At 68.2% G+C, this 43,463-nt stretch carries 42 protein-coding genes, 1 tRNA gene and 1 pseudogene; 25 read left to right on the forward strand and 19 right to left on the reverse strand.

Going from position 1 to position 43,463, the window contains the following annotated elements; all coding sequences use genetic code 11:
- Positions 1-135: 135 nt before the first annotated feature.
- Positions 136-396, reverse strand: coding sequence for a hypothetical protein (locus YWM_RS0114645; protein ID WP_028851354.1), 261 nt, complete (start codon positions 394-396; stop codon positions 136-138).
- 97 nt (positions 397-493) lie between these two features.
- Entirely contained in the window at positions 494-1,261 is a 768-nt protein-coding gene (locus tag YWM_RS0114650) for an IclR family transcriptional regulator (RefSeq protein WP_028851355.1), read from the reverse strand.
- A gap of 128 nt (positions 1,262-1,389) precedes the next feature.
- On the opposite strand from YWM_RS0114650, the gene YWM_RS0114655 reads away from it, so the two are divergent.
- From YWM_RS0114655 to YWM_RS0114670, 4 genes are all read left to right on the forward strand, one after another.
- Complete coding sequence (locus YWM_RS0114655; protein WP_028851356.1) at positions 1,390-2,745, forward strand: RraA family protein; 1,356 nt, start codon at positions 1,390-1,392, stop codon at positions 2,743-2,745.
- Between the two features lie 45 nt (positions 2,746-2,790).
- Complete coding sequence (locus YWM_RS0114660; protein ID WP_028851357.1) at positions 2,791-4,134, forward strand: TRAP transporter large permease subunit; 1,344 nt, start codon at positions 2,791-2,793, stop codon at positions 4,132-4,134.
- 34 nt (positions 4,135-4,168) lie between these two features.
- Complete coding sequence (locus tag YWM_RS0114665) at positions 4,169-4,411, forward strand: hypothetical protein (protein ID WP_043661183.1); 243 nt, start codon at positions 4,169-4,171, stop codon at positions 4,409-4,411.
- A gap of 129 nt (positions 4,412-4,540) precedes the next feature.
- Positions 4,541-4,617 (forward strand) — tRNA-Ile (locus tag YWM_RS0114670).
- Positions 4,618-5,105: 488 nt separating this feature from the next.
- Here YWM_RS0114670 and YWM_RS0114680 read toward each other — a convergent pair.
- Together YWM_RS0114680 and YWM_RS0114685 are read right to left on the reverse strand one after the other, a co-directional pair.
- Positions 5,106-5,786, reverse strand: coding sequence for a YqeB family protein (locus YWM_RS0114680; protein ID WP_028851359.1), 681 nt, complete (start codon positions 5,784-5,786; stop codon positions 5,106-5,108).
- Positions 5,783-6,382, reverse strand: a complete 600-nt coding sequence (locus YWM_RS0114685) for a TetR/AcrR family transcriptional regulator (protein WP_028851360.1) — start codon at positions 6,380-6,382, stop codon at positions 5,783-5,785. Before YWM_RS0114685 ends, YWM_RS0114680 begins: the two co-directional genes overlap by 4 nt.
- Positions 6,383-6,671: 289 nt before the next feature.
- On the opposite strand from YWM_RS0114685, the gene YWM_RS0114690 reads away from it, so the two are divergent.
- The 5 genes from YWM_RS0114690 to YWM_RS0114715 all read left to right on the forward strand — a co-directional run bounded on the left by YWM_RS0114690 (position 6,672) and on the right by YWM_RS0114715 (position 12,852).
- Complete coding sequence (locus tag YWM_RS0114690; protein WP_028851361.1) at positions 6,672-8,003, forward strand: MFS transporter; 1,332 nt, start codon at positions 6,672-6,674, stop codon at positions 8,001-8,003.
- A complete protein-coding gene (locus tag YWM_RS23795) occupies positions 8,000-8,776 on the forward strand; it encodes an aspartate/glutamate racemase family protein (protein ID WP_052344922.1) in 777 nt (258 codons plus the stop codon). The genes YWM_RS0114690 and YWM_RS23795 overlap by 4 nt, the downstream gene beginning before the upstream one ends.
- A gap of 554 nt (positions 8,777-9,330) precedes the next feature.
- Positions 9,331-10,080, forward strand: coding sequence for a hydantoinase/oxoprolinase family protein (locus YWM_RS26655; RefSeq protein ID WP_211232508.1), 750 nt, complete (start codon positions 9,331-9,333; stop codon positions 10,078-10,080).
- Complete coding sequence (locus tag YWM_RS23800) at positions 10,077-11,252, forward strand: DUF917 domain-containing protein (protein ID WP_052344923.1); 1,176 nt, start codon at positions 10,077-10,079, stop codon at positions 11,250-11,252. The genes YWM_RS26655 and YWM_RS23800 overlap by 4 nt, the downstream gene beginning before the upstream one ends.
- Before the next feature lie 166 nt (positions 11,253-11,418).
- Positions 11,419-12,852 (forward strand): PucR family transcriptional regulator, encoded by a 1,434-nt coding sequence (locus tag YWM_RS0114715; protein ID WP_245566049.1) that lies wholly within the window; start codon positions 11,419-11,421, stop codon positions 12,850-12,852.
- Positions 12,853-12,865: 13 nt separating this feature from the next.
- On the opposite strand, the gene YWM_RS0114720 is transcribed toward YWM_RS0114715, so the two are convergent.
- The 6 genes from YWM_RS0114720 to YWM_RS0114745 all read right to left on the reverse strand — a co-directional run bounded on the left by YWM_RS0114720 (position 12,866) and on the right by YWM_RS0114745 (position 21,029).
- Positions 12,866-14,539: a hydantoinase B/oxoprolinase family protein gene (locus YWM_RS0114720; protein ID WP_028851364.1), complete on the reverse strand. Its 1,674-nt coding sequence runs from the start codon at positions 14,537-14,539 to the stop codon at positions 12,866-12,868.
- On the reverse strand, positions 14,539-16,581 hold the full coding sequence (locus YWM_RS0114725; RefSeq protein ID WP_028851365.1) for a hydantoinase/oxoprolinase family protein: 2,043 nt from the start codon (positions 16,579-16,581) through the stop codon (positions 14,539-14,541). The genes YWM_RS0114720 and YWM_RS0114725 overlap by 1 nt, the downstream gene beginning before the upstream one ends.
- A gap of 444 nt (positions 16,582-17,025) precedes the next feature.
- Complete coding sequence (locus YWM_RS0114730; protein WP_028851366.1) at positions 17,026-18,018, reverse strand: membrane dipeptidase; 993 nt, start codon at positions 18,016-18,018, stop codon at positions 17,026-17,028.
- Positions 18,015-18,401: an ester cyclase gene (locus YWM_RS0114735; RefSeq protein ID WP_028851367.1), complete on the reverse strand. Its 387-nt coding sequence runs from the start codon at positions 18,399-18,401 to the stop codon at positions 18,015-18,017. The genes YWM_RS0114730 and YWM_RS0114735 overlap by 4 nt, the downstream gene beginning before the upstream one ends.
- A gap of 1 nt (position 18,402) precedes the next feature.
- On the reverse strand, positions 18,403-19,956 hold the full coding sequence (locus tag YWM_RS0114740) for a hydantoinase/oxoprolinase N-terminal domain-containing protein (protein ID WP_028851368.1): 1,554 nt from the start codon (positions 19,954-19,956) through the stop codon (positions 18,403-18,405).
- Positions 19,953-21,029, reverse strand: coding sequence for an S-methyl thiohydantoin desulfurase family protein (locus YWM_RS0114745; RefSeq protein ID WP_028851369.1), 1,077 nt, complete (start codon positions 21,027-21,029; stop codon positions 19,953-19,955). The genes YWM_RS0114740 and YWM_RS0114745 overlap by 4 nt, the downstream gene beginning before the upstream one ends.
- 144 nt (positions 21,030-21,173) lie before the next feature.
- Between YWM_RS0114745 and YWM_RS0114750 the strand changes: the two genes are divergently transcribed.
- Together YWM_RS0114750 and YWM_RS0114755 are read left to right on the forward strand one after the other, a co-directional pair.
- Entirely contained in the window at positions 21,174-22,169 is a 996-nt protein-coding gene (locus tag YWM_RS0114750; RefSeq protein WP_028851370.1) for an ornithine cyclodeaminase family protein, read from the forward strand.
- A gap of 462 nt (positions 22,170-22,631) precedes the next feature.
- The gene (locus YWM_RS0114755; RefSeq protein ID WP_028851371.1) at positions 22,632-24,023 is read left to right on the forward strand and encodes an MFS transporter; all 1,392 of its coding nucleotides are present in this window, start codon (positions 22,632-22,634) and stop codon (positions 24,021-24,023) included.
- 75 nt (positions 24,024-24,098) lie between these two features.
- On the opposite strand, the gene YWM_RS27075 is transcribed toward YWM_RS0114755, so the two are convergent.
- Positions 24,099-24,221, reverse strand: a complete 123-nt coding sequence (locus YWM_RS27075) for a hypothetical protein (RefSeq protein WP_281168821.1) — start codon at positions 24,219-24,221, stop codon at positions 24,099-24,101.
- Between the two features lie 726 nt (positions 24,222-24,947).
- On the opposite strand from YWM_RS27075, the gene YWM_RS0114765 reads away from it, so the two are divergent.
- Both YWM_RS0114765 and YWM_RS0114770 read left to right on the forward strand, forming a co-directional pair.
- On the forward strand, positions 24,948-25,193 hold the full coding sequence (locus YWM_RS0114765) for a DUF4342 domain-containing protein (RefSeq protein WP_028851372.1): 246 nt from the start codon (positions 24,948-24,950) through the stop codon (positions 25,191-25,193).
- Entirely contained in the window at positions 25,193-25,462 is a 270-nt protein-coding gene (locus tag YWM_RS0114770; RefSeq protein ID WP_028851373.1) for a DUF1876 domain-containing protein, read from the forward strand. The genes YWM_RS0114765 and YWM_RS0114770 overlap by 1 nt, the downstream gene beginning before the upstream one ends.
- A 3-nt stretch (positions 25,463-25,465) precedes the next feature.
- On the opposite strand, the gene YWM_RS0114775 is transcribed toward YWM_RS0114770, so the two are convergent.
- Complete coding sequence (locus YWM_RS0114775) at positions 25,466-26,059, reverse strand: CBS domain-containing protein (protein WP_028851374.1); 594 nt, start codon at positions 26,057-26,059, stop codon at positions 25,466-25,468.
- A gap of 200 nt (positions 26,060-26,259) precedes the next feature.
- Here YWM_RS0114775 and YWM_RS0114780 point away from each other — a divergent pair, with 200 nt between their 5' ends.
- From YWM_RS0114780 to YWM_RS23815, 7 genes are all read left to right on the forward strand, one after another.
- Positions 26,260-26,709 (forward strand): Hsp20/alpha crystallin family protein, encoded by a 450-nt coding sequence (locus YWM_RS0114780; protein ID WP_028851375.1) that lies wholly within the window; start codon positions 26,260-26,262, stop codon positions 26,707-26,709.
- A gap of 2 nt (positions 26,710-26,711) precedes the next feature.
- Positions 26,712-27,683: an Acg family FMN-binding oxidoreductase gene (locus YWM_RS0114785; RefSeq protein ID WP_028851376.1), complete on the forward strand. Its 972-nt coding sequence runs from the start codon at positions 26,712-26,714 to the stop codon at positions 27,681-27,683.
- 79 nt (positions 27,684-27,762) lie between these two features.
- Positions 27,763-28,341, forward strand: coding sequence for a hypothetical protein (locus YWM_RS23805; protein WP_052344924.1), 579 nt, complete (start codon positions 27,763-27,765; stop codon positions 28,339-28,341).
- Positions 28,338-29,243, forward strand: coding sequence for a universal stress protein (locus tag YWM_RS0114795; RefSeq protein ID WP_028851377.1), 906 nt, complete (start codon positions 28,338-28,340; stop codon positions 29,241-29,243). Before YWM_RS23805 ends, YWM_RS0114795 begins: the two co-directional genes overlap by 4 nt.
- Positions 29,240-30,655 (forward strand): DUF4389 domain-containing protein, encoded by a 1,416-nt coding sequence (locus YWM_RS0114800; protein WP_052344925.1) that lies wholly within the window; start codon positions 29,240-29,242, stop codon positions 30,653-30,655. Before YWM_RS0114795 ends, YWM_RS0114800 begins: the two co-directional genes overlap by 4 nt.
- A gap of 88 nt (positions 30,656-30,743) precedes the next feature.
- A complete protein-coding gene (locus YWM_RS23810; RefSeq protein WP_084612427.1) occupies positions 30,744-31,466 on the forward strand; it encodes a CBS domain-containing protein in 723 nt (240 codons plus the stop codon).
- On the forward strand, positions 31,459-31,962 hold the full coding sequence (locus YWM_RS23815) for a GyrI-like domain-containing protein (RefSeq protein WP_052344926.1): 504 nt from the start codon (positions 31,459-31,461) through the stop codon (positions 31,960-31,962). The genes YWM_RS23810 and YWM_RS23815 overlap by 8 nt, the downstream gene beginning before the upstream one ends.
- Here YWM_RS23815 and YWM_RS0114815 read toward each other — a convergent pair.
- Positions 31,930-32,442 carry a flavodoxin family protein gene (locus YWM_RS0114815; RefSeq protein ID WP_028851379.1) on the reverse strand — a complete coding sequence of 171 codons (513 nt, stop codon included), beginning with the start codon at positions 32,440-32,442 and terminating at the stop codon, positions 31,930-31,932. The genes YWM_RS23815 and YWM_RS0114815 overlap by 33 nt on opposite strands.
- Positions 32,443-32,594: 152 nt before the next feature.
- Between YWM_RS0114815 and YWM_RS23820 the strand changes: the two genes are divergently transcribed.
- The 3 genes from YWM_RS23820 (at position 32,595) to YWM_RS0114830 (ending at position 35,453) form a co-directional block, all read left to right on the forward strand.
- A complete protein-coding gene (locus tag YWM_RS23820) occupies positions 32,595-33,485 on the forward strand; it encodes a nitroreductase family protein (RefSeq protein WP_043661205.1) in 891 nt (296 codons plus the stop codon).
- Between the two features lie 73 nt (positions 33,486-33,558).
- Positions 33,559-34,446 (forward strand): universal stress protein, encoded by an 888-nt coding sequence (locus YWM_RS0114825; protein WP_028851380.1) that lies wholly within the window; start codon positions 33,559-33,561, stop codon positions 34,444-34,446.
- A gap of 5 nt (positions 34,447-34,451) precedes the next feature.
- Entirely contained in the window at positions 34,452-35,453 is a 1,002-nt protein-coding gene (locus tag YWM_RS0114830; protein ID WP_028851381.1) for a magnesium transporter, read from the forward strand.
- Here YWM_RS0114830 and YWM_RS23825 read toward each other — a convergent pair.
- The 3 genes from YWM_RS23825 to YWM_RS0114845 form a co-directional block, all read right to left on the reverse strand.
- On the reverse strand, positions 35,420-36,835 hold the full coding sequence (locus YWM_RS23825; RefSeq protein WP_425426561.1) for an MFS transporter: 1,416 nt from the start codon (positions 36,833-36,835) through the stop codon (positions 35,420-35,422). The two genes, YWM_RS0114830 and YWM_RS23825, sit on opposite strands and share 34 nt — an antisense overlap.
- A 30-nt stretch (positions 36,836-36,865) precedes the next feature.
- Complete coding sequence (locus YWM_RS0114840; RefSeq protein ID WP_028851382.1) at positions 36,866-37,300, reverse strand: MarR family winged helix-turn-helix transcriptional regulator; 435 nt, start codon at positions 37,298-37,300, stop codon at positions 36,866-36,868.
- A 327-nt stretch (positions 37,301-37,627) separates the two neighbouring features.
- Positions 37,628-38,245: a CBS domain-containing protein gene (locus YWM_RS0114845; protein WP_043661178.1), complete on the reverse strand. Its 618-nt coding sequence runs from the start codon at positions 38,243-38,245 to the stop codon at positions 37,628-37,630.
- 198 nt (positions 38,246-38,443) lie between these two features.
- On the opposite strand from YWM_RS0114845, the gene YWM_RS23830 reads away from it, so the two are divergent.
- Complete coding sequence (locus tag YWM_RS23830) at positions 38,444-38,971, forward strand: nitroreductase/quinone reductase family protein (RefSeq protein WP_052344927.1); 528 nt, start codon at positions 38,444-38,446, stop codon at positions 38,969-38,971.
- Here the strand turns inward: YWM_RS23830 and YWM_RS0114855 are convergent.
- From YWM_RS0114855 to YWM_RS23835, 3 genes are read right to left on the reverse strand one after another with little or no spacing between them, the layout of a single operon-like run.
- Positions 38,913-39,791, reverse strand: a complete 879-nt coding sequence (locus tag YWM_RS0114855) for a crotonase/enoyl-CoA hydratase family protein (RefSeq protein ID WP_028851384.1) — start codon at positions 39,789-39,791, stop codon at positions 38,913-38,915. The genes YWM_RS23830 and YWM_RS0114855 overlap by 59 nt on opposite strands.
- Before the next feature lie 44 nt (positions 39,792-39,835).
- The gene (locus tag YWM_RS0114860) at positions 39,836-40,516 is read right to left on the reverse strand and encodes an SRPBCC family protein (RefSeq protein ID WP_052344928.1); all 681 of its coding nucleotides are present in this window, start codon (positions 40,514-40,516) and stop codon (positions 39,836-39,838) included.
- 1 nt (position 40,517) lies between these two features.
- The gene (locus tag YWM_RS23835) at positions 40,518-40,850 is read right to left on the reverse strand and encodes an NIPSNAP family protein (protein ID WP_043661179.1); all 333 of its coding nucleotides are present in this window, start codon (positions 40,848-40,850) and stop codon (positions 40,518-40,520) included.
- Positions 40,851-40,927: 77 nt separating this feature from the next.
- On the opposite strand from YWM_RS23835, the pseudogene YWM_RS27115 reads away from it, so the two are divergent.
- Positions 40,928-41,158, forward strand: a pseudogene (locus tag YWM_RS27115) (nSTAND1 domain-containing NTPase); the annotation flags it as partial.
- Positions 41,159-43,463: the final 2,305 nt, after the last annotated feature.

The following is a 43,463-nucleotide window of genomic DNA, read 5'->3' on the forward strand; positions in this document are numbered from 1 at the left end:
CGAGCTCCCGCCGGAGCCGGCGGCAACTGCTTCCTCTCACGACCCATCTGATACCTCCGAGTTCGAGGTGTTGCGACGACCAGTTGAATCCGCACTGGATACCACGGTCGGTGTGAGTGGGCGAGTCGACCAAGCTCAGGCCGCGGGCTGAACGGTGCCGAGTGCGGTGCGGCCGGCTTCGGTCAGCACCGCCGGAACCCGTTGACCTACCGCGGCGGGCCGGGCGGGTCGAATCAGTCCGGCTTGCGCCAGGACGTGCGCGGTGTACTGATCACCGCAGGCCAAGCCGTCGATGAACAGATCGGGAACCCGGCTCGCGGTGATCTCGGCGCGTCCGGCGCTCACGGCGCGAAGCAGAGCGAGTGTGCGGTGATTGAAGGGGAGCGCGGTGGTCAACGTTGAACTCCAGTGTGTTGCGCGTGTCACAAACACGACGCGACCCGGCTCAACGGTTCGATTCCGGCGGCTGAACGTTCGAACTGCGCCGTCCCCGTCAGTTCGCGGGCGGAACGCGCGACCCGATCGCTTGCGCGGCGCGGCGAACGTCCGAAGGCAACGCGCTCGACTCGACGTCACGAAGCTCAGCGGTCGCGCCGCTGAGCCCGAGTGAGCCCAGAATCCGTCCCGCGGAGTCGACGATGGGTGCGGCAGTAGCCGTGGTGTCGAACTGTCGCTCGTTCACCGAGATCGCGAAGCCGCGCGTACGGACGTCCTGCAGGTCGGCGAGAACCGCCGAGTGCTCGAGCACCGTGCCGTCGGCGAGCGTGACCGGCGCCAGGTCGGCGGCCGTGGCGTCCAGGTCGGTCTCGGGATCGCACGCCAGGAACACCTTGCCGGCGGCGCCCGGGTACAGCGGGAGCCGCTCGCCGATCGGTAGCGAGTACTGAGGGCGCCGCCCGCCTTCGACCCGATCGATCAGCACCCGGCTGTTCTGCACGCGAACGTAGAGTGATGCGGTCAGCCCGGTCGCGTTCGCCAGCTCTTCGAGGATCGGCCGGGCGATCAGGCGTACCGGGCTGGTCATCGCGAACGCGTGCGCAGTCGAGAGGGCGGCAGGGCCGGCCGTGTAACCGTTGGAGTGCCGACTGGCGTAGCCGTGTTCGGTGAGGACGTTCACGAGGCGCTGGGTGGTGGCGATGTGCAGTCCGGTGCGCTGCGCGAGATCGGTCAGCCGTAGTGGCCGCTGGGCGAGCTCGAGTTCCGACAGGACCTGGAATGCCCGGTGCACCGAGCGCATCGGGTTCTGTTGCGGCTTGGTCATCGCAACGCAGGCTATCACTCTATGAGAATTGTTGCCGTTTGCCGCCCTGGGTATTGACCCGCGTTCGCGCAGCGATTCATACTCTCACGAAATGAAGGTTAATATCATAGAATGAGAATGGCGGCAGGATGCGTGTTGCAGTGCTGGGTTTGGGAGAAGCCGGGGCGGTCTACGCGGCCGGCTTCGCTGCTTCCGGTGCCGACGTCGTGGGTTACGACCCCGCGGACGTGCCGACCCCAGCGAGGGTCGAGCGAGCTTCTGGTGTCGAGGAGGCTGTTCGCGAGGCAGACCTGGTCATCAGCCTGGTGACGGGCGCACTCGCGGTGGAGGTGGCGGACGAGGTCGCTGGGCGGCTCGCCGATTCCGCGCTGTACGCGGACCTCAACGCCGCGGCGCCGGAGCGCATGGAGGCGGTCGCGACGGCCCTCGGCGAGGCGGCGCAGCGATTTGCCGACGTCGCCATCATCGGCTCGGTGAAACAGTTCGGCGCCGAAGCCAGCCTGCTCGTGTCCGGGCCGGCTGCCGAGCCTGTCGCGGCGGCGTTTCGCGACTTGGGTTCTGATGTCGAGGTGGTTGGCGAGCGCCCGGGCACGGCGTCCCGGCGGAAGATACTGCGTTCGGTCTTCATGAAGGGGCTCGGTGCGCTGATCTCCGAAGCCATGGATGCGGGCGCCGCGGCGGACGAGACCGAATGGGTTCGCGCCCAGATCGTGGCCGAGCTTTCCGGCGGGGACACCACGCTGGATCGCCTATACGCGGGGACCCGGAAGCACGCATTGCGCCGCACCCAGGAGGTGGAGGCGGCGGCGCACCTGCTGCATTCGCTCGGCGTGCCGCCTCTGGTCACTACGGGGGTGGTCAACCGGCATCGCCTGCTGAGCCGGGAGGCGGCGGGAGACGTCGAGTCGTTGATCGCCGGCCTGGCCGAGGTTCCGACGCCGGCGATCGGGGACGCGCGGGACCGCCTCGGGTTGGTCGGGCCGCGCATTCGGCCCGTGTGGTCGGGAGCCCGGCTGGCCGGTCGGGCACTGACCGTGCTGACCCGGCCCGGTGACAACAAGGGGGTTCACGAGGCCCTCGCCGTTGCTCGCCCCGGTGACGTCCTGGTGGTGGACGGGGGTGGGTATCCGGGCCGGGCGTTGATCGGTGAGCTGATCGCGCACCGAGCTGTCAACCGCGGGATCCGCGGCATGGTCATTGACGGCGCCGTCCGGGACGCCGACGGCCTCCGGGAGGCCGGCTTCCCGGTGTGGGCGGTGGGCGTGTCACCGGCGGGACCCTACAAGTCGGGCCCCTACCGCATCGGGACGGACGTCTCCATCGCGGGCGCCGTCGTCCACACCGGCGACATCGTCGTTGCTGATGACGACGGCGTCGCCATCGTTCCGCAGGCGGACGCGGTGCGAGTGCTCTCCGACGCGCAAGCCGTCGTCGCCGACGAAGCTGCCCGGTACGAGCGCATCCTCGCCGACCGAGCGTCCTGACGTCCTTGTGTCCAACCCCGCTTCACCGTCGCAGAGGGGATAACCGTGCCAACTGCTCTTGTCGCGCTCGGTGCGTTCATCGTCGTCATCATCGTGCTGAACGTCGTGCTCAAGCGGAACATGGGCGAAGCCATGCTGGTCGGCATGCTCGTCACGGCGATGTTCGCCGGAGCCGACGCGTTTCAGGTCCTTCTCGGCGGCTTGCGGGCTGCGCTCGAGGAGGAAGTGCTGTACGCGGCCATGGCCTTCGTGTTCATGGCCTACGTCGTCGACCGCACCGGACTGATTCACCGGCTGCTGGAGATCCTGAATTCGGTGTTCGGTCGCGTCCGTGGCGGCCCGGCTCTGGTGGACACCGCGGGCTCGGCGATCATGGGTGCCTTCTCCGGGTCGAACTCCGGCAATACCGCCGCTACCGGGGCCTTCACCGGTCCGTGGATGGTTCGCAGCGGGTTCGGGCCGGAGCGCAGCGCCACCATCCTGGCGGGCAACGGAGGCTTCGGGGCAGCGCTCCCGCCGAGTGCCTCCATGGTGATCATGATCGGCTTCGCCGGGCCGCTGGTCACGACCGGCGAAATCTATCTGGCACTGCTCTGCGCCGGCGCGTACCAGCTGTTGTGGCGCATCCTGCTGGTCGGTTTCTTCGTGCGGCGGGACAACATCCAGCGCGCTCCCGACGAGGAGATCAAGTCGCTTCGTCGGGCTCTGCGGGACGGCGGGCCCGCGCTCGTCATCGTGCTCGGCGCGTTCATCCCGATCACCATCACCGTGGGGCCGCTGGCGGAGCTGTTGACCACCTCGAGTCCGCTCGGTGATGCCATCGAGGAGATCTCGATCCTCACGTGGATTCCCGTGCTGGTCACTGCTCTCGCGCTGATCGTCGGGCGCAAGGCGCTGCCCAGCGGAGCGCGCGCCTGGGGGACCTGGATCGCCGATGCGATGCCGCGCTTCACCAGCATCGGTGCACTGCTGTACTTCGCCGTCGCGGCCAGCGAGATCCTGCGCGAGCTCGGCCTGGGCGACGACATCGACGCCATCCTGCGTCATTCGGATCTGAACAAGTACGTGATGGTCGCGCTCGTCGGCGTGCTGGTCGCGGTCGTCGCCGGGCCGTTGTCGTCGACGGCGACACTGACGGCCGTCGGTCAGGTCTCCCTGCTGGCATTGGTGTCCGTCGGTGTCGATCCCGTCCTGGCGATCACGGCGATCCTGGTCTTCGCGTCAACCGAAGGCGCCTCGCCGCCGGCGTCCGGATCCATCTTCGTCGCAGCCGGCTTGACCGGAGCGAAGCCGGAGAAGATCTTCCTGCCGCTGCTCTTCTACTACATGCTGCCCATCCTGCTGATCGGCTGCTTGATCGGCTGGGGCGCCCTTCCCGTCCTGTCCTGACCCGCCGCGACCGAGAGGACTCGTCATGCCCGTGATGTCACGAACCGTTCACAATGTCTGCCGGGCGATGTTCGTCGCCACATTCCTGGTGTTCCTCGCGCTGGCCACAGCTCTGGTCGCCACGCAGCTCGTTGGTGTCGTAGCCATGCAACCCGAGTTGGTCACATGGGCGGCTGATCATCTGTTGGTTCCCAGCATCACCGCCGGAGTCGTCTTCGGGCTCGTGGGGTTCGTCGGCGGCTACCTCATGCCCTCGGGCGAGGGCGACGAGGGATAGGCACGACCGTTGGCGGCGGGAAGCTGAGTCGGCCCGCCGTCCACGGGCGGGACACCTCCTCGCGGCACCGAAACAAGGGGCTCCGGCGATCGACCGTTCGGGCAGGCATCGTAGGCTGCACACCACCACGGGCCGGTAGCTCAGTTGGTTAGAGCAGGGGACTCATAATCCCTTGGCCGCGGGTTCAAGTCCCGCCCGGCCCACCACCCGCGCGGAGTCACCCCGCTTGATCGCCGCGCCGGCCAGCGCGTCACTTGCTGATGCGCTGCCCGGACGAAGCGCAGCCAAGGATCTTGAACATGGTCAGTTGAACTCGCTGTCGTTGATTTCACCCTCGACGTCGCTCCAGCGCTCAGGACAGAACGCCAGCACCGCTGAGCCGCTGAGGTATCCGGCGTTTACTCTGCGGTGATCGCCTCGCACGTAGCGACACTCACGCTGATCGCGCTCCTGGGCGTTGGCGCCGGCGGGCCGACGCGGTTGACGATGACGTCCAGTTGGCTGTGCCCACGTGTTGTCAGACGGGTGCTTCGGCCGAATGCGGAAATGCCGACGTCAAGCAGTCGCGCCAGAACTCCGGCCACGAGAACTTCGTGACCTCGTTCGGCACTCGGTGCGGCTCAATCGGCCGCTGAGCATGGGCGCCGGTCGTGCGCCTTGGGGAGTAAGGCTCATGCACCGGGCTTGGGCCACTTCACGGGACGCGGCACCGTCGAATCTGCTGCCCGCCGTCGCGGTCGCGCACGACGATCCCGCGTGACGCGAGCTCGTCCCGGATCTCGTCCGCGGCCCCCAACCGCTTGTCGTCGAGTGCGCGCCGCCGAGTGCGCAGCAGGGCCTGCACTTCCTCGTCAAGCGCTTCGTCACCGTCGACCCAGGTGGTGAAGTCGTCCTCGAACGGGTCCGACATCCCCAGCCAGCGCAGTCCCGCCGCGGTGGTCGCATCACGGAGTCGCCCGGCAAGTGCGCGCTCCGAGTGAATCCGCAACACCTCGCGGTGAGCGTCGTCAAGGACGACGAACTCGCCGCCGTCCGCGAAGACGCCGGCAACGCGGTTCGCCGGCACGCGCCGGTGCAGATCCACCCGGTGCACGACGATTTCCTCGGGCGTGACGGTGATCGTGCCGTTCTCCCTGTCCCAGTGCCGTCCCACCCAGAGTCCGACCCCGAGCCCGGCAAGCGTCAGGGTCACCAGGGCCCACGCCGGCGGAAGGCTTGCCGCCGCTCGCAACGGCCCCGGCGCGTCACCGACCGCGTCGAGCAGTGCTGACACCAGCGGCCGGATCGCAGCCCCGAGACCGGCACCCAGCAGCGCGCCGACGAGTGCGACGGCGGTGAGCCAGGATCGCGGGATCGTCACTCGAAGATCGGTCACGGGCCACCTCTGTTCTCCGGTGCGAGATACCTGAGCACGGTGCGACGAAGCGCGGGCGCCGGGCAATGGCCGGGACGAGCGTTCAAGTACGCGGCATCCACCACCGACTGCAGCCATGAAGCCGTTTCCCGCGCATCGAGTGATGCGTCGATCTGGCCGGATTCGAGGCCCCGCTCGATGAGCGTCGTCAAACCCTCGTGGATGACCGAGGCCGAGCGTCGGACCACGTCCAACAACTCCGGATCCCGACCGGTGCGGCGCAGTAGCTCGATCAACAGCGCAGGGGCACGTGGGTCCGTCGCATCTTTCGCCAACGACTCGACCACGTCCACGATCGCGCGCACCGCATCGTCCGCATCGGCGTACCTGGCCACAAGGGCCTCGGCCTTTGGGATGTCCTGCTCGAAAAGAGAGCGGAAGAGCGTGGCCTTGTCCCCGAAGTAGTAGAAGACCGTCGCCGGGCTGACCTCCGCTGCGCGGGCCACATCTGCCACGCTCGCGCCCTCGAATCCCCTCATCGCGAACACCTCAGCCGCTTCGGCCAGGATCCGCTCACGCATGCGGGCCACGCGCCCGGGGTCCACCTTCCGCGCCACCGCAGCTCCCAATGATTAACTGATTGATCAGTTAATCATAGTCGGTTGTCCTGCGCGATCGAGAAGCGGGACACGACCTGGTTCGGGCGGTGACTCAGCGGCCCTGCACAGGGGGTGGTCGCCGTGGCTGCGTGGGATACGCGGCCTGCGGCGCACCGGCGGGCATTGCGAGGCAGCACCGAGCACAGTTGGGCGGTCTCAAGGTGTTCATTCAGCACATTGCAGCCGCTCGTGTGGCACATACAGTTCCGCACTCATTCGCCCCAGTCGCTCTCACTGGAGGTGTTCGATGAGCACCGATGATCAGGTTCAGTCCGCCCCCGCCGCCGCAATACCGGTAGGCGCGGTTTTCGCCCGGATGCCGCTCACTGCGGCACACGTCAAAGCAGGCGTTGCCCTCTTCGTGGCATTCGCCATCGAGTCATGGGAGATGTTGAGTCTCACGTACGTCGCCGCGGATCTGCGGCACAGCCTGGACGTCACCAACACCGAACTCGGTCTGGTGATCTCAGCTCTGTTTTTCGGGATGATTCCCGGCACTCTTGTGTGGGGACCCGTTGCCGACCGGATCGGCCGGCAGCGAACGTGCATGTGGAGCTTCGCCAGTTATGGTGTGCTGACGCTGCTCAGCACCGTCGCGCCCGACTATCAGGTCCTGATGGTCACACGGTTGCTGTCCGGCTTCGCTTTCGCGGGCGTCTTCGCGATCACTTTTCCGTACTTCGAGGAGCTGCTTCCGGTTCGGCATCGTGGCCGTGCGGCAGTGTTCCTCGCGGCGGGATGGCCGATCGGGGTGCTGGCGGCTGTTGCCGTTGCCGCGCTCTTCGGTGATCACGGCTGGCGCGCCGTGGTCGCGGTCAGCGCCGCGGCGAGTCTGTGGGCGTTGGTGATCCGCCGGTGGGTTCCGGAATCGCCGTACTGGCTTGCCCAGCAGGGCCGCTCGGACGAGGCACACGACGTGCTGGCTCGCCTCGGCGCCACGGACCTTGACCGCGACCGACAGCTCACCGTGCCCGGTCTCAAAGCCGGCTCCATTCGTGGGTTGCTCACTGGGGCGCTCGGCCGTATCACGATGGTCCAGATCACCGTGAACTTCCTGTTCTCGTGGGGATATTGGGGCCTGCAGACCTGGCTCCCGACGCTGTTGGAGGAGCGCGGTTTGTCCGCGTCGTCGAGCTTGGGCTTCGTGGCGATCAGCGCGGTGTTCATGATTCCTGGCTACATCAGTGCCGCGTGGCTCACCGGCCGGTTCGGACGCAAGAAGGTCTTCGTCGGTTACGTGCTGGCCGCGGCGGCGGGTGGGTTCTATTTCGCGAACGCGAGCACGCTGACCGAACTCTACGTCGGCATTTTCGGCCTGTCCTTTTTCAGCCTCGGGGCATGGGGCGTCTGGGACACCTGGATCGGCGAGCTGTACCCGTCACCGGTACGCGGCGTGGGTTACAGCCTCGGCATCTTCGGTCAGCGCGTTGCGAACACGGTGGCTCCCAGCCTGGTCGGTCTGCTGCTCGCTCATGCCAGCGGCTTCGCCACCACGGTCATCTTCATCGATCTCTTCCTCGTGGTCACGGCTCTGCTCGGGCTGGTCCTGCCGGAAACCGAAGGAAAGGAACTGCAATGACCAAGATTCTTTGGGTGAACCCGCTGTGCACCGACGTACACGATGCGGCTCTGGCTCAGTCGTTCCGACATGCGGTCCGGTCAGACACGTCAGTGGACGTGGTGTCGTTCAGCGGTGAGGGACCGAACCACTTGGAGTACAGCTGCTACGAGGCACTGGTTGCGCCTGACCTGCTGGGTACCGTGCGCTGGGCCGAGGAGTCCGGCTACGACGCCCTGGTCATCGGCTGCTTCTACGACCCGTTCCTGCGAGCCGCGCGTGAGGTGGCCGACCGCATGGTCGTCACTGCTCCGGCAGAGGCATGCCTGGCCATCGCCTCGACCGTCGGGGAGAAGTTCTCGGTGCTCGTCGGTCGGCGCAAGTGGGTCCCGGAGATGACGGAGAACGTGCACAAGTACGGCATGGCCGACAGACTCGGCTCATTCAGAGTGCTCGGCATGGGCGTCAACGACTTTCAGGTCGACCACGACCTGACCGAGCGGCGCATCCTCGAGGAGGCGAGCGCGGCGGTCATCGAAGACGGTGCGGACATAGTCGTGCTGGGATGCACTATCGAGTTCGGCTTCTACCGTCAGGTCCAGGAGAAGGTAGGTGTCCCGGTGATCGATGCGACGGTCGCGCCGCTGAAGTACGCGGAGTTCCTCGCCGACCTGAGCGCACGCTTCGGCTGGAGCCACAGCAAACGGGTCGGTTATGAAGGTCCAACGCGCGGGGACCTCCGGCGGCTCATCCCGGCCGTGGCACCCTCCCGAGTAGTAGCCACGCCGCGCTGACCGGTGCTCCCCGGATCACGTGGCCCGGTTGGACAGGAGGTGGCATGCGCATAGGTGCACGCCTGAGCGGCCGCGTGGTCCGGGGAGTTCTCACCGACGGCCACCGCGTTCTCAGGCAGTCGACGGCCGAGGGTGCCCGTGCGCTGCACACAGTCCTACGCGAACTCGGCGAGCCGGCACCTCGACGAGTGTGTTCGGTAACGCTGGAAGTCAGTGATCTGCTCGTCGAGGCAGTACGTCATCCACGCGCCGATCTGAGTGTTACCCCGGTGTCCGTCCTGCGCGTGCTGCCGCGGACCCCGCAGCACGTGGCACTGACCGACCACCCATCGGCCACGCTGCGCTCGTTCGTGTTGCACAGGGCGACGGTGTGTGGGGGACATGATCTGTTCGGCACACCGCTGGCGCCGCTGGATGTGGCGAGTGCGGTCGAAGCAGCGCGCGAGGCACGCAGACACGGTCTGGGAGCAATCTCGGTGGTCGCGACGGGCGCCGTCGGCGCGCCCGGCCACGAGAGGGCGCTGGCCAAGGCCATCCAGAGCGCCGTTCCGGACATGCGGGTGAGTCTCTCGCACGAGGTCGGTGGCATAGGTTTACTTGTCCGGGAGACAGCAGCGGTGCTGAACGCGGCGCTGATGTCTGCCGTCGGGCGGCTGGTCGATCGAAGCCAGCGCGCCATGCGGCAGCTTGGTGACGTCCCCTGTTGGTTCGCCACCGGCGACGGCGGACGTGTCTCGGCGGAACGCTTGCGTGCCCTGCCCGTGCTCGCGCTCGAAGCCAAGTGGGCGACGACCCTGCTGGGTGCCGCCGTGCTGAACGGTCGCGACAACGCGACGATCGTCGTCGAGGACGGAGCGACCTGCACTATCGGTGAGGTCCGCGACGGGTTAGCCCATGTGGCGGCTGATCGCCAAGGCTCTCTCGGGGTTCGGCTGGCCGCACCGCAACCGGTACTCACCGTCACCGGTGTCAAGGAGTTTCGGTCGTGGCCCGAGCGCTGGCTGCGTGGCTCACCTGACGACTCCCCAGTGATCGTCAGAAACGGCGACCTCGACCTGGCCAGTGTCGGTGCGGCCTGCTGCGAACCGACGTCGTGGGTCGACCACGTGGTGTACGCCGGCTCCACGGACGAACTACGCCAACAGCAACGTGTCACGGAAGATCGCGCCCGCGGGATGGTCGCGACGAGCGACGTCCCGCCGGGTTCCGAGCGCATCGTCGAGTCCAGCGCGACCGCTCTGGCCTACGTGCGCGCAGGTACCTACCGTCTCCGCGTTCGAGCCGCAGCGGGAGGCCGTCGGTGAACGTGGTGACAGCCGAGGACCTGCCGGCTCTGGCCGCGGGTGCGCACCTGCTCGCGTCCGGCGCCGGGCGAACGGACATCGACGGAGTGCTGCACTGGCTTTCCGCGCTGCTCTGCGAGCGCGGTCCGGTTCCGCTGGTCCAGCCCGACGAGCTGCCATCCGACACCGCGTGCGCCGCCATCGGCCTGGTCGGTTCGGTCACCGCGCTGGCCGAGCTGCCCATGGTGGGTGACGAACCGCTCCAGGTGGTCCGGGCTCTGGAGGCCAGACTGGACACGGCACTCGGCGCCGTCGCCGCCCTCGACGCGGCCACCGTCAACGCGCTCACCCCTGTCGCCGCGGCGGCGTCGCTCGGCCTGCCTCTGGTGGATTGTGACGGGATGGGCCGCGTGTTCCCGCTCATTCACCAGACCTCGTTCGCGCTCGCCGGCCGATCGCTCACCCCGCTTGCTGCGGTCGGCGCCACCGCTGACACGTTGGTCCTCGATGCCACCCCGGAGCGAGCCGAAAGATTGCTGCGGGCAGCGGTCAACGTTTCCGGTGGATGGATGCTGACGGCGATATACCCGACCACCGCGGCGCGGTTGCTCTCTGCCGGAATCGTCGGTTCCATCAGCAGGGCGATCGCAGTTGGTCGGGCTTTGCTCGACGCTGCTGACATCGACGACCTCACCATGCGGCTCAAGGCACTGGTCGACAGCAGGGTTCTCGGCACAGGTCGCATCGTCGAGCTCGAACATCGGACCCGGCCTGCGGACATCGGCCATCCGGCGTATCCGTCGAGCATCGTCGTGCGCTCGCGCGCCGAACCGGTACGGTCGATCAGGCTGGAAGCGCAGAACGAGTTGTTGCTCGCCCTGATCGACGGCGCGGTGGCTGCTGCTGTGCCCGACATCATCTGTCTGCTGGATCCGCAGGACGGCCACGTCCTCGACGTGGAGTCGGTGACGCTGGGTACCGAGGTGCAAGTCGTCGTCGTGCCTGCAGCCGACGTGTGGTACACGCCGCAGGGCCTGGATCTGGTCGGTCCTCGCTCTTTCGGCTTTCCCCTCGACGGGACAGGACGACAGGGCGGCCTGAAACCCATGTTCCGCCGAGACAGTCGCCCGCGGCACGACCTGACCGATGCCGTTGCCGACCTCGACCAGGGTGGAAAGGCAGAGGTGGAATGACGGAATCGATCGTGCTCGCCCAGACAGCGCTGACACGCCTCGCTCCATCCCAGCTGTTTCTCATCCGGCTTCCTGTGCAGGGGCCATACCGATGAGCGCATCGCGACTGCCAGAGGTCCTCACGGTCGCTGAACTCGTCCACCACGGGCCGCTGGCGAAGGCCAGGATGCTCGCCGACGTCATCCTGGATGCGCAGGTGCGGTACGTGGTCCTGGTGTCCGACCTGGATCAGACCCTGAGCTGTTTGCCGAACACGGCGATCGTGCTGCACACCCCGGCAGCGCAAGGGGGCTGGGCCCTGGAATCCGCGCTGCGCGCGGCGTGGGAGCGCACCGCGGCCTGCGTGATCGCGCCGGCCGACAGCACCGTCAGCCGGTCCACGATCGCCCTTGCAGAACGATTGAACGTGCCCCTGTTCGTCGTCGAAGGGGACCCCGCACAGCACGCTCTGGAGCTGGCCGCCGCGGTGGCCAGTCCCGGTGCCGCCCGCGCGCGGCTGGCCGCGCGATGTGCTTCGGCGATCAGTGAGCAGACGAGCCTGCGGGGGATCGTCGGTGTGATCAACACCGAGCTTCCGGGCACGTCGGTGGCTCTCGTCGGCGAGGACGGCCAAGTGCTTGCAGGCAAGGCCGCCGCAGTCGGCGGTCAGGTGCGTGTCCCCGTGCTCACCCTCGATGGCAAACCTTGGGCGCATCTCGTCGCACGCTTGTCGGCGCCATCGCCGTCCGGGACGGAGACAGTCACGACGATCCTGCGGCTTGCTCGTGCTCCTCTTGCGGCCAGTGCGGCGAAGCCGAAGCTGGCACTGGCGCGCCGCGGGGCGCAGGAACGCCTGCTGTTGGAGGCGCTGCTGAGTGGCCGGCCGGACGCCGACACCGAACAGGCGGCCCGGGTGCTCGGCTGGCGGTTCGACGAGAGGAACGTCGCCGTCGTCCTGCGGCCGGTAGTGGGCGCGCCTTTGATCGACCCCGACATCGCGACGGCTGGCGTGCTGGCCGGGTGGGGGGAGGTATTCGCCGACCGCCCGCTCGTTCCGCACGGTGATGGATGGGTGAGTTGGTGGAGCGGTCCCGAGCTGACCGCGAACCAGGTGATGAGCCGATTGCGCAGACGGTTGCCCAGAATCCGATGTGCGGTGCCGTTGAGCGCGGGGCTCGGCGAACCTGCGGAGGGGGTCCACGGGCTGCGACGTTCCATGCACGAGGCTGCTCTTGCGTGCGCGGTGGCGATCCGATCGGGTGCCGGCGCTGTCGAGTCCTTCGATGCATTGGGTCCGCGCGTGGTGCTGGCGAGCTTGCGGAACGACGAACTGATCACGGCTGCGCAAACCGCCCTCGCAGTCCTGCTGGATTCGGCTGACGGCGATGTCTTGATCCGAACGCTGTGCGCGGTACTCGACTGCGGGGGTTCCACGACCCAGGCGGCGGCTCGCCTCGGAGTGCACCGCAACACCATCTCCGGCCGCCTGGACCGCATCCGTGCCAGGGGCATCGCGTTCGATGATCCGGATCGCAGGCTTGCGCTCCATGTAGCGTGCTTCGTGCTGCTCGGCGAGCGCGCGGCGGCGCCGCCCGATGGATCGTCGGGCGGCGCCGCGTGAGGCGCTCACGCGGTCAGTCGACGGAATAGACCTGCCGCGCCGCGGCGGCGGAGACGTGCCGGTCGAGCACATCGAGACGCACCGCCTCCGGGTCACGCTCGGCCGGGTCGCCGAATCCGCCGCCACCACCGGTGTGGCAGCGGACTACGTCACCCTTGCGCAACTGCATGCCGTTGCACTTGAGCAGCCTGCGTTCGTTCGGCCGACCGGGGTTGACAATCACCTCCGGCGGGGTGGCATCCGCCCCGCCGAACAGTCCCCAAGCAGGTGTGAGCGAGCGCTCGAACCACAGTGAAACCGTGCAGTCGGCCAGTGCTTCGTACTCGCGGATCACCCCATTGCCGCCGCGCCACTTGCCGGCCCCACCGGAGTCGGGCCGAAACCCGTACTCGGTGATCCGGAACGGGAACCGGGTCTCGAACACTTCGGTCGGGATGTCCTTCAGCGACCCGTTCACATTGTTGATGAGTGCGCTTTCGCCGTCGGAGCCCTCCCACGCGCCCCAGCCGCCCAGTGTGGCCTCGAGGCTGACGTAGTCGCGTTTGGTTCGCGGGTCCTGCCCGGCGACCAGCACGATCATCGAGTCGCCGTGGCTTGCGGCCGCGACCTTGTCCGGCAGGGCGGGCGCGAGCGCCTTGGCCACCAGGTCGATCAGCAAGCCAAGATGGGAGAAGTACCACTGGCAAGCGGCGGGCGGCTTCGCCCCGAACACCGAACCTTCGCGGACCTGTACCGACATCGGCCGAAACGAGCCCCCGTTGCCGGGCACGTCCGGGCTGACCAAAAGCTTGTACCCGACCCGGCACGCGGAGACCGTCTGCGACGTGCCGCAGTTGACCGGGCCGACCGTCTGGTCCGCGGATTCGGTGACGTCGAAGTCGATGTCCTCTCCGGACACCGTGATCTTCAGCTTCACCGGTATCGGCGTATTCAGGTCGACGCCGTCGTTGTCGAGGAAGCCTTCCGCCTCGTACACGCCGTCCGGGATCTTGCGGATGACATCGCGCTCCAGCTGTTCGGTCTGCGCGAAGATGTCGTCCCTGGCGGCCCGCAAGGTCTCGAGACCCCACCTGCGGACGATCTCCTCCAGTCGTTGCTGTCCCATCTTGATACAGGCGATCATGCCGCGCATGTCGCCCAACGTCGGGTACGGCAGGCGCACGTTGGTGGAGATCGTGTCGACGACCTGATGCACCTCACGGCCGCCCTCGACGAGCTTCTGGGGGCCGAGGCGCAGTCCCTCCTGGAAGATCGACGTCGAGTCCATCGAACCACCGGGATCCTTGGAACCGACGTCGATCCAGTGGGCACGTGAGGCGGTGAAGCCGACGAGCTCGTAGTCGACGAACACCGGCCCGAAGATGGTGACGTCGTTGAGGTGCGTGCCACCGAGGTAGCTGTCGTTGAGGATCCACACGTCGCCGGGCTGCCACACGTCACGTCCGAACCGTTCCTCGGTCGCCCGGGTGCAGGTCTCCAGGTTGCCCAGGAAGATCGGCAGACCTGCGGACTGACCGAGCACCTGGTGCTGGTCGTCCAGCAGCGCGACGACGCAGTCACCACACTCGTAGATCAGCGGCGTGTACGCCGACCTGATGAGGATCGCGTTCATGTCGTCGGCAGCGGACTTCAGGGCGTTGCGGATGATCTCGACGACGACCGGGTCGATGGACTTGTTGGCGCTCATCACTGCTCCTTGCTCCGGATGACGAGAGAACCGATCTCGTCGACGGTGACCTGGTGGCCAGGGGGCACGACGGTGGTCGCGGTACTTTCCAGCACGATCGCCGGACCGTCGAAGTGGTGGCCGGGACGAAGATCGTCCCGCCGGACCAGCACGGTCGACCGCTCCGTGCGGTCGAAGACCGCCGTCCTGGTCTCGTGCGGAAACTCCTCGCCCGCCCTGGCCGCGATGCGCTCGGTCTCCGCCTGTCCCAGGTCGCCGAGGGCGATGGTGCGCAGCGTGACGAACTCGATGGGAGCGCCGAGATTCGCGTGCCCGTAGCGGGACTCGTGTTGCTCGGCGAATCGCTTCGAGATCAACTCGAGGAAGTCTTCGCGTTGCGGTTCGTCAACGTCGAGCACTGGCACTGTCAGCGTGTACTCCTGCTCGACGTAGCGCACGTCGACGGCGTGGGCAGTGCGCCTGCGGTCGGCGGGCACACCCTCGTGGGCCAGCGACTCCATCGCGGTCCGCTCCATGGCAGCGAACTTGGCGGCCATGGCCGTGCGGTCGAGGTCGACGTCGACGAAGAAGTACGGTTCGGAAAAATCCTTGCGGATCTCGGTCTGCAGCATGCCCCACGCGGAGAAGGCGCCGGGGAATCGCGGCACGATCACTTCAGAGATACCCAGTTCCTCGGCAAGGAATACCGCGTGCATCGGTCCCGCGCCGCCGAAGGCGACCAGCGTGAACTCACGCGGTTCGATTCCGCGCGACACGGTGATGGTGCGAATCGCCTGGGCCATCTTGGCGTTGGCGACGTCGCAGATTCCTTCCGCGGTCTGAATGATGTCCAGGCCGAGCTCTTGGCCGAGGCAGCCGAGGGCGGTCTTGGCTCGCTGGACATCCAGGTTGAATTGCCCGCCCGCGAACCAGTCCGCGTCGACCCGGCCGAGGATCAGGTTTGCATCGGTCACGGTGGGTTGTTCGCCACCCCGGCCGTAGCAGGCGGGACCGGGATCGGCCCCCGCCGACTGCGGGCCGACCCGGAGGCCGCCCGCCTCGGTCCACGCGATCGATCCGCCGCCCGCGCCGATGGTGTGGATGTCGACCACGCTCATCAACATCGGTAGGCCTTCCAACGAGGCCTCGGGGGAGATCACCGGCTCACCGTCCACCACAAGAGAAACGTCGAACGAGGTGCCGCCCATGTCGACGCAGATGAGGTTGGGTGTGCCGAGCGTCCTGGCGAGCGCGGTGCCGCCCATCGTGCCGCCCACCGGTCCGGACAGCAGAGTCTGGAGCGGTCGCTTTTGTGCCGACTCGGCGGTCAGGATGCCCCCGGAAGACTGCATGACATGCAGCGGGACGGTGATTTCCTGCTCGTCCAGGCTTTGCTCGAGCTTGCTGAGATAGCGACGTACCACGGGGCCGGTGTAGGCCTCGATCACGGCCGACGAGGTGCGTTCGTATTCCCGCCATTCCTTGGCGGCCTCGTGCGACAGCGAGATGGTGACGTCCGACCCGAGTTCCTCGGTGAGGATCTCCCAGGTACGCAGCTCGTGCACCGGATTCTTGTAGCTGAACAGGTAGGCGACGGCGATCGCGCCGAATCCTTCGTCCGCGAACCGCTTGGCCGCGGCCCGGACGGCGGCTTCGTCCAGCGGTTCCAATTCGACTCCCTCGGAGTCGAACCGGCCGCCCACCGGCACGATGTCTCGTAGCGGGAGCAGCGGTTCCGGCTTGCGATAGTGCAGGTCGTACAGCCGAGTCCGGGGGCCCCGCGCGATGTGGTAGGTGTCGCTGGCGCCTGCGGTGGCCAGCAGCAGGACCTTGACCCCGCGACGTTCCAGCATGGCGTTCAGTCCCTGCGTGGTGCCGTGCACCAGGAACGAGATGTCACTCGGCGAGCGCACAAGCGATCCGAGGGCGTTCAGCACCCCTTCGGTCAGGTCCTCCGGAGTGGTGGAGGATTTGCCGGCGTGGAAGATGCCGCCGCTCTCGTCGTAGGCGACGACATCGGTGAACGTGCCTCCGATGTCCATGGAGACGCGGTATCGGCCCATCAGCGAGCTCCTCTCAGCAACGAACGTGGGCGGTACGCTAAGACCCCGGTGTCCCGCGCGGGTGTGCAGCGCGAACAGCGAAGGCGGGAGAGCATGTGCTCGGTGCATCCCGGCCTCGGATGACGTCGACGCCCGCTCGGTCACGTCGGAAAAAGCGCGGATGTCGGTGCCATGGGGAGGTTTCACGGACCCAGGAGGAGCACTGCATGCGCTCGCCATGCGACGTGCACGAGTGGTGCGGTTGTGGAGCTGGCGTCAACCGAGACTGCAGGCTGTCGTGCGTGCGACTCGCGAGCTCGCGAGGAGGCCTGCTTTCGGTGTGCTCGATGGCAGCAGCGTGAGGTGGGCGGGAGGGGGAGGCGACCATGCCGAGCGGGAGCTCAGCACGCTCCGGTACGGGGCGGACGGGCGGGCCTCATCAGGACGATGCCCCCACCAACCCTTTTATCGGGGGAGGGCCTGGCCGAGAAAGTCGATCAGCGTGCGGGAGGCCACCGCGTACGCGTCTCTCTCACCCAGCCGGTCTACCAGCAGTGGTCCGAGGGTGGCCAGATCAGCCGGCCTCCGTAGGCCCTCGACCAGCGGCAGCGCGGTGAGATCCACCAAAGCGCCTTGCAGGATCGGGTCGACAGCTCTGGCGACGTCGTCGAGGAAGTCCGGACCCAGGGCAACGTGCTCGGATCCGACAAGCTCGACCGCGTGCGCCACATGATTGACGTAGTGTCGAAGTTCCGGTTTGTCGTGCAGGAACGGCCCGAAGGCGTTGATCCCGACGAACCCGCCCGACGCGGCGATTGCACGAATTTGCTCGTCGGTCAGGTTGCGCGGATGGTCATGTACTGCGCGGCACGAGGAATGCGATGCGACGAATGGTCGCCGCGCGATCTCGGCGACGTGCCAGAAACCGGCCAGTGACAGGTGGCTCACATCCAGCACCACACCGAGCCGCTCCATCTCGGCCACCGCTTCCATACCGAGCGCGGTCAGCCTGCCGCCGGTGTCGTGCTCGCCGACCCCGTCGGCCAGCATGGTCCGGCGGTTCCAGGTCAGCGACGCCATTCTTACCCCGGACCGCCAGAATACGTCGAGCATGGCTAGATCGTTGCCGACCGGTTCGGCCCCCTCGATCGCCAGCAGCAGCGCGATGCGACCCTGTTCGAGCGCACGGAACAATGCGCCGGAAGTCTCCACGATCACCACGTCGTTGCTGTGCATCTCGGCCAGCAGACGGGCTTCCTCGAGCAGCAGCAGCGCGCGACGTAGTGCGCCTTCGCCCACGAACTGTTCCTCGGTGTACACCGGCAGGACCTGGAGGATGACGCCGCCTTCGCGCAATTGGGGCAACCAGAAGTCGCCGAACGGGTCCCGGTGTCCCCGCTCTCGCAGGTGTCGCACTGCCATGAGCAGATCGTCGTGGCAGTCCGCCATCGGGATCATGAAACCGCTCCCAACGCCGATTGGAGTGCGGCACCGTCGTAGTAGAGGAACGCCAGCGCGATGCGTCCTTCTCGAACGGTCACGATCGAACAACCGTGGACGTCCAGTGGTTCTACGGCCGGCTCCACCGGCGTGCCGCGCATTCTCCACCGGATGCTGGCGCGGTCACCGCTGACCATGACGTCGATGACTTCGCGGTGATAGTCAGGGTACCGGCGCAACAGTTCGGCGTTGGCCGCCCTGTCGTCGTCGGGCGAGGACAGGGCAGGGCGGCCGTTGATCTCGACGGTGAGGTTCGGGGCGAGCAGGGCTGCGGCCGCCTCGACGTCGTGGTCGTTCTCGGCGTCGTTGTAAGCGAGGTAGACCCGCTCCGGATCGATCATGTCACGCTCCTAACGGGCCCGCGGCCTTGACCTGGACGCGGCAGGCCTTCCCCGGCAGATAGGACAGCGGGACCTCCACCACCGATGTGATCCGCACCTGCTTGGGGTCAGCGCCCGCGCGGACCGCGGCGTCTGTCGCAGCCTGCACGGCGTCATCCACACAGGCCTCACGTCCATGCGCCTCGTACCGGTACACCCGGTCGACCGCGCCTGAGGCCTCGGCGATGGCAGCCCCGAAGGCATTCGCGACGGCGTGGTTGGGCGGACGGATGACCTCCGACACTCCGGGGACGGTGTCCGGGACCAGATGTGATCCTCCGCCGACCGTGATGAGCGGTACCGAGTTCCGACTGGCCTTCATCCGTTCCGACATGATCTGGACCTGTTCGTCCGTCCAGGCCAGCGCGGCACGCACCGTCGCCTCGTCCACGTGGGATGCCAGGGCCGGGTCGCCGAATCCTTTCAGCCTCCCGGCCCGCACTGAGATGTCGGACAGGGTCAGCGTGGATCCGCCTTGCACGAGCGCGTCGGAGACCACGCGGTAGCCGACCGAGCTCGGGCCGACGCGGACGTCGGCCCCACTGCCATGGACGACGGTTCCGCCGCCCAGCCCGATCGAGATCAGGTCCGGCATCCGGAAGTTCGTCCGAACACCCCCCACCTCGACGGCCGCGGAGGATTCCCGTGGGAAGCCGTCGACCAGGATTCCCACGTCGGCTGATGTTCCGCCTACGTCGATCACCAGTGCGTCGGACAATCTGGCCAGCGCACATGCTCCCCGCATCGAGTTCGTCGGACCCGAGCCCACAGTCAGGATCGGGAAGCGCTCTGCTTGCTCGGCCGTCATCAGCGTTCCGTCGTTCTGAGTCAGGTAGGACTCGACCTCGATGCCTTGACCGGTCAGGGCGGTGTGAAAGCCGTCAACGACCTGGCGCGCCACGCCCAGCAGGGCGGCGTTGAGGATCGTGGCGTTCTCCCGCTCCAGCAACCCGAGAGAGCCGACCTGGTGGCTCAGTGAGACCGGGAAGTCCGCGCCGAGCTCGGCGGCGATGAGCTCGGCAGCTCGTAGTTCGTGTTCGTTGTTGGCCGGGGCGAAAGCGCTGGCCACGGCGATGGCCGCGACTTGGCCGGCACAGTCGGCTGCGAACTTCGCGACGGCCTCGGCCGCGAGCGGCGCAATCTCCGTGCCGTCGTACTCGAATCCTCCGCCGACGATCGCGGACGGGCCGATCACGGTCTCGTGCAGATCTTGCGGCCAGGCGGCACCCGGCCGCACCGCCTGCGATGACGGAGCGGCCAACCGGAGCACACCGACCCGGCCGAGGTCACGGCGCTGAATGATGGCATTGGCTGGATGGGTCGTGCCCAGCATGGCTCTGGTGATCCGGCCGACGTCGACACCGATGATCACCTGCTGCAGGGCTGCGGTGATCCCGTCGAACGGGTCCGGTGTCGTAGCGGCCTTCGCCGACGCCACCACCGTGCCGGATTCGTCGACTACGACGGCGTCAGTGTTGGTCCCGCCGACGTCGATTCCGATGCGCAGAGAACTCACTGCCGGCCACCTCCCAGGGATACGTAGTCGACGTCGTATCCGAAAGCCCGAGGGCCCACGATGTCCAGGAACCCTTCGCGGTGCCACTCAGGGGCGCAGGGCAGGCCGATCACGTCGACGCGCTGGCCGTAGGCGAGCGCCTCAGTGGTGATCGGCTGGGCGTTCTCGTGGTCCAGCAGGCAGATCAGGTCGGGTGAGGTGATCACTGGGCGGTCGCCGTCGAACGCGATCAGGAACTCGTTCTGGATTTCCACCCGCATCGTCCGGTCGGGATCGCCGAAGTGCTCGATCGTCACGGTCCCCTTGGCGAACCCGTCGGTGGTGCGCCGGTCGAGATCGACGATCTTGCCGGAGAAGTATTTGCGTCCGTTGGCGAAAGACAGGAACTCGTCGTAGGCGCCCGTCTCGCCCCGCTGTACTGCCGCCAGGCGTTTGCCCAGCTCGGTGCAGTAGGTCATGGATCCGAGAATGCCGTGCTCGACGATCTGTCCCGCGGTCACCGGATAGCAGGAGATCGCGTTGGCCAGGCCGAGCATGATCGCCGTGCCGCGCGCCAACTTCTCCGAGACCTGATTGGTCGTCGTGGAAAAAACGACCACGTTGCCCTTCTCGTCCGCCATGCTCATGGGGCCGGCGGGTACCCCGGCCAAGGTGAACACGGTCATCTCCAGTTGCGGAAAGGCGCGGCGCATCGAGTCGGCGTCGATGACCGGCAGGTCCAGCTCGGCGGCGACCGCCAGCGGGATGAGCGTGTTCATGCCACCGACCTCGATCGGCATGATCGCCGCCGGCTTCTCGCCGAGGAAGTTGGCCAGCGACATCACAGCGCCGACGAACTCGGCTCCGGAAGGTACTTTCTCCAGAATCACGGTCGGCGCACCGATGACCGCGACGGTCAGCACGCGGTTGTCGGGCGCGAGTTCGGCGGCATCGATCACCGTCACCGGGCCGTGGTCCTCGATCGCCTGGCGGGCCATGAGCCGCGCGATGTAGGGGTCGCCACCGCCACCGGTGCCCAGTAGCGTGGCTCCCAGGGTCAGTTCGTCGATGTCGTCGACGGTCAGCAGTCGCATCCGATCCTCCTCGCGGGAAGCGCTGGATCCGGGACGCTATATCGCGCACTGGACGGCAATGTGTGCTGCGCGCACCATCGACGGCGGCACATTGGGCAACGGGCACAGCGTGCGGTGCCCTGCGGTGGTGCACCCTGCGAGCCCATGACGGCCGACAACCGACTCTTGGTCCTCACTCGTGCGGACATCGACGGGCTACTCGACCTCGACACGATGGTGCGAAGTCAGCGCACCGCTTTCGCGGCACTGGCCGGCGGTACAGCGGATCTGGCTCCGCGGGTGCTGCTACCCGATTCGGTCGGATCGGTGGCTTTCTGTTACGCGGCGCGGCTGTCTCCCGAGACGGGGGCCGTGGCCAAGATCGGAAGCGTCAACCCGGCCAACCGGGTCCGCGGAATACCCAGTGTTTCCGCGACAGTGCTGGTTCTCGACCCCGTCACCGGCAGGCCGCGGGCTCTGATCGACGGTGAGGGCATCACGACGGCTCGAACTGCGGCCGCCACCGCTCTTGCCGCTCAGGAGCTTGCCCGGCCGGGAGCCGCTCGGCTCGCTGTGTTGGGTTCCGGTACCCAGGGTCGCGCCCACATCCGTGCGCTGACCAGTCACTTGGGTTTGTCCGACGTACGGTTGTGGTCTCCCAACGAGCACCATCGGGAATGCGCCGCGCGGGAGCTGTCCGGGGAACCGGGAAGATCGGTCATACCCGTGGCGACGGCGGAGGCCGCGGTTTGTGGTGCGGACATCGTGGTTACCTGCACCACGAGCCGCGAGCCTGTGTTGCGTGCCGAATGGCTGACGCCCGGGGCGACCGTGCTGGGAGTCGGTTCGTTCGCGCCTGACCGTCGCGAGGTGGGCGACGATGTGCTTCGGAGTGCGGCCAGCGTCGTCGTCGACCACGCGGAAACTGCGGTGCGTCAGGCTGGGCCGATCGTGCACGCACTGGGAACCGGTGTGCGGCGCCGGGACGAACTCGTCGATCTCGGCGACGTGGTGCTCGGCAAGGTGTCCGGCCGGTACGCCGATTCGGACGTCGTCTTCTACAACAGCGTGGGGGTCGGGGTGCAAGACGCCGCGGTCGCGTGGTTGCTGCTCGAACGGGCTGAGGCCGGCTGCGCTGGGACTCGGATCGAATTGTGCTGATAGTCGGGGCGGTTGGGACTTCTCCAGTTCTCCCGCGGCGGCGCGTCGTAGCGAGCCAGCTTTGCCTGACAACCGGATCAGCTAGGTGCTGGCATTGCTTCCGTCCCAGTTGGCACGCCGAAGGCCGTCGACGGCAGGGGCCAGCGGCCCCTGATGGAACCCTGGACATGTCTCACGCACCGCCGCTTCCGGCGTCCATGCCGCGTGTGGACGCGCTTGCCGCTTGCTTCGGACTCGGGCAGTTTCTGGTGACCCGAACGGCGTTGGGGCACGTGCTCTGACCGCAGTCCTGGTCCGGGTGAAATCCGCAGATATCAGAAGAAAATCATCAGATCGGGCGAAACGTCCTATTCCTCTCGACATGTTGTTCTCCGTTTGTGGGTAAGTGCTCGAGCTGATTTGCTCAGCAGCACGCTCCGCGTACCGTGTCTCGGGCGATAGTCACCGGCGGAAGGGGAACGAATGTCAGAAGAGGTAGCCGGAACCGAACAGGGCGGGGATGGCGGCATCCATACCGACAAGCGAGGACTGCGCAAGGTCATCGGCGGGTCGGCGATCGGTAACGGCATCGAGTGGTACGACTACGCGATCTACGGTTTCCTGGCCAGCGCGATCCAGGCGAACTTCCTGCCCGCGCCGATGGACAAGTCCACGACCGGGACCATCATCACGTTCGTGATCTTCGCGGTTCCGTTCCTTTTCCGGCCGCTGGGCGGCGCCATTTTCGGCGCGCTCGGTGATCGCGTGGGCAGGCAGCGGATTCTTGCGCTGACCGTCTTGTTGATCTCCGGTGGAACTTTCCTGATCGGTGTCCTGCCGAATTTCAGTGTTCTCGGCTGGGTCGCACCGTTCATCTTGGTTCTGCTGCGCGTGGTCCAGGGTCTGGCCGCGGGCGGCGAATACGGCGGAGCGGCGACGTTCATGGCCGAGCACGCGCCGGACAACAAACGCGGCTTCTACGGCAGCTTCCTCGAGTTCGGCACCCTGTCCGGATTCCTGCTCGGTTCGCTGCTCGGTTCCGGGTTGCAGGCGTTCATGTCCGCCGAGACCTTCACCTCGTGGGGCTGGCGTATTCCGTTCCTGCTCGCCGCGCCGATCGGTCTGTTCGGTCTGTACATGCGGTCCAAGCTCGAGGAGAGCCCGGTGTTCACCGAGCTGGTCGCCGAGGGCAAGCAGGAGCACGAGACCAAGACGCAGCTGCGTGACCTGGTCAAGCACTGGAAGCCGATCGCGATCTGCGCGGGCATGGTGCTCATGCTCAACGTGCACAACTACACGTTGTTCGTCTACATGGTGGAGTACCTGGCCGACCCCGACCGCGGCGGTTTGTCCGGCAGCTGGAGCCTCGGCCTGACCGCCATCATGTACGCGGTGATGATGGTGCTCATGCCGTTCGGCGGTGCGGCATCGGACCGGTTCGGCCGCAAGCCGTCCTGGTACCTGTCCGGGATCAGCTTGTTCGTGCTCGCGTTGCCTGCGTTCTACTTCCTGCTGCACGGCAACCTGCTGGTCAAGATCATCGCCCTGTTGGTGCTGGGTATCTGCTACGTGCCGCAGCTGTCGACCATCTCCGCCACGTTCCCGTCGTTGTTCCCGACGCAGATTCGGTTCACCGCTTTTGCGTTGACCTACAACGTCGCGACCGCGGTGGCGGGTGGGCCGACCCCGGCGATCAACGAGGCACTGACGACGTCGTGGACGGACTACTTCCCGGCGTTCTACATGATGGGTGCCAGCATCATCGGTGTGATCGCGGTGTATTTCTCCCCGGAGACCGCGGGCGCGTCCCTGCGCGGCACCGAAGTTCCGGACGCCGCGCGCACCAAGGCACGCGCCGTTCCCGCCACGGCATAGCCGCAAGAAGACGCCACAAAACAGAAACGGGCTTTCCGCGAGTCGCGGGAAGCCCGTTTTCTTGACTGCTCTCGGTCAGGCCCGAGAGGAACGCTTGGGCAGGCGGAAGCCGCGCTTCGCCCACAGCGCCAGAGCGGAGGCGAGAACGAACGCCACACCGATCTCGGCTGCCAGCATGGTCACGAACGACTGGGTCAACGGATGCCTCCTTCTTACGTTGATCGGCCCCACCTGTTTCATCGCCTGGCTGCGCCCCGGTATTTCCCTCTCGCATGGTGAGACCGGTCACCTCGTCAACCGCCGATCGGCGTAATTCACTCGAGTGTCGTAACCGCCCGGATCGTCGTGCCAGCCGGCGCCACTTCGGGCTCAGTTCGACCGACCACAAGGGGGCGACATGGCCTAGGGGCGCGATGAAGAACAGAGCGACGAAGGATTCCGCTACGACGTCGCGATGCGCCAGGCGGATGCGTACGACAACGCGTCCGGCACAGCGAGAGGCGACGCAAGGCCCTCGCTCATCTCGTGCCGTCATTCCCGGCTGTCCTTGCCGAGGACCTTCTGCGCGACGCGGCTCAATACGGCGACTGCTGGCCTCCGCCGGTGCCGTGTTCGCCGCGTTTCAGACCGCCGGCATCGGCTGGCGGGCGACGCTCATCGTGTCCGGGCTCGGCGGCATCGTCCTGAAGTTCGTGCCGGCGGCCGCCGGGCGCGCAGTGGATCACCTACCTCTGACTGCTCGCGATCCAGGTGTTCTCATCCTCACGATGCTCCACACGACGGACTCCCGTGGGCTGAAAGTCCCGGCCGGAGGACCTCGCCGGGTGTCCGCAAGTCCCGCGCACGGCCGGACTTCCAGCAGCAGTGAGTGCGTCGCGCGGACTCGTAACGTTCGAGGACCGACGTGCGAGGCAGGGCGGAACGATGGGCGACGAGGTTCGCGACAGCGGTCATCCGATGATGGCCAAGGCCAAAGAACTGCTCCACGAGGGCAAAGTCCGCCGAATCACGGTGAAGGACGATCACGACAAGCTCGTGGTGGCCGTCCCGCTCGCCGTCGGTGTCGTTGCGTTCCTGGCGGCGCCGGTCGTCACCGCGGCAGGGGCGCTCGCGGCCGTGGCCGCCCGCTGGACCATCGACGTCGAGCGCCCCGGCGAGGAGGAGTCGTGATGAGCCAGCCGAAGACCTGGACCGTGGAGATCACCATCGACGAGCACGAGCGGCAGACCCGAGCGCGAGCGGAACTGCGCGGCCCGAACGTCACCGCGATGGCAGGCACCGGTTCGGCCCGACGGAACCCGCACGACCCCGACATCCCTGCGATCGGGGACGAGCTCGCCGTGGCGCGCGCCTTGGCGGACCTGTCGCACAAGCTGATCGAGCTCACCGCCTCGGACATCGAGGCGGTCACGCACGAGCCTGCGACGCTGTCCGAGTAGCGCTCAGCCGACCCGGAGGTCGCGGGCCCGACTGACCTCGCCGGAGACCTCGACGCTCACCACTCCGGGTACCGTCCGGGCGATGGCCTCCACCACGAGGCGCTCGGCGTGATCACGGAACCTCCCGGAAACGGTCACCACACCGGCCAGCGACGTCACCTGCCACGGGCTGCGCAAGCTCGTGTAATCGTTCAGCAACCGCGCGACCCCCGCCCGGATCGCGTCGTCGGGGCGCACCAGGGGACGCAACAGATCGCGCCTGCTGATGATGCCGACCAGCTCGCCGTCGGCAACCACTGGCAGGCATCGCAGATGCCGCTCGAGCATGTGGTGAACGATCTCGTGCGTGTCCGCGTCCGGAGCGACGACGTCGACCGGCTGCTTCATGACGTCGGCCACCGAACCCGCCATGCCGTCGTCCCGCTCGCTCGCGGCCAGTGCGTCCCGCTCGGTGATCACGCCGATCACCCGGTCGTCCTCGTCGACCACGGGCAGCCCGGCGAAGCCGTTGTCCACCAGCTCGTGAACAGCCTCGCGTAACGGGGTATTCGGTTGGACGGTGATGACCGGCCGGGTCATGATCTCGGCGGCGCGCATGACGTTCACCTTCTTCGCAACGTGGTACGGCGACGCTATGCCTCGACCGGCCGCAGTCGCCTCTGCCATTGGTCGGCGGCGACAGAGTCTTGTGAACCCTTCGACAGTCCCCAGCGACTCGGGACGTCTGGCACTGCGCACGGCGGCCGGGCCCGCGTGGAATCGAAACCGAGATCTTGTCCGTCAGAAAGGAGTCAGCCATGGGATTGCTCGCCACGCGGCGTCGCTCGCAGCCGATGCTGCCGACCATCTCCGAACTGTTCGACGCGTTCCCGGCGATCCCCAGCCTGCCTGGCCTGTTCGACACACACATGCCGTTGATCGAGGAAGAGCTGGACGACGACCGGTACACGCTACGGGCCGAGTTGCCGGGCATGGACCCGGAGAAGGACATCGCCGTGTCCGTGCAGAACGGCATGCTGACGATCGACGCCGAACGCACCGAGCGCGAGACCGACAAGACGCGGTCGGAGTTCCGCTACGGCCGGTTCACCCGCTCGATCACGCTGCCCGCCGGGGCGCAGGAAGACGACGTCCAGGCGACGTACGACAACGGCATCCTCACCGTCACGGTGGCGCTCGCCGAAGCGGCCGAGCCGGTCAAGCAGGTGAAGATCCAGTCCGGATCCAGGAACGCAGACCGGGAGTGACGATGACCGCACCGGGTCGGGAGACGTTGCTCGCCGCGTTGGCGCTCGCCGTGCACGCGCCGTCGGTGCACAACACGCAACCGTGGCGCTGGCGGTTCGGCCGGCGCAGCGTGCACCTGTACGCCGATCCGCTGCGGTGGCTTCCGGCCACCGACCCCGCCGAGCGCGACCTGCTGATGAGCTGCGGCGCCGCGCTGCACCACGCGCGAGTCGCGCTCGCCGCGCTCGGCTGGGCGGGCACCGTGCATCGCCTGCCCAACCCCGCCTACCCGGACCACCTGGCCGCGATCGAACTGCATCCACGCGAGCCGTCGCTCGAGGTGCTGGCAATGGCAACGGCCATTCCGCACCGGCGGTCGGATCGTCGTCGATACGCGTCGTGGCCGGTGCCGCAGGCGCGCTACCGCGAGTACAGCGGGCTGGCTGCCGCTGAGGGAGTCGTGCTGCACGTGGTGTCACAAGGCCGCGACCGGACGAGGGTGGTCGAGGCCATCGCGAAAGCCGACCAGCTGCAGCGCAGCAATCCCCAGGCGGCCGAGGAGCTGGCCAGGTGGAGCGGTCGCGGCCGGTGGGCGGAAGACGGTGTGCCGGCCGCCAGCGTGAGTGAGGCAGCCAGCTACGGCGACCTCAGATTGCGTCCCTACGCCGGCACGCCCGACACCCCTGGGCCGTCCGACGGAGCCGGGGAGCTGCTCGTGCTCGGCACCGCATCGGACGACCGGGTCGCTGCCTTGAAGGCCGGTGAAGCGGCCAGTGCGGTGCTACTGGCCGCCACCACCGACGGCCTGGCCAGCTGTCCGCTGACCCAGCCGCTGGAGGTCGGCAGCACGCGCGCCAGGATGACCGATGTGCTCGGCGGCGACCTCGTCCCGCACATGATCATCCGTATTGGCTGGCCCACGCTCGCCGGCCACCCGTTGCCCAAGACCCCACGACGGCCGGCGGACGAGGTGCTCGACCCGCAGCCGGCGTGACGCAGGTGGGTCCGTTCGGTCGTCCAGCTACGGACTTGTGGCCCTGGCCGCCTGCCGGCCGCTGCGGGAGCGTCGAGCCATGGGAGCGCAGGCCTGGATGAGGACCTGGGGAGCCACCGCGGACGAGATCGGTCGCGAACTCCCCGGCGACGACCTGCTGCCGGACGCCGACGTGACCACCACCCGCGCCATCAGCATCCAGGCGCGGCCGCAGGACGTGTGGCCGTGGATCGCGCAACTCGGCCAGGGCCGTGGCCGGTTCTACAGCTACGACGCGGTCGCGAATCTGGCCGGCTGCCGTATCCACAGCGCGGACCACATCGAGCCGGACTGGCAGGACGTCCACGCCGACGACGCCGTCCGCCTCCATCCGAGGATCGCGATGACCGTCGCGGACGTCGAGCCGCTCGAACACCTGGTCCTCCGCGTGCCGCGGGATGCCGAGCCACCGGCCCCGTTCGACTTCACCTGGAGCTTCGTCATCGTCCCGAACGGCGAGGGAACCCGCCTGCTCGTGCGGGAGCGGTACCGCCACACGCGCCGTTGGTCGGCCGTCGCGACCGTTCCCGTCCAGCTCATCAGCTTCGTCATGCACCGCAAGATGCTGCGCGGCCTCGCCGAGCGCGCGCGGCGAACCACTTCGAGGGAGGCCTTGTGAACACACCGTTGCGGGGCAACGCGCCCATCACCGTAGGAATCGACGACTCCCAACGCGCGATCGTGGCCGCCCGGTGGGCCGCCTCCGCTGCTGCCCACCGGCACGCGCCGCTGCGACTGCTGCACGCCACCGGCTACACCGAGGCCGTCGCGGGCGCGCTGCCACCTGCCCAACGACTCTGGGAGGAGTTGCAGCGAGCAGGCGCCGACGCGCTGGCGCTGGCGATGCGCGCGGTACGGGAAACGGCCGACGTGCCGGTCGAAGAGGTGCTGGTGGACGACCCGCCCGCGCGAGCCCTGCTGAAAGCGGCCAAGGACAGCCGCATGGTCGTCATCGGCGGGTCCGGCCACCCGGGGGCCGTCAAGGGCCTGCTCGTCGGTTCCCTGGCGACGCAGCTGTCCGGCCACGCCGAAGCCCCGGTCGCGGTGATCCGCGGCGACAACGCCGACCGCCGTCCGGAGCGCGAGCCGATCGTCGTCGGCGTGGACGGCAGCCCGCTGTCGACCGCGGCGATCGCGGCGGCCTTCGAGGAGGCGGCCCTGCGCAACGCGCCGCTGGTCGCCGTGCACGTCTGGAGCGACACGGACACCAGCCAGGTGTTCAACCGAACCCGGATGATGTTCGACTGGGAACCGATCGAGCGGTCGGCCGAGCGGCTGCTCGCCGAGCAGCTCGCCGGCTGGGGCGAGAAGTATCCGGACGTGCCCGTGCAGCGGCGGATCGTGCGCGACCGCCCGGCGCACGCCCTGCTGGAGGAAGGTGAGCACGCCCAGCTGATCGTGGTGGGCAGCCGCGGCCGCGGTGGTTTCCGCGGACTGCTGTTCGGCTCGACCAGCCAGAACCTGATCCACCACGCCGCCTGCCCGGTCCTGGTCGTGCGACCGACGGGAGAGTTCCCGTGACCACGACAGTCGACCGCGAACGCGGCCCCGAGCCCTATCCGGCGCGCATCTCGGCCCGGCTCGACGAACCGTTGTCGCGCTGGCTGTGGTTGGTGAAATGGATCCTGGCCATCCCGCACTACTTCGTGCTGGCGTTGCTGTGGCTCGCCTACGTCGTGCTGACACTGGTCGCCGGGGTGGCGATCCTGTTCACCGGCCGCTACCCGCGGTCGATCTTCGACTTCAACGTCGGGGTGATGCGCTGGTCGTGGCGGGTGCACTACTACACCTACGCCGCGTTGGGCACCGACCGGTACCCGCCGTTCACGTTGGCCGAGGTGCCGGACTACCCGGCCAAGCTCACCGTCGACTACCCGGAGCAGCTGAACCGTCCGTTGGTGCTGGTCAAGTGGTTGCTGGTCATCCCGCACCTGATCATCGTCGGGGTGTTCGCAGGCGGCGGTATCTGGCTGACCACCACGACCGACACGGGGCCGCGCGGGTTCCAGTGGGCGGCGGGCGGCCTGATCGGCGTGCTGGTGCTGTTCGCCGCGATCGCGTTGCTGTTCACCGGCCGGTATCCGCGGCCGATCTTCGACTTCGTGCTGGGCATGGACCGGTGGGTGGTGCGCACCGGTGCCTACTTCGCGCTGATGACCGACGAGTACCCCCCGTTCCGGATGGACCTGGGCGAGACCGAACCCGAAGCACCGGCCCCGGTCCCGCACGAGCCGCCGCCGGAGCCCGTTCCGCACCGGTGGACGGCAGGGAAGGTCACCATGGTGGTGATCGGTGCGCTGCTCGCCCTGATCTCGATGGGCACGGTGACCGGTGGGGTCACGCTGCTGTACTACGACCAGGTCCACCGCGAGGACGGATTCGTGTCCACGTCGCGGACGTTCAGCACCGACGGCTACGCCATCGCGGGCAACGAGATCGAGACCGGCGTGGCGGGGGAGGGCGAAGTCGCGGTGCTACGGGCGTTGGTCGGTGACGTCCGGGTCGAGGTGCGGCCCGTCGGCGACGAGCCGGTGTTCGTGGGCGTCGCCCCGGCGGCCGCGGCCGACCGTTATCTGCAGGGCGTGAGCCACATCGAGGTGGACAACTTCGACAACGCCCCGGTCGAGCGCGCGGGAGCGGGTGTGCTGTCTCCACCCGGGGACAGCGAGTTCTGGGCGGTCAGCGCCTCCGGCACCGGGCCGCAGGCCGTGACATGGTCCGCGGCACCGGGCGACTGGGTCGTCGTGGTCACCAACGCCGACGGCTCTCCCGGTGTGACGGCCACGGTGGAGGTCGGTGCGGAAGTGCCCGCGCTCCCGCTGGTGGCGGTCGGTCTGCTGGTGCTCAGCGCCGTCCTGCTGGTGATCGGTGGCGCGCTCATCGCGGTGGCCATCAACCGGGCGACCGCGCCGCAGGAGACCAGCAGTGCGTGAAAGTCCGAAGGTCCTGCCGGGATGGGGTTCTCGGCAACGTCGACAAGTCTGTTTTCGCAGGTAACGTCGGGATTGTGGAGGTGTGACGATGAGTAAGGTCACCGTTGCCGACGTCATGACGACCGACGTGGTCACGGTCCCGCCGACGGCACCGTTCAAGGAAGTGGCGCGGGTGCTGGTCAGCCGCGGGATCAGCGCGGTTCCGGTGGTCGACGAGGAGTCGACACTGCTCGGTGTGGTCTCCGAGGCCGACCTGCTGGTGAAGGAGAGCGGCATTCGTCGCAAGATGCCGTCGATGCTGGCGGGCACCAAGCTGTGGCGGAAATGGGTGAAGGCCCGCGCCACCACGGCAGGCGAGGTGATGACGCCGACGGTGAAGTCGATCGAACCGACGGCGTCGCTGGACCAGGCGGCCCGGCGGTTGACCGACGAGGGGCTGCGCCGGTTGTTCGTCGTCGACCACGGCAGACTCGTCGGGGTCTTAGCCAGGCGGGATGCCCTGCGCGCCTTCCTGACCGGCGACGAGGAGCTGGCCGACAACATCCGCACCCACGTCCTGCGGGACGCGCTGTGGCTCGACCCCAAGGACATCGTCGTGTCGGTGCAGGACGGCGTCGTGACGCTCAGCGGGACGGTCGAGCGGCGCAGTGACGCCCAGCTGGCCGAGACGGTGACCGCGCGGACGCCGGGCGTGGTGGAAGTGCACAACGAGTTGGTGTTCCGCATCGACGACCGCGACGTCGAGGAGGACATGGCTGCGGCGCGCCGAAGGTGGCGGCGCTCGCAGGAAGGGTTCGAGTCCGATGGCTGACAACTCGCGCGTGGTCCCGGTCGAGGTGCCGCATCCGGAGCGGACCGCGGTGGTGAGCGGCACGGTGGCCGAGCCCCGGATAGGGGAGTTCCTCGGGCAGGCGTTCCGGGCCGTCAGCCAGGTGGTTGCCCAGCAGGGAGTGCAGATCGTCGGTCCGCCGTTCGCGCGCTATCACCGTCGGGGCGACGGGCGTTTCGACGTGGAGGCCGGTTTTCCCGTTTCGGGCTACATCTGGACCGTGGACGCCGTCCGCTCATCCGTCCTCCCACCCGGAACTCGGGCGACGGTGGTGCGCGAGGGTGCCTACGAGGAGATGGTGCCGGACTACGCGGAGCTCACCGCGTGGGTTCGTGACCACGGTGGAACGCCGCACGGGGACGCGTGGGAGGTCTACCTCACCGAACCCGACCCGGACGATCCGTCGGCGGCGCGCACGCAGATCGTCCAGCCGTATCACGTGGAGTCAGCGGCTGGACGTGCGCCCGCCAACCAGTGAGGCGAGCCGATTGCCCCACGCAGCCGCGCGCTGGATCTCGCCGTCGACCAGCGGGCCGTTCTTGTCCGCCACGTAGAAGGTTTCGGGTCGCGTGACCAGCCGGCAACCGGCGTGCTTGAGGTGGCGTGCTGCGCCACGTGCGGCCGACCCGGGCAGGCGCGGCTTGTGCATCTTGGTGTCGAATGTGGCCGCGGCTACCGCCACGGGCCCAAGCGAACGGAGCCATTCCCGGATGCCGTCACCGGAGGACACCGTTGCTTGCTCGGAGCGAGCGTCACGGCGTGTGGTCGCCCGGGACATGCTGAACGCGTGCGTGGGACCGCCGACGACGAGCAGGTCGATGTCGTCGGCGATGGTGGCGGGTGCCGAACCCACCTCGACGACGTCGACGCGCGCCGTTCCCGCGAGGCCTTGCCCGATCGCCTCGGCGATTTCCTGTGTGTTGCCGTACATCGATTCGTAGACCACGAGTGCATGCATCCTTCCAGCGTCGTCCCGGCCGGAGGCGCTGGGCAGTGCGCTAAGTCGTCTGGTCACAGGGGCGAAAGGTCCCATGCGTTGCGGACTTTGCGAGCTGCCGTTGCGGCGCTGTGGTGAGCAGGCTGCTGGGTAGGCGAGCAAGGAGTTGCCCGATGACACAGCACACCCGTCGCGGCTGGACGATGGCGCAGCGGCGTGAGGTCACCGACGCGGTGAACCGTTCGCCCGCGGTGTCCGGCCCGCTCCCGTGGCGGCTGCGGTTCGTCGACGGCGCCGTGGAGGTGGTTCGCGGCGACTGGGACGACGAGTCGTCCGGGAACGGTCTCGGTCGGGATCGGCTGGTCTCCTGTGGTGCGGCCGTGGCGACGTTGGAACTGGCGTTGCGGCGCGAGGGGCTTCGTTTCTCGATGCAGCTGGACCCGGATCACGGCTCCGAGGTGCTGGCGCGGGTCGAGATCAACGGTGAGCTTCCTGCGTCCGCGGGGGAGCGTGAGCTTTACGCGGCGATCTATCTGCGGCACAGCCACCGGCAGCCGTTCAGCCCGCTGCCGGTGGACCACGACCTGTGCGAGCGCATCATCGCGCGGCACGGCGTGACGGACACCCAGGTTCTGCGCATCGCCGAGCCTGCTCTCGGTGCGATCGCGCGCCTTCTCACCTACGCCGCGGGCGCCGTTCGCTCCGATACCGCCTATCAGCGCGACCTCGCAGCGTGGACCATGCCCGCCGTGCGGTCCGAGCTCGACACGTTGCCGTGGGCGCTGGTTCGGACCACGACCCATCTGCCCGACCAGCCCACGCTCGAACAGCGGCTGCGCGAGCAGACCACGTTACTGGTGATCACCGAGGACGACGCGCGAGTCGACCATCTACGGGCTGGTATCGCGATGCAACGTGTGTGGTTGGCAGCGGTGGCGAACGGTCTTGCGGCGTCCGTTCACACGCAGTCGTTGTACCTGCCCGAGGTGCGGGCAGGGCTCGTCGAACAGCTCGGCCTGGCGGGGTATCCGCACCTGCTGATGCGCCTGGGGTATCCGGCTTGACGTGCGGAAAGTCCCGGCTGTTGAGGACTTGCGGCCAGGGTCCGGCCGGCCAGGAGCGGCCTAACGTCGAAGCATGAATCCGAGTCAGAACAAGCCGTTCGTGGTGGGCGTCGACGGTTCCGATCAGGCGCGGCAAGCCGTCCGCTGGGCGGTGCGCGCGGCCACCCTACGCGAGGCGCCCGTGTTGTTGACGCATGCGCTCGGGGTCCCTGACTACTACGCCGGGGTCCTGCCGCCGACACCGAAGGTGCTCGATGCGGTATGGGCACGGGGCAACGCTCTGCTGGAGGAGGCGGCCGACTTCGCCAAGAGCCTCGGCGCGGTCGACGTGCGCACGCACATACGGGACGAGAGCCCCAATGTGGTGCTGCTCGAGGCTTCGGTCGGGGCACATGCCCTGGTGATCGGCGCGCCGGAACACAGCCGGATCGCCGACATGTTGGTGCTGGGACCGCTGGCGCCCCAGCTGGCCGCGCACGCGCGGTGCCCGCTGGTCGTGGTGCACGGACAACAGGACGAGGCGGCCGAAGGTCCGGTCGTGGTCGGCGTGGACGGGTCGGAGTTGTCCGAGCGGGCGATCTCGGTGGCGTTCGACGAGGCCGCGACCCGGGGGGCGCCGTTGACCGCGGTGCACGCCTGGCCAGGCTGGTACGCCGAGGCGATTCTCGCCGAACCGCTTCCGGACTGGCCGCCGCTGGAGCGCATCGAGCAGGAAATCCTCACCGACCGGTTGGCCGACTGGTCGAAGAAGTACCCCAGTGTGACCGTGCGCCGGGAAGTGGTGCAGCAGAGCCCGGGCGCCGCGCTGATCGAGTCCAGCAAGCACGCGCAACTGGTCGTGGTCGGTAGCCGGGGCCGCGGCGGGTTCGGCGGACTGTTGCTCGGGTCGACCAGCCAGAAGTTGATCTACCACGCGGCCAGTCCGGTGATGGTGGTGCGCCCCGACGAGACAGGGGAGTAGCCGGCGTGCGGCGGGGGCGGTCGGTCACGGCTACCGATGCGCCCGCGCCCGAGGCGCCGGTACGCACCGCGGCCGCGCACGCCACCGACCGTGTGCCGATCGCTGCGCCCTCGGACCGGGTCGCCGACCTGTATGCGGGGATGCGAGGTCAGCGGTTCGACAGCGCCGACGTCGTCGCGGTCTGCGACGGGACACGACTGGTCGGGCTCGTGACCATCGAGCGGCTGTTGGCTGCCCGGCCCGAGGCGCGGGTAGCCGACGTGATGGACGCCGACCCGCCACGGATCGCGCCCAGGACGGAGCAGGAGAAGGTGGCGTGGGCCGCCGTGCAGCACAGTGAGCCCGGACTGGCGGTGGTGGACGGCGACGGCCGTTTCGTCGGCCTGGTGCCACCGCAGCGGCTGCTCGGGGTGCTGCTGGCCGAACACGACGAGGACATCGCGCGGCTCGGCGGCTTTCTGGCCTCGACCGACCGGGCACGGCTCGCGATCACCGAACCGATCCACCGTCGGCTGTGGCATCGCCTGCCGTGGTTGCTGGTCGGGCTCGTCGGCGCGCTGCTGTCCGCGGTACTGGTCGGTGCGTTCGAGGCGCAGCTGCAGCAGCAGGTGCTGATCGCCTTGTTCGTGCCGGGAGTCGTCTACATCGCCGACGCCGTCGGTACGCAGACCGAGGCGTTGATCATCCGCGGCCTGTCCGTCGGGGCCAGGGTGGTTCGCGTTGCCCTGCGGGAGGCCGTGACCGGGGTCGTGCTCGGCATGCTGCTGGCACTGCTGGCGTTGCCGGTGATCTGGGGTGTCTGGGGACTGTTCGAGCTCGCGCTGGCCGTCGCCGTTGCGGTGCTCGCCGCGTCCGGCATCGCCACGCTCATCGCGATGGCACTGCCGTGGCTGTTCGACCGGATCGGTGTCGACCCCGCCTACGGTTCCGGCCCGCTGGCCACCGTCGTGCAGGATCTGCTGTCGGTGCTGATCTACTTCGTCGCGGTGTCCTGGATCGCGCTGTAGCGGCGGAACCGTTTGAGGCTCCGGTCGAACACGGTGAGCGCCAGCAGCACCAGGGCGATGGCGAGCAGTGCCCACCCCAGGGTGTGCAGGCCCGCGGTGCTGGGTTCGTGGCCGAAACTGCGTGCGATCAGGGCGGAAGCGGCCAGTGCCCCGACGTACTGGGCGGTGCGGAACAGTCCGCTGGCGGTGCCCATGTCCTCTGCGGGCGCCTGGCTGTACAACGCGGTCTGATTGGTCACGCTGGACAGGCCTTGGCCGACGCCGAAGATCGCCCCGAGGCCGACCAGCGCGAGGATCCACGTCCCGGCACCCAGGAACAACAGCAGCGCCGAACCGGCGGCGAGCGCCAGCGAATTGGTGATCAGCCGAGCCCGGACGGTGTGCGGGTTCGAGCTGAAGGCCGCCGCCAGCACGGCCACGACCGACATCGGAAGGAGCAGTGCGCCCGCGGCCGAGGGGGACAGGCCGCGGACGGACTCGAGCCACTGGACGTAGCCGAACATGATCGCGTAGACGATCAGCAGCGCGAGAGCTTGTCGTAGGTAAGTGCGCAGCAGTGGACCGTTCGTGGCCAGCTTGCGGACGTCGACGAACGGCCGGCCTACCCGCAGTTCCACCCAGGTGAACACGCTCGCGACCACGGCGAAGACGGCGAGCAGATACGCCTTGCGCCACTGCGGGTCCATCACGAACAGCAACAGAACGACGATGGCGACGGAGAACAGCAGGATGCCCGCCACGTCGACCGGTTGCCGCGTGTCGCGGCGGCGATCGTCGCGCGGAACCCACAGCACCGTGAACAGCAGCGCGGCAGCGGCGAGCGGGACGTTGACGGCGAAAATCGCGGGCCAGCCGAACAGGGCGATGAGCGCGCCGCCCAATGGCGGGCCGAGCACCATCACCGTCTGGTTCGAGATGGCCAGCACCGACAACAGCCGCCCGGGGACGCCTTGCCCGGTCGCGTCGGTGTGCGCGCGCAGCGCGGCCATGGCTGCGGGGAACCCCGCGCACGTGCCCATGCCGAGCAGCACACGAACGCCGACCAGCCACTCCAGCGAGATGGCCAGCATTCCCGCGATGCCTGCGACGATGACCGCGCTCATGCCGATGATCAGCACGCGACGCGCGCCGAAGCGGTCGACGAACAGGCCCATGACCGGCTGACCGACGGCCGAGACGAGGTACAGGGCCGTGACCAGCCAGGCGGTCCGGGCGGGCCCGGCGCCGAACGTCTCGCCGATGGGCACCAGTGCGACGGAGATCAGGGTGGTGTTGAGGGGATTGAGATAGGAGCTCGACACCAGCGCAGCCGCGAGGCGTTTGCCGATGCGCGCGGGCGCCGCAGGCTGCGCAGGGGCGATGGGTCTCGCCGTCGTACTCACACTCCCTCGGTCTTGATCGGGCGGTGCCGGCTAGTGCTGGATCAACTTCTGCAGCACCGGCAGGGCCTTGGCCAGGGTGACCCGGTCGGAGGGAGTCATGGTCGTCAGCGCCTCCGCGATCCATTCCTCGCGGTGTTCGAGCAGCCCGCGCACCGCTTTGTCGCCGAGCGCGGACAGCGAGATCACCACGCGGCGCCCGTCCTTGGGGTCGCGGCTGCGCTCGAGATACCCCAGTTCGTCCAGGGCGGCGAGGATGGGTCCGATCGACTGCTGGCGGACGCGCTCGGCCGCGGCGAGCTGGCCCGGCGTGCTCGGCCCCTCCCGGTGCAGGCGGACCAGCAGCGCGGTCTGGGACGGCGTGAGGACTGCGCCGTTGTCGACCTGACGCAGGCGTCGATGCAGCTGACCGACCGTGCCGCGGATCTCGGCCGCCAACCGCATGATCTCCGGGGTCACTCCTGGCATATATGAAGGCTAAACTGATAAGTCCAGACTGAGCAAATTCATGGCGTCCGGATGGGTGCCGTTGGGGCGGGGTTCTGCGGTGCGCCCGTCAACGCGAGGCGGTGCCGGACCTCGCGCCTCAACGACGGCCACTGGCTGGTGCGGTGCTCGGGCGAGACGTGGCCCAGACATCCGTCGCGGCGACCGGGGTGCGCTCGTGGCGAGGTGCCGTTGGCCGCCCGGCATAGCGGGCCACCGCGCCGGGCGGCCAGGTGTGCGGGCCGGGTGACTGGGTTCAGTGCCGTCACGGTCCGAGCAGCCGTCCCCGGCGCATGGTCGGTGGCCGGGCTACTGCGGCCGCGGCCAATGCGGCGCGGAGATGACCTTGGCCCTGGTGACGCCGGGGACGGCTTCCGCGACGACCTGCGCGATGTGTCGGTCCTGCGGGTCGTCGAACTGGTCGATGACGATGGCTTCGCCCTCACGCACCGAAACGGTGTAGCGCCCGGGGCCGCCCAACATCGCCAGGTGACGGCGCAGGTCGGCGGCGATCTCCCGGTCGGTGCGGCGCAGCACGCGCAGCAGGTCGCGCCGGGTCACGATGCCGACCAGCCGGTCGTCGTCCACGATCGGCACGCAGCGCCGGTGCTCCCGCACCATCATCTCGGCCAGCTGCGCGACGTCCATGGTGGACGAGCAGACCACCGGCGGCGCGGTCATCACCTCGCCGACCTTCTTCGGGGGAGCCTCGCGTGCGTCGTCCTCCGGTGTGCGGTAGCGCGGGTCGCGCGGGAACTGTTCCCGCAGCAGGTCGGCTTCGGTGACGATGCCGATGATGCGCTCTTGCTCGTCCACCACCGGCATCGCCGTGAATCCCCGGCGCGACAGCAGATCCGCGGCTTCCTTGACGGTCGTGGACTCCGGTACCGCAAGAACCGGATGCGACATGATGTCCCGGACGCGCATGCCATCTCCCCTCCGTCCACTGACGGTAGAGCGACGCCGCGTGGCAGCACCGCGTCCGCAGGAACCGATTTCCGAGGACCTTCGGCCTTGCGGGGACACCCTGTCGATCGAACACGCGCAGGTGGCGAGGACATTGGACCCTTCCAGGCCGCCTCCACCGCTGCCTACCGTCGGAGCACCCGGAGTTGGGAGGACGCCATGTCCGTCACCAGGCCGCCGAACACCCCGAAGCTGCCGCCGCGGTGGTTCGTCCGGGGTGCGTGGTCCGTCCATCGCGCGCTCTACCGAGTGCTGCCGGGCAAGGCAGGCTTGTGGGGTCCCCGCGGGCCGCGGTGGGGCACGATGCGGGTCACCGCGACAGGTCGCAAGTCCGGGCAGCCACGCTCGGTGATCCTTGGCTATGTCGAGGACGGCGACGACCTCGTCACCTTGGCGATGAACGGCTGGGCGAACCCTGAACCGGCGTGGTGGCTCAACCTGCAAGCCAACCCGGAAGCGACGGTCGAGCTCGTCGGCGGCGAGCGGAGGGTACGGGCGCGCGCGGCGGCCGGGGAGGAGCGCGACCGGCTCTGGGCGCGGTGGCGCGACTACGAGCCGAAGCCCGACGAGCACGCCGCACTCCGGGACGGCGAGACCGCGGTGGTCGTGCTCGAGCCCGTCCTGGATGCTACTCGCCGCCGACCCAGTCGTCGTAGAACGGCGGCATCTGCGAAGCACGGCTGGTGAAGTTCGGCTTGCGCTTCTCCAGGAATGCCTGCACGCCCTCCTTGCCGTCGCCCAGGCTCGTGTAGAACATGCCGAGCGAGTCGATGCGATGTGCCTCGACCGGATGTGGCTGCGCCGCATTGCGCCGCATCATTTGCCGGGTCAAGGCGATGGCGACGGCGGACCGGCCGCGCGTCCACGCGTCGACGATCTCCTTCGCGCGGGGCAGCAGGGCGTCGGCCTCGTGCACTTCGTCGACCAGCCCGAGTGAACACGCGGTCTCGGCGTCGTAGATGTCTGCGCGGTACGCCACGTCGAGAGCCGTCGACATGCCGACCAGACGCGGGAGGAACCACGTCGAAGCGGCCTCCGGCACGACACCCAGCCTGCCGAACACCAGCCCGACTCGGGCCGACGTCGACGCGATCCGGCGGTCCATGGCCAAGGTCATGGTCGCGCCGATCCCCACCGCGGGCCCGTTGATCGCCGCCAGTACCGGCTTGCGACAGTCGTGGATCGCCAGTGTCACCCGCCCGCCGAGGTCGCGGATCCGCGCCAGCGCCGGATCGTCGAGATCCGCCATGTCCGCCAGGGTCGGCGTCGCCGTCTCGTCGAGGCCGAACACATTGCCCTCGCTCGACAGGTCCATGCCGGCACAGAAACCGCGGCCCTTTCCGGTCACGATCACGGCCCGCACGTCATCGTCGCCGTTGACCTGCCGGAACGTCTGCTCGAGCTCGTTGGCCATGGTGACGGTGAAGGCGTTGAGCTTGTCGGGGCGATCAAGGGTGACCACGAGGATTCCGTCGGTGACCTCGTGCCGCAGCGTCTGGAAGGTCATGTACCGAACAGTACAAGGTTCCGGTCGGCGCGCTCACGCCGAGATCAACCGGACGTGATCCTGGGGTCGTACGGCACCAGATACGCCACCGTGGGGCTGGGCCGGCGCCGGTGTCCGAGCAGGAATCCGACGAGCCCACCGATCACCGCTGCCACCAGGGGAGTGGCCGCGCGTTTGCCGAGCGGACCGGCCAGGGTGGACAGCACGTCCAACGACGCCTGTTCGGCCGCAGGCACCGCAGACCGCTCCGCTTGCGGGGTGCTCGGCTGCGGCTGCTCGCCCCCGGCAATCATCGACTCCAGTCGCCGCACGAAGTCGTCGACCAGTGTGTTGCTGACCTCCGCCAGCAGCGAGCGACCGAACTGAGCCGCGCGACCGCTGACGGACAGATCGGTGGCGACGTCGACACGGGTGGCCGAGCCGTCCGCGGTGAGCTGCATGGTGATGACGGCGGAGGCGATCCCGGCGCCCTTGGCTTCCTTGCCGCGTGCCTCGACCACCGCGCGATGCGCGACGTCGTCCCGCTCCCGGAAGTACGCCACCCCCTGGTAGTTGGCGTTCACCGGACCGATGCGTGCGGACACCTTGCCGTGGTAGGTCCCGTCCACCACGTCGTCGAGCTGCGCGCCGGGCAGGCAGGTGGCCACTTTCGGCAGGTCCGTCAGCAGCTCCCACGCCTGTTCGACGGGCAGCTGCACGCGAAACTGGTGCTGCAACGCGATCATGTCAGGCTCCTTGCTGCTCGGCGGGCCAGTAGTCGACCGGGCCGAGCAGACGACTGGTCATCGACGCCACGATCGGGCCGTCCGCTTCCGACGCGGCCTTGACCTGCTGCCACTCCTCGTCGTTCTGGAAGGCCTGCCACGCCTTCTTGCGCGCCTCGGCATCCGGGAACTTCAGCAGGTAGACGATGCGGTTCGGATCCTTCTCGTCGACCCAGAAGCCGGCGACCTCCAGGCCGTGCCGCGCGAAGAGCGCCAGCGTCTTGTCCCGGAACCGCCGGTGCAGCTTGTCCGCGGCCCCTGGGTGCGCGACGTACTCGCGGAGCTCGTAGATCATCCGACGTCCTCCAATGCTCGGCTGGTTGCGTTGCGGACTGCGGCGGCGACGGTGCGGGCGACGAGCGTGCCGGCGACGTGACCCGGTTGGCCAAGCCCGCCGAGGGCTCCGGTTTCGTCCGCACGCCGACGCCCTATCCACAGCTTCCTGCGGCCGAGCGGCACATGGCGGACCACCTCGTGGCGCGACGCCTGCTGGTGCACGACCGCGCACCCGACGGCACCCACGTGGTCGAGTTCGCGCACCAGGCACTGATCGACCACTGGCCCAGGCTGCGCGAATGGCTGGCCGCAGACCGCGAGTTCCTGGTCTGGCTGCACGAAACCGAACGGCAAGCCTCGGACTGGCACCGATCGGGCCGGGACAGCGGTGAGTTGCTCCGCGGTCGTGCGCTGTCGCACGCCCAGCAGTGGGTGGCGGACCGCGAAGAATCGGTGCCGCCGTTGGTGCGCGAGTTCGTGGCGGCGGGCGCGGCACGCAACCGCCGTGACCGTCGCATCCGGCGGGGCGTGGTGGCGGCACTGTCCGTCGTGGTCATCGCCGCGGTGATGTTCGGGATCCTGGCGAGGTATCAGGCCGCGGTGTCGGAAGCCGAGCGCGCCAGTGCCGCCTCCCACTCGCTGTCGGCGTTGTCGCTCAGCTCGCTGGACTCCGACCCCGCGTGGGCGATCATGCTGGCGTTGGCCGCGCACCGGTCCGAACCCGGCCAGCACACCGAATCCGCGCTGTTGCAGTCGTACTTCGTGTATCGGGGCGCCACCACGGTGTTGTCCGGCGCGTCCGGATCGATCGAGGACGTCGACGCCAGCGCCGACGGTCGTGTCATCGCGGCGCGCAGCAACGGCGGCGTGGTCACGGTATGGCTGCGTAGCCCGGACAAAGCGCCCCGAGTGCGACACGTGCTCGGCACGCAGACGTATGACATCGACGTTGCCGAAGACGGAAGCGGCATCCTGCTGATCGAGAAGGACAAGACCTCTTTCTACGACATCGCCCTCGGCCGTAAAACGTGGTCTGTCCCCGTCGGTGGGGACCAGGTCCGTGCGCGGATCAACGGTGCGGACGTCGCCGTGCAATCCGCAGACGGCGAGCAGGGCTCGATCCAACTGTGGCGGGTGGACGGTGGCAAACCGCGGTTGGTCGGGGAGCGGAAGGCAGCCGGAACGGTAGTGGTCGAAGGCTTCACCTCATGGAGTGGAGTCGTGTTGATGGACCGCGACCGCGGTGCCCGGTCGCTGACGGTGTGGGATGCCGAGTCCGGAAAAGTCCGCCGGATCGGCCGCGAGTTGCCGGCGGACGCAACCCTGGTCGGGATCCGTGAACGTGCAGGCGGCGGGTCAGTCTCGAAAGACCACGTCGTGACGTGCACGAACGATGCGGCACTAGCCGGCAGCACCCTGGCCAGGGTCTCGCTGCGCGATGGGTCGGTCGCCCGCACAGTCGACGCTCCGGCCAACTGCGTCGGCGCCACGGCCCACGGAGGTTCGGTCGTGGTGATCTCCGATGGCTGGCTCGCCGTCGACCTCGACTCGGGCACGACGATTCCACTCGGAGGGCCGCACGAGATGAGGGAGGCGTCGGTGCTGGGGGTGTTGATCAACGACGGGGGCGGCAACTCCTTGGTGCGCTACGACCTCCAGAAGATCGTCGTCCAGCCGGTGCCGTCCACTCCCGGAACCTCCGGTGCACAGGTCCTCGACGGGGGCAGAGGGATCCTGACGCCGAACGGCAAGCACCTGATCACCATCGGCTACCCACGCTCGGCGGAGCCGGGGACCGACATGCCGGTGATGGTGACCGACACCCGTGACGATCGGGTGGTGGCGACCGCTCCGGTCGGCATGGACGTCGGCAACGAGCCGGTCGATCTGAAGTACACCATCAGCCAGGACGGAACCCTGCTGGCCGTCGCGTACCAAGACGACGTGGTCGTTCGGCGCCTGCCCGATCTGAAACACCTGGCGACTTTCCGTCGCGAACCACCGAAGGAGGAGAAGTACCTCGAGCCACCCCGCTTCGTGGGTGACCGGCTGATGATCGCGCACGGTGCTCGGGTCACGTGGTGGGATCCGCGGACCGGCAAGCGAGTGGCGTCGCTCGACCTGACTCAGCACGGAGTTCCCGACGACGAGGCCGATCTCGTGCGGATCATGCCGCATGCCCGGGCCGACCGGCTGGCCGTCATGCGTCCGGACGTCGACGAGATCAGGATCGTCGACCGAGCCGGCCGCACCGTGGATGCGGTGGCCACGGCCGGTCCGCCGGAGTGGGTCACCTTCGACCGCTCCGGCACCTACGCCGCCATCCTGATCAAGGGCGAGGGCGTGGTGGTGCTGGACTTGCACCGCAAGAAGCGCGTGCTCGGGCCGATCCTCGTCCAGAAGACGTTGGCGGGAAACCTCCCGCTGATCCGCTTCCTCGACGAGCCCGGACGCCTCGTCGTGGCCTCCGGTCCCTCGCTGAGCTACTACCGAGTGGGCTCTGAGCGTCCGGAGCGCGTGCTCGAAGTCGGTGTCCAGGGCGGGTTCAACCGGTCCATGCAACACCGGGCTATTGGAGCGACTGTAGCTGCTCGGCGAACACCTCGGCTGGTGTCTTCCACCCGAGGACTTT

It is taken from the genome of Thermocrispum municipale DSM 44069 (assembly GCF_000427825.1).
GTDB classification, from domain to species: domain Bacteria; phylum Actinomycetota; class Actinomycetes; order Mycobacteriales; family Pseudonocardiaceae; genus Thermocrispum; species Thermocrispum municipale.

Coding starts and splice junctions, on each gene's coding strand:
- YWM_RS0114650 (WP_028851355.1), bottom strand. CDS start 1,261: ATGACCAAGCCGCAACAGAACCCGATGCGCTCGGTGCACCGGGCATTC.
- YWM_RS0114655 (WP_028851356.1), top strand. CDS start 1,390: ATGCGTGTTGCAGTGCTGGGTTTGGGAGAAGCCGGGGCGGTCTACGCG.
- YWM_RS0114665 (WP_043661183.1), top strand. CDS start 4,169: ATGTCACGAACCGTTCACAATGTCTGCCGGGCGATGTTCGTCGCCACA.
- YWM_RS0114690 (WP_028851361.1), top strand. CDS start 6,672: ATGAGCACCGATGATCAGGTTCAGTCCGCCCCCGCCGCCGCAATACCG.
- YWM_RS23795 (WP_052344922.1), top strand. CDS start 8,000: ATGACCAAGATTCTTTGGGTGAACCCGCTGTGCACCGACGTACACGAT.
- YWM_RS26655 (WP_211232508.1), top strand. CDS start 9,331: ATGCGGGTGAGTCTCTCGCACGAGGTCGGTGGCATAGGTTTACTTGTC.
- YWM_RS0114715 (WP_245566049.1), top strand. CDS start 11,419: ATGCTCGCCGACGTCATCCTGGATGCGCAGGTGCGGTACGTGGTCCTG.
- YWM_RS0114720 (WP_028851364.1), bottom strand. CDS start 14,539: ATGAGCGCCAACAAGTCCATCGACCCGGTCGTCGTCGAGATCATCCGC.
- YWM_RS0114725 (WP_028851365.1), bottom strand. CDS start 16,581: ATGGGCCGATACCGCGTCTCCATGGACATCGGAGGCACGTTCACCGAT.
- YWM_RS0114730 (WP_028851366.1), bottom strand. CDS start 18,018: ATGATCCCGATGGCGGACTGCCACGACGATCTGCTCATGGCAGTGCGA.
- YWM_RS0114735 (WP_028851367.1), bottom strand. CDS start 18,401: ATGATCGATCCGGAGCGGGTCTACCTCGCTTACAACGACGCCGAGAAC.
- YWM_RS0114745 (WP_028851369.1), bottom strand. CDS start 21,029: ATGCGACTGCTGACCGTCGACGACATCGACGAACTGACCCTGGGAGCC.
- YWM_RS0114750 (WP_028851370.1), top strand. CDS start 21,174: ATGACGGCCGACAACCGACTCTTGGTCCTCACTCGTGCGGACATCGAC.
- YWM_RS0114755 (WP_028851371.1), top strand. CDS start 22,632: ATGTCAGAAGAGGTAGCCGGAACCGAACAGGGCGGGGATGGCGGCATC.
- YWM_RS0114765 (WP_028851372.1), top strand. CDS start 24,948: ATGGGCGACGAGGTTCGCGACAGCGGTCATCCGATGATGGCCAAGGCC.
- YWM_RS0114770 (WP_028851373.1), top strand. CDS start 25,193: ATGAGCCAGCCGAAGACCTGGACCGTGGAGATCACCATCGACGAGCAC.
- YWM_RS0114775 (WP_028851374.1), bottom strand. CDS start 26,059: ATGCGCGCCGCCGAGATCATGACCCGGCCGGTCATCACCGTCCAACCG.
- YWM_RS0114780 (WP_028851375.1), top strand. CDS start 26,260: ATGGGATTGCTCGCCACGCGGCGTCGCTCGCAGCCGATGCTGCCGACC.
- YWM_RS0114785 (WP_028851376.1), top strand. CDS start 26,712: ATGACCGCACCGGGTCGGGAGACGTTGCTCGCCGCGTTGGCGCTCGCC.
- YWM_RS23805 (WP_052344924.1), top strand. CDS start 27,763: ATGGGAGCGCAGGCCTGGATGAGGACCTGGGGAGCCACCGCGGACGAG.
- YWM_RS23810 (WP_084612427.1), top strand. CDS start 30,744: ATGAGTAAGGTCACCGTTGCCGACGTCATGACGACCGACGTGGTCACG.
- YWM_RS23815 (WP_052344926.1), top strand. CDS start 31,459: ATGGCTGACAACTCGCGCGTGGTCCCGGTCGAGGTGCCGCATCCGGAG.
- YWM_RS0114815 (WP_028851379.1), bottom strand. CDS start 32,442: ATGCATGCACTCGTGGTCTACGAATCGATGTACGGCAACACACAGGAA.
- YWM_RS23820 (WP_043661205.1), top strand. CDS start 32,595: ATGACACAGCACACCCGTCGCGGCTGGACGATGGCGCAGCGGCGTGAG.
- YWM_RS0114825 (WP_028851380.1), top strand. CDS start 33,559: ATGAATCCGAGTCAGAACAAGCCGTTCGTGGTGGGCGTCGACGGTTCC.
- YWM_RS0114840 (WP_028851382.1), bottom strand. CDS start 37,300: ATGCCAGGAGTGACCCCGGAGATCATGCGGTTGGCGGCCGAGATCCGC.
- YWM_RS0114845 (WP_043661178.1), bottom strand. CDS start 38,245: ATGCGCGTCCGGGACATCATGTCGCATCCGGTTCTTGCGGTACCGGAG.
- YWM_RS23830 (WP_052344927.1), top strand. CDS start 38,444: ATGTCCGTCACCAGGCCGCCGAACACCCCGAAGCTGCCGCCGCGGTGG.
- YWM_RS0114855 (WP_028851384.1), bottom strand. CDS start 39,791: ATGACCTTCCAGACGCTGCGGCACGAGGTCACCGACGGAATCCTCGTG.
- YWM_RS0114860 (WP_052344928.1), bottom strand. CDS start 40,516: ATGATCGCGTTGCAGCACCAGTTTCGCGTGCAGCTGCCCGTCGAACAG.
- YWM_RS23835 (WP_043661179.1), bottom strand. CDS start 40,850: ATGATCTACGAGCTCCGCGAGTACGTCGCGCACCCAGGGGCCGCGGAC.